Origin of the sequence: uncultured Bacteroides sp. (assembly GCF_905207245.1) — a bacterium.
Classification (GTDB): Bacteria; Bacteroidota; Bacteroidia; order Bacteroidales; family Bacteroidaceae; genus Bacteroides.
The window spans coordinates 1-57,671 of sequence record NZ_CAJLKP010000028.1; the positions used below are offsets into that span (position 1 = coordinate 1).

Annotated in this window: 33 protein-coding genes (1 of these 33 running past the window's edge); 21 read left to right on the forward strand and 12 right to left on the reverse strand. The window is 45.2% G+C overall.

Going from position 1 to position 57,671, the window contains the following annotated elements; all coding sequences use genetic code 11:
- The 3 genes from QZ135_RS10450 to QZ135_RS10460 all read right to left on the reverse strand — a co-directional run.
- The coding region (locus QZ135_RS10450) for an FAD-dependent oxidoreductase (protein WP_294608702.1) at positions 1–846 on the reverse strand (846 nt) is incomplete at its 3' end.
- Positions 847–902: 56 nt separating this feature from the next.
- Positions 903–1,544 carry a LolA-like putative outer membrane lipoprotein chaperone gene (locus QZ135_RS10455; RefSeq protein ID WP_294608704.1) on the reverse strand — a complete coding sequence of 214 codons (642 nt, stop codon included), beginning with the start codon at positions 1,542–1,544 and terminating at the stop codon, positions 903–905.
- A 24-nt stretch (positions 1,545–1,568) separates the two neighbouring features.
- Complete coding sequence (locus QZ135_RS10460; protein ID WP_294608706.1) at positions 1,569–4,058, reverse strand: DNA translocase FtsK; 2,490 nt, start codon at positions 4,056–4,058, stop codon at positions 1,569–1,571.
- 112 nt (positions 4,059–4,170) lie between these two features.
- On the opposite strand from QZ135_RS10460, the gene QZ135_RS10465 reads away from it, so the two are divergent.
- The 9 genes from QZ135_RS10465 (at position 4,171) to QZ135_RS10505 (ending at position 13,167) form a co-directional block, all read left to right on the forward strand.
- Positions 4,171–4,806, forward strand: a complete 636-nt coding sequence (locus tag QZ135_RS10465) for a DUF5063 domain-containing protein (RefSeq protein WP_122142868.1) — start codon at positions 4,171–4,173, stop codon at positions 4,804–4,806.
- A gap of 6 nt (positions 4,807–4,812) precedes the next feature.
- Positions 4,813–5,460 carry a 3'-5' exonuclease gene (locus QZ135_RS10470; RefSeq protein ID WP_005775769.1) on the forward strand — a complete coding sequence of 216 codons (648 nt, stop codon included), beginning with the start codon at positions 4,813–4,815 and terminating at the stop codon, positions 5,458–5,460.
- Positions 5,461–5,487: 27 nt separating this feature from the next.
- Positions 5,488–6,666 carry a class I SAM-dependent rRNA methyltransferase gene (locus tag QZ135_RS10475; RefSeq protein WP_294608721.1) on the forward strand — a complete coding sequence of 393 codons (1,179 nt, stop codon included), beginning with the start codon at positions 5,488–5,490 and terminating at the stop codon, positions 6,664–6,666.
- A gap of 270 nt (positions 6,667–6,936) precedes the next feature.
- Positions 6,937–8,193: a nucleoside permease gene (locus tag QZ135_RS10480; protein WP_294608723.1), complete on the forward strand. Its 1,257-nt coding sequence runs from the start codon at positions 6,937–6,939 to the stop codon at positions 8,191–8,193.
- 37 nt (positions 8,194–8,230) lie between these two features.
- The gene (locus QZ135_RS10485) at positions 8,231–8,833 is read left to right on the forward strand and encodes a bifunctional nuclease domain-containing protein (protein WP_294608724.1); all 603 of its coding nucleotides are present in this window, start codon (positions 8,231–8,233) and stop codon (positions 8,831–8,833) included.
- 3 nt (positions 8,834–8,836) lie between these two features.
- Positions 8,837–9,535 (forward strand): 16S rRNA (uracil(1498)-N(3))-methyltransferase, encoded by a 699-nt coding sequence (locus QZ135_RS10490; protein WP_294608727.1) that lies wholly within the window; start codon positions 8,837–8,839, stop codon positions 9,533–9,535.
- Between the two features lie 25 nt (positions 9,536–9,560).
- Positions 9,561–11,114 carry a DUF4836 family protein gene (locus QZ135_RS10495; protein WP_294608729.1) on the forward strand — a complete coding sequence of 518 codons (1,554 nt, stop codon included), beginning with the start codon at positions 9,561–9,563 and terminating at the stop codon, positions 11,112–11,114.
- A gap of 12 nt (positions 11,115–11,126) precedes the next feature.
- A complete protein-coding gene (locus QZ135_RS10500) occupies positions 11,127–11,771 on the forward strand; it encodes an ATP-binding cassette domain-containing protein (protein ID WP_294608731.1) in 645 nt (214 codons plus the stop codon).
- 190 nt (positions 11,772–11,961) lie between these two features.
- Positions 11,962–13,167 (forward strand): ABC transporter permease, encoded by a 1,206-nt coding sequence (locus tag QZ135_RS10505; protein WP_294608733.1) that lies wholly within the window; start codon positions 11,962–11,964, stop codon positions 13,165–13,167.
- 8 nt (positions 13,168–13,175) lie between these two features.
- Here the strand turns inward: QZ135_RS10505 and QZ135_RS10510 are convergent, their stop codons facing one another.
- A complete protein-coding gene (locus QZ135_RS10510; protein ID WP_294608735.1) occupies positions 13,176–17,279 on the reverse strand; it encodes a two-component regulator propeller domain-containing protein in 4,104 nt (1,367 codons plus the stop codon).
- A 425-nt stretch (positions 17,280–17,704) separates the two neighbouring features.
- On the opposite strand from QZ135_RS10510, the gene QZ135_RS10515 reads away from it, so the two are divergent.
- The 11 genes from QZ135_RS10515 to QZ135_RS10565 all read left to right on the forward strand — a co-directional run bounded on the left by QZ135_RS10515 (position 17,705) and on the right by QZ135_RS10565 (position 41,287).
- On the forward strand, positions 17,705–20,857 hold the full coding sequence (locus tag QZ135_RS10515) for a TonB-dependent receptor (RefSeq protein WP_294608737.1): 3,153 nt from the start codon (positions 17,705–17,707) through the stop codon (positions 20,855–20,857).
- Positions 20,858–20,880: 23 nt separating this feature from the next.
- Positions 20,881–22,569 (forward strand): RagB/SusD family nutrient uptake outer membrane protein, encoded by a 1,689-nt coding sequence (locus tag QZ135_RS10520; RefSeq protein WP_294608739.1) that lies wholly within the window; start codon positions 20,881–20,883, stop codon positions 22,567–22,569.
- A gap of 16 nt (positions 22,570–22,585) precedes the next feature.
- Entirely contained in the window at positions 22,586–23,989 is a 1,404-nt protein-coding gene (locus QZ135_RS10525) for a glycan-binding surface protein (protein WP_294608741.1), read from the forward strand.
- Positions 23,990–24,021: 32 nt separating this feature from the next.
- The gene (locus QZ135_RS10530) at positions 24,022–26,343 is read left to right on the forward strand and encodes an endo-1,4-beta-xylanase (RefSeq protein ID WP_294608743.1); all 2,322 of its coding nucleotides are present in this window, start codon (positions 24,022–24,024) and stop codon (positions 26,341–26,343) included.
- A gap of 242 nt (positions 26,344–26,585) precedes the next feature.
- Positions 26,586–28,295, forward strand: a complete 1,710-nt coding sequence (locus tag QZ135_RS10535; RefSeq protein WP_294608745.1) for a DUF5597 domain-containing protein — start codon at positions 26,586–26,588, stop codon at positions 28,293–28,295.
- 18 nt (positions 28,296–28,313) lie between these two features.
- Positions 28,314–29,810: an MFS transporter gene (locus QZ135_RS10540; RefSeq protein WP_294608747.1), complete on the forward strand. Its 1,497-nt coding sequence runs from the start codon at positions 28,314–28,316 to the stop codon at positions 29,808–29,810.
- A 17-nt stretch (positions 29,811–29,827) separates the two neighbouring features.
- The gene (locus QZ135_RS10545) at positions 29,828–32,563 is read left to right on the forward strand and encodes an endo-1,4-beta-xylanase (RefSeq protein WP_294608749.1); all 2,736 of its coding nucleotides are present in this window, start codon (positions 29,828–29,830) and stop codon (positions 32,561–32,563) included.
- 32 nt (positions 32,564–32,595) lie between these two features.
- Positions 32,596–33,573 carry a glycoside hydrolase family 43 protein gene (locus QZ135_RS10550; RefSeq protein ID WP_294608751.1) on the forward strand — a complete coding sequence of 326 codons (978 nt, stop codon included), beginning with the start codon at positions 32,596–32,598 and terminating at the stop codon, positions 33,571–33,573.
- A gap of 15 nt (positions 33,574–33,588) precedes the next feature.
- The gene (locus QZ135_RS10555) at positions 33,589–34,572 is read left to right on the forward strand and encodes a Gfo/Idh/MocA family oxidoreductase (protein WP_294608753.1); all 984 of its coding nucleotides are present in this window, start codon (positions 33,589–33,591) and stop codon (positions 34,570–34,572) included.
- Between the two features lie 21 nt (positions 34,573–34,593).
- Positions 34,594–36,672, forward strand: a complete 2,079-nt coding sequence (locus QZ135_RS10560; RefSeq protein WP_294608755.1) for an alpha-glucuronidase family glycosyl hydrolase — start codon at positions 34,594–34,596, stop codon at positions 36,670–36,672.
- 529 nt (positions 36,673–37,201) lie between these two features.
- Positions 37,202–41,287 carry a hybrid sensor histidine kinase/response regulator transcription factor gene (locus tag QZ135_RS10565; RefSeq protein WP_294608757.1) on the forward strand — a complete coding sequence of 1,362 codons (4,086 nt, stop codon included), beginning with the start codon at positions 37,202–37,204 and terminating at the stop codon, positions 41,285–41,287.
- Positions 41,288–41,361: 74 nt separating this feature from the next.
- Here the strand turns inward: QZ135_RS10565 and QZ135_RS10570 are convergent, their stop codons facing one another.
- The 4 genes from QZ135_RS10570 to QZ135_RS10585 form a co-directional block, all read right to left on the reverse strand.
- Positions 41,362–44,586 (reverse strand): glycoside hydrolase N-terminal domain-containing protein, encoded by a 3,225-nt coding sequence (locus tag QZ135_RS10570; RefSeq protein WP_294608759.1) that lies wholly within the window; start codon positions 44,584–44,586, stop codon positions 41,362–41,364.
- 34 nt (positions 44,587–44,620) lie between these two features.
- Positions 44,621–45,502, reverse strand: coding sequence for an alpha/beta hydrolase-fold protein (locus QZ135_RS10575; RefSeq protein WP_294608779.1), 882 nt, complete (start codon positions 45,500–45,502; stop codon positions 44,621–44,623).
- A 222-nt stretch (positions 45,503–45,724) separates the two neighbouring features.
- A complete protein-coding gene (locus QZ135_RS10580) occupies positions 45,725–47,683 on the reverse strand; it encodes a cellulase family glycosylhydrolase (RefSeq protein WP_294608761.1) in 1,959 nt (652 codons plus the stop codon).
- Between the two features lie 146 nt (positions 47,684–47,829).
- Entirely contained in the window at positions 47,830–48,945 is a 1,116-nt protein-coding gene (locus tag QZ135_RS10585) for an endo-1,4-beta-xylanase (RefSeq protein ID WP_294608763.1), read from the reverse strand.
- Between the two features lie 324 nt (positions 48,946–49,269).
- On the opposite strand from QZ135_RS10585, the gene QZ135_RS10590 reads away from it, so the two are divergent.
- Entirely contained in the window at positions 49,270–49,392 is a 123-nt protein-coding gene (locus tag QZ135_RS10590; protein WP_294608765.1) for a hypothetical protein, read from the forward strand.
- Between the two features lie 820 nt (positions 49,393–50,212).
- Here the strand turns inward: QZ135_RS10590 and QZ135_RS10595 are convergent.
- The 4 genes in view from QZ135_RS10595 to QZ135_RS10610 are tightly spaced (at most 52 nt apart) and all read right to left on the reverse strand, a layout consistent with a single transcriptional unit that may run on beyond the window.
- Entirely contained in the window at positions 50,213–52,402 is a 2,190-nt protein-coding gene (locus QZ135_RS10595) for an endo-1,4-beta-xylanase (RefSeq protein WP_294608767.1), read from the reverse strand.
- A gap of 32 nt (positions 52,403–52,434) precedes the next feature.
- Positions 52,435–53,457 carry a DUF5627 domain-containing protein gene (locus QZ135_RS10600; RefSeq protein ID WP_294608769.1) on the reverse strand — a complete coding sequence of 341 codons (1,023 nt, stop codon included), beginning with the start codon at positions 53,455–53,457 and terminating at the stop codon, positions 52,435–52,437.
- Between the two features lie 52 nt (positions 53,458–53,509).
- Positions 53,510–55,306, reverse strand: a complete 1,797-nt coding sequence (locus tag QZ135_RS10605) for a RagB/SusD family nutrient uptake outer membrane protein (protein ID WP_294608771.1) — start codon at positions 55,304–55,306, stop codon at positions 53,510–53,512.
- 39 nt (positions 55,307–55,345) lie between these two features.
- A protein-coding gene (locus QZ135_RS10610) for a SusC/RagA family TonB-linked outer membrane protein (protein ID WP_294608773.1) crosses the window boundary here: on the reverse strand, positions 55,346–57,671 show its 3' portion. It continues 503 nt past the right edge of the window; the window shows 2,326 of its 2,829 coding nt (coding positions 504–2,829); the start codon falls outside the window, past its right edge; its stop codon occupies positions 55,346–55,348.

A 57,671-nucleotide genomic window follows, 5' to 3' on the forward strand; every position in this document is an offset into this window, starting at 1 on the left:
ATCGCCAGCCGCAAACACTCCGGGAACCTTGGTACGGGGACTATCACCGTCAGTGATGATATATCCCACCTCATCGGTATCCAGGTAAGGTTTGAAAATGTCCGAATTAGGCTTATGACCGATGGCAAGGAAAAATCCGTCGATAGGCAGCGAATAACGTTCTTCGTCCGGTTCTTCCCAACGTTTTACGAGATTCATACCTTCTACACCGTTATCTCCAAAGAGTCCGACTACATTATGCTCGAAAAGGACTTCAATCTTATCGTGCTTCATCACACGCTCTTGCATGATCTTTGAAGCACGAAGATAGGGCTTGCGTACAACCAAATAGACTTTAGAAGCGAGTCCGGCCAGATAGATGGCTTCTTCGCAAGCGGTATCGCCACCACCCACAACAGCAACTACCTTTTTGCGATAGAAAAATCCGTCACAAGTAGCACAAGCACTGACCCCCATACCGGCATATCTCTTTTCATCATCCAAACCTAAGTATTTGGCTGTGGCACCGGTAGCGATAATCAATGAATCGGCTTCAATTACTTTTTCACCATCAATCGTGATTTTGTAGGGAGCTTGGCCAAGGTCGGAAGCAGTAGCGATTCCAAAACGGATATCGGCACCGAATCGTTCGGCCTGTGTACGAAGATCTTCCATCAATTGCGGTCCGCTGATTCCCTGAGGATAGCCCGGGAAATTTTCTACATCGGTAGTCGTGGTCAACTGTCCACCCGGTTGTATTCCTTCGTAAAGCACCGGTGACAAATTTGCACGTCCTGCATAAATAGCGGCTGTATAGCCGGCTGGTCCTGAACCTATAATAAGGCATTTAATTCTTTCTGTTTCCATATTCCTATTTTACATTCTACGATTTATAATAAACGATCGAAGTTACTCCTCTTGACCTATCGGAGATCGATCACCTCGGCATGAGGATAGAGCTTCTTATCAAACACAAACATACTGTCGGCATATTTCAATCCTGCCTGATAGCTGGTCACCGTGATTTCGCTACGGCTCTTATCACGTTGTTCCATCAGAATGAAGAGTGGCTGGTAAGTGTCTTTACTGACATAAAGCACAATTCGTGATAAATCCCGTTTCTTGTCGGTAGCAGTCAGCACCACTTGATAAATCGATTTGCCACCAAAATTCTTCAGTGTTCCAAGCTTATAGCTGAAACCATGGCGATAAATCTGCAAAAGTGCGTACGGATTAAGACTTTGCAGTTCGACTCCGGTTGGATTGCTGATATTGACCTCGTCACTACCTGCCAGATAACTCCATTGGGTCTTGCCATCAAACCACGTGGTACCATCGTCCGTTTTCAGCACGAACTTCTCTCCCCTGAGTTCAATGACTCCGGCAGATTGTCCCGCCATCCGGCCTTTATTGAACACCGTCACGTTGAATCCCGCACGAATCCCCCCTGCTTTCTCAAATGTGGCTGCCGTTTTATCAAGCACAACCTTTGCCTGCATTTGTTGTTGCGCAAACACAGGCAAAGTCAGTAAAGCTATCCAAATGCTAATTATAATCTGCTTCATTGTATACACTCATTTAACGTTTGATTATTGAATATTGTTCAAACGCATTTCAAGGTCGTTCTCGTCAACACAAAGTACGTCGCGCGCCTTGCTTCCTTGCGAAGGACCCACAATGCCGGCCTTTTCAAGCTGATCCATCAAGCGTCCGGCACGGTTGTAGCCAATGGAGAATTTACGCTGTATCAACGAAGTTGACCCTTGCTGATGAATTACGATCAGGCGGGCAGCATCTTCAAACAAAGGATCGAGACGCCCCATATCGACATCTCCCAGATCGCTTCCGCTGTCTTCGCTCACATATTCGGGCAAGAAGAAAGCGGTAGGATATCCTTGTTGGCGTGAAATATATTTGGTAATTTCTTCCACTTCCGGCGTATCGATAAAAGCACACTGCACACGCACCGGATCGGCCCCTTGCAAGAAAAGCATATCACCACGCCCAATCAGTTGATTGGCTCCCGGACGGTCAAGGATGGTACGTGAGTCCATCATGGCCGACACACGGAACGCAATACGCGCCGGGAAGTTGGCTTTGATAGTACCGGTAATGATATTTGTAGTCGGACGCTGGGTTGCAATAATCATGTGGATACCTACGGCACGTGCCAACTGCGCAATACGGGCAATCGGCAACTCGATCTCCTTGCCAGCAGTCATGATCAAGTCTCCGAACTCATCGATGACTACCACAATATAAGGCATAAATTTATGCCCTTTCTCCGGATTCAGGCGGCGGTTGATGAATTTCTCATTGTACTCTTTGATATTGCGTACATGTGCCATTTTCAACAGATCGTAACGACTGTCCATCTCTACACAGACTGAGTTGAGGGTCTGCACCACCTTGGTCACATCGGTGATGATAGCATCCTCACCATCGGGAAGCTTCGCGAGAAAATGATGCTCAATAACAGAATAAATACTGAACTCTACCTTTTTAGGATCCACCAGAACGAACTTCAGTTCGGCAGGATGCTTCTTGTAGAGCAATGAAGTGATGATGGCATTCAAACCGACAGATTTACCCTGTCCGGTAGCACCTGCCACCAGCACATGAGGCATTTTGCAAAGATCTACCATGAATACCTCGTTCGTAATGGTCTTGCCAAGCGCAATAGGCAAATCGTAAGTCGATTCCTGAAACTTCTTACTGCCGATGATGGACTGCCCCGAAACAATCTTAGGATTTGAATTAGGTACCTCGATACCGATTGTACCTTTTCCCGGTATAGGAGCTATAATACGGATACCCAAGGCAGAAAGGCTTAAAGCGATATCATCTTCCAACCCACGGATCTTTGAGATGCGCACTCCCTGTTCCGGAGTGATTTCGTAAAGAGTCACCGTAGGACCTACCGTAGCTTTAATCGTACTGATTTCAATACCAAAACTACGCAATGTATTAATGATACGGTCTTTATTTGCGTTCTGTTCCTCCATATTGATGGTAGGCTCACTATTTTCATAGTGCTTCATCAAATCGATAGTAGGGAAATGATAGTTTTCCAGATCCAACTTTGGATTATAGGGTTCGGTTTCCGTTCCCTGATAACTTTCGTCATCGGCAGCAGCCTCTATTTCAAAATCAGGCCCGTTATCTGCCGACTCTGCCCGAAAAGGGGGCACAGGATCAGGAGTTGTCTGTTCGAAAGTCATGGTGACATCACCATCGGTTGCCGTATTTCTGCTTTCCGTAACTATTGGAGACTCAGAAGGAGACTCGACAAGCAGATCGGATACGGTAGGAGTTTCCACCTTCTTCACCGGTACCTCCTGACGGAAAGTGCGATTAACATCGAATTCCACTTCCTGAGGTTTCGGATTATCATATTCACGGGGATCGGAATCCTGCTTCACCTCTGAATGTTCTTCTTTTTGTTTACGTTTCAGGAAACTAAGAGTGAAAAGCTTACGCAACCAGATGACTGTGCGGGCACTCATATATATAAGAAAACAAATGCCTGTCACCAAAAGAATAAGCCAAACACCGGGAATACCGACCTGCGAAATAAGCCAGTTACTGATATTATATCCATGCAATCCCCCCAGATAAATGAATGAATCCTGATAATGATCCATAAAAATAAAGCCCAGGAAAACGGAAAACCAAATGAGCAACAGTGTACATCCGATGAACCACTTCCAAAGACGCACCACACGCACACGCATCAGCTTCAATCCGGCTACAGCCAGATAAACCAAAATAAAGAAAGAGGAGACACCAAAACAGTCATTGATTAGATAACTTGCCAGCTGAGCTCCCCGGGAACCTGCATAGTTTTTTACATGATTATTTACAGCAGCAAGATCCTGGGCATTCCCGCTATCAATGATACTCTGGTCGGCTGCTCCGGTGAAAAAGAAGGAGGTAAAAGCCAGCAACAGATAGACTGAAAAGATGACCAATACCAATCCGATCACAAAGTGGATTGTTTCGTTTCTGAAGAAAGCCAAGTACTTATTAGTGGAAGCCGGCTTCTGTTCTGCTTCCTTATCTGATTTCTTTTTTGCCATGTGGATGAAGAATCTTAAGCTATATGATTAATGATGCAAAAGTAGTAAAAAAAAGAATTTCATTGGACTACCCACAACTTTTTCTTACCTTTGCGTTTCAATTCAAGCTGATATGAAAAAAGAAAGCCAAGTAATATTTGATAAGAATGTGATAGAATTCGTTACGGTAGCTGCCGAGTTCTGCGCTTTTCTGGAACGTGCCGAAGGCATGAAACGTAGTATGTTTGTTGACACCACCCTGAAAATTCTTCCTTTACTTTATCTAAAAGCGTCCATGCTTCCGAAATGCGAAATGATAGGCGACGAAGCACCGGAAATATATGTGACGGAAGAAATATACGAAGTGTTGCGCATCAACCTGGCATCCGTATTGGCAGAAAAGGACGACTATCTGGAAGTATTCCTGCCCGACATGGCTTACAGCGATGAACCCATCAAAAAGAATATTTCGGAAGACCTGGCCGATATCTATCAGGATATCAAAGATTTTATCTTTGTATTTCAACTGGGATTGAACGAGACGATGAATGACTCCCTTGCCATTTGCCAGGAAAACTTCGGACTCTTGTGGGGACAAAAACTGGTAAATACCATGCGTGCCCTGCATGACGTGAAATATAGTCCGAAGGCCCGGGGAGAAGACGAAGAAGAGGATGAATACGAACCCGAAAACAATGAAGACTGTCACTGTGAAGATGACGACTGCCATTGTCACGATCATGGCTGTCATTGCCACGACGATGAATAAACGAATATGATTTTAAAAAGAACCATAAGCAAAGAAGAGGTGAAGGAGATGCCCAAAGCAGCATTCCCCGGACGGATTCATGTAATACAAACTGAAAGTGAAGCGGAAAAAGCAGTGGCTTATCTGCAATCCCAGGCAATTCTGGGCATCGACAGCGAAACCCGTCCCTCATTCACCAAAGGACATTCCCATAAAGTAGCATTGCTCCAGATTTCATCTGACGAGTGTTGCTTCCTGTTCCGCCTGAACATGACCGGGCTGACCCAACCCATCATAGAGTTGCTTGAAAATCCGGAAGTGATCAAAGTAGGACTCTCGTTGAAAGACGACTTTATGATGTTGCATAAACGGGCTCCTTTCAACCAGCAGGCATGCATCGAGTTGCAAGAGTATGTCCGTCCGTTCGGCATTCAGGATAAAAGCCTACAAAAGATATACGGTATCCTATTCAGGGAAAAAATCTCAAAATCACAACGTCTTTCCAATTGGGAAGCAGATGTACTGACGGATGCCCAAAAGCAATATGCAGCTACAGACGCATGGGCTTGCCTCAACATATATCACCTGCTACAAGACCTAAAGCGTACGGGTAACTACGAACTGGCCCCGGAAGAAGAAACCGTAGAGACGGTGAAAGCAGGTTCGGATCAATGATAAAAATAAAAACAACATAATAAATTTATGCATAAAGTATATCTTAAACCCGGCAAAGAAGACTCACTGAAACGGTTCCATCCCTGGATTTTCTCCGGGGCCATTGCTCACTTCGACGGCGAACCCGAAGAAGGAGAAGTAGTGGAAGTGTATACCTCAAAAAAAGAATTCATAGCTAAAGGGCATTTCCAAATCGGAAGCATTGCCATACGTGTTCTTTCCTTTAAACAAGAAGAGATCGACCATGACTTCTGGAAACGCAAGTTGGAAGTGGCTTATGACATGCGACGCAGCATCGGCATCGCTGCCAACCCGACTAACAACACTTACCGCCTGGTACACGGAGAAGGCGATAACCTGCCAGGACTTGTTATCGATGTTTATGCCCGGACCGCCGTAATGCAGGCACACTCTGCCGGCATGCACGTAGACCGCATGGCCATTGCCGAAGCATTGTCCGAAGTAATGGGCAACCAGATTGAAAACATCTACTATAAATCGGAAACGACTTTGCCATTCAAAGCGGACCTTTTTCCGGAAAACGGTTTCCTCAAAGGAGGAAGTAACGACAACATCGCTCAGGAATATGGATTAAAGTTCCATGTAGACTGGCTGAAAGGACAAAAAACGGGATTCTTCGTAGACCAACGCGAAAACCGTGCTTTGTTGGAACGTTATGCCAAAGACCGTTCGGTATTAAACATGTTCTGCTACACCGGCGGATTCTCCTTTTACGCCATGCGTGGAGGTGCCAAACAGGTACATTCGGTAGACAGTTCTGCCAAGGCCATTGATTTGACTAATAAAAATGTAGAATTAAATTTCCCGGGTGATACCCGTCATGCGGCTTTTGCAGAAGATGCTTTCAAATATCTCGACCGCATGGGCGACCAATACGATTTGATCATTCTCGATCCGCCGGCATTCGCCAAGCACAAAGACGCATTGCGCAACGCCCTCCAAGGTTATCGCAAACTTAATGCCAAAGCATTTGAGAAAATCAAACCGGGCGGTATCCTGTTCACCTTCTCTTGTTCACAGGTAGTGACCAAAGATAATTTCCGTACTGCTGTATTCACAGCAGCAGCCATGTCCGGTAGAAGTGTACGCATACTGCATCAGTTGACTCAACCAGCAGATCATCCGGTAAATATCTATCATCCGGAAGGAGAATATCTCAAAGGATTGGTACTGTATGTCGAATAATCGCCTTAGTAGCATAAAAGCAGAAGCTACAAAGTTAATATGAGTTAACAAACAGAAGATTTTTACCAAATCATTATGTTCTATAACATAAAACCCTTTATCTTTGCAATGTGTTTTTCATGGTATTAGATTTAAGGTTAATAAAGATTGGCTGTCTGGGATAGATAGCCTTCTTTTTTTATATACCCCTCACAACCACCTTTTCCAATAATTTTCCTACATTTGCACCAATCTATCAATAATAAAGAGAAACACATAAAAATAAAAGCTATGAGCATTAAAGTTCGTTTGATTATCATGAACTTCCTGCAATTTTTCGTATGGGGGGCATGGTTAATTTCATTAGGAGGTTACATGGGTAGAGAACTCCACTTCGAAGGAGGCCAAATTGGCGCAATATTCGCAACCATGGGTATTGCCTCTCTAATTATGCCCGGCATCATTGGTATCATTGCCGATAAATGGTTCAATGCAGAACGTTTATACGGACTTTGCCATATTATAGGGGCTGCCTGCCTTTTCTACGCTTCTACCGCTACGGGATATGACCAGATGTATTGGGCAATGTTACTCAATTTATTGGTATATATGCCGACTTTATCACTGGCCAATACGGTTTCGTACAATTCGCTTGAACAATATAAGTGTGATTTAATCAAAGATTTCCCTCCCATTCGCGTATGGGGAACCATTGGTTTTATCTGTGCGATGTGGGCGGTAGATCTTACCGGATTCAAGAACTCAAGCGCTCAACTTTATGTAGGTGGCGCATCTGCATTAATGCTGGGTTTGTATGCTTTCACCCTGCCGGCATGTAAACCCGCCAAGACCGGAAGCAAATCACTGCTTTCTTCTTTAGGGCTGGATGCATTTGTATTATTCAAAAGAAAGAAAATGGCCATTTTCTTCCTATTCTCCATGCTTCTGGGAGCAGCGTTACAGATTACCAATACGTATGGCGACCTTTTCCTGGGTAGTTTTGCCAGTATTCCCGAGTATGCAGATTCCTTCGGCGTGAAACATTCAGTTATCCTGCTATCCATCTCGCAGATGTCCGAAACATTATTTATTCTCGCCATACCTTTCTTCCTGAGACATTTCGGAATCAAACAGGTAATGCTGATCAGTATGTTTGCATGGGTATTCCGGTTTGGACTGTTCGGCTTCGGAGATCCGGGTTCCGGTCTGTGGATGTTAATCTTGTCCATGATTGTTTATGGCATGGCATTCGATTTCTTCAACATTTCGGGTTCGTTGTTTGTTGAACAAGAAACCAGCTCCAATATCCGTGCCAGTGCCCAGGGATTATTCTTTATGATGACCAACGGTTTGGGTGCCATTATTGGAGGATACGCCAGCGGTGCCGTAGTAGACGCTTTCTCAGTATATGCCGATGGCAAACTGGTAAGTCGTGAGTGGCCCGAAATCTGGTTTATCTTTGCTGCCTACGCATTGGCTATCGGCATTTTATTTGCCCTGGTATTCAAGTACAAGCACCGACCGGAAGAAGCAGTAAATAGAAAGTAGTAAGTGAGTGGCGGTTGTCCACCGCTCAGAAAAGATTATGGATAAAAAGAAAAAAGTAGAACTGGAAATACTAAACATCTCCAACAGTCAGGAACAGGCAGGAGCTTATGCACTGGTGCTGGGAGAAGTAAACGGCGCACGTCAATTACCGGTGATTATCGGTGCGACGGAAGCACAGGCGATGTTAATCGGCCTGAAAGGCATTGTCCCGCCACGCCCGTTGACACACAACCTTTTCGCTTCATGCCTGGAAGTATTGGGGGTGAACATGATGCGTGCTCTTATATATAGAGTGGATAACGGTGTATTCTATTCCTATATCTATCTGAAAGCGGACGATGCCATCATCCGCATGGATGCACGCACCTCGGATGCAGTGGCTATGGCCTTACGGATGAAAGCCCCGATTTTTATTTATGAAGAGATACTGGAATCTGAGCAACTTAAGACCGGAAAAGAAAACGATAGTCCAAGCATAGCCCCTATGGGAGAAAATCCTGCCCCGCACGATGACGAGTTCTTCCATGGAGATACGATGGAAATGCTGCAAAAAGCTTTGCAGGAAGCCATTGCAAACGAGAATTACGAACGCGCAGCCCACATCAGGGACGAAATAGCCAAACGAAAAAAACAGCAATAACTTATGCACGTATTCTATACACCCGATATACAAACCCGTGCCGAACTCCCTGAAGAGGAAGCACAACACTGTGTCCGCGTACTGCGCCTCAACATCGGCGACCAGATAACACTAACCGACGGTAAAGGTAACTTTTACCGTGCAGAAATCAGCGCTGCCACCAATAAACGTTGTATCGTAAACATTCTGGAAACCACCTACCAGGAACCTCTATGGAATGGACATCTGCATATTGCCATGGCTCCCACCAAGAACATGGACCGCACGGAATGGTTTGCCGAGAAAGCCACCGAGATAGGTTTCGACGAGTTGACTTTCCTAAACTGCCGTTTCTCCGAGCGAAAGGTCATCAAGACGGAACGCATCAGCAAGATACTTGTTTCTGCCATCAAACAATCTCTCAAAGCACGCCTGCCGCAACTGAATGAAATGATTGACTTCGATAAGTTCATCGTGCAGCCTTTCAACGGGCAAAAATTCATTGCACATTGCTATGAAGGTGAGAAACCTTTGCTAAAAGAAGTGCTCCGGAAAGGAGAAGATGCTTTGGTATTGATAGGCCCGGAAGGGGATTTCAGTGAAGAAGAAGTGCAAAAGGCTATAGCGAACGGCTTTACGCCTATCAGTCTGGGCAGGTCGAGACTACGCACAGAAACGGCCGCCTTGGTAGCCTGCCACATTCTGAATTTACAAAATCAATGATAATCACACTAAAACCAAGAATGATATGAAGAAAAGTTTGTTTCCCCGCTTGGCGTTGATGGCTGTATTGATGGCTTTTGTCAGCGCATGTTCCGAGAAACAGGAGTACACGAATGTGATTCCTGCCAATGTTAGCACGGTAGTCAGCATCAACGTGAAGGCGCTGGTTGACAAAGCAGGCCTCAATGACAAGGAGAACAAAGAAGCACAGCAAAAGCTGATAGATGCATTGAAGAGTGGCATGAATGCCGCAACATTCCAGCAAGTGGAAATGATTATGAAGGACCCGAAGAAATCAGGTATCGATGTGTCAGCACCAATGTACGTTTTCAGCGCGGAAGCATTCCCTTATACTACGGTAGTTGCGAAAGTGAGCAATGAAGATGACTTACATGCACTACTGGAAACACTGGAAAAAGAGAAAATCTGCCAACCTCTGGCAAGCGGTGATGGTTTTCAGTTTACACAAATGAACAACCAGGTATTCCTGGCTTATACTCCTTCTGTGCTTATGCTGACTAATTATAGAGGAACTACGCAACTCGATAAAATCAAAGAAGGCATCCCCACACTGCTGAAGCAGACCAGCGAGAACAGTGTTGTATCGACACCTGCTTTCAAGAAGATGCAGAAAATGGGTGGAGATATCGATGTACTCTTCTCTCCGGCGAGCCTTTTGGGAGTATATGCCAACCAAATCAACTTTGGCCTGTCTCAGAATATCAACCTGAAAGACATGCAGATACTGGGAAGCCTCTCTTTCGATAAAGGGAAAATCAGCATGAAGTATGAAAACTTCACTGAGAACCCCGAACTGCAAGCTATGTTCGATAAACAGAAGAAAGCAACCTGCGCCATAGAAAACAGCTTCCTGAAATACTTCCCCAAATCTACATTGATGTACCTCAGTATGGGTATTAACGGAGAAGAATTCTACAACCTGCTGCTTGAAAACCAAGAATTCCAGAAAAATTTCTCTATAGCCAAAGCAAATGAAGTGAAAGAATTATTCGGAACATTCCAGAAAGATGTTGCAGTGGGTCTGATTAACGTCACCATGAATAATGCTCCTACCTTCCTGCTTTATGCTAATGTGAAGAGCGCCGCCCCCGTGCAGATGCTATACGAGAAAAAGAATGAACTGGGCTTGAAACGTGGTGAAGACATCCTTAAACTGGGGGAAAATGAATATGTATATAAATCCAGGATGCTGAATGTATTCTTTGGTGTACGCGACAATAATCTGTATGCAACGAACGACGAAATGTTGTACAAGAGCATAGACAAAGCCGTTAATCCGTCAATCAAAGATACTGAGTTCGCATCAAATATCAAAGGCAAGCATAGTGCTTTTGTCATCAATACGGAAGCCATCTTGGGCCTACCGGTAGTGAAGATGTTAGGCGAATACGGCGGAGCACAATATGCAACCGCTATTGCTCTGGTTGACAAAGTAGCTTACATGGAAGCCGTAGGCGACCCGAACAATAATGCAGAAATGGTCATTCAGTTGAAAGACAAGAATGTAAATGCACTAAAACAGATTGTAAACTTCATCAAAGAGTTTGCAGGCATCTAATCCCGATTAATAATGGAAATCATTCATCTGCGGCAAACACTTCCCCAAGTGTTTGCCGACCGGGATGCCATCACATCCGATGTATGGCACCAAGACCTTGTGCTACGAAAAGGAGAGCGGTATCTGATTGAAGCCGCATCCGGCACGGGAAAATCTTCGTTATGTAGCTATCTCTACGGATATCGCCACGACTATCAGGGTATTATCAATTTTGATGAACAAAACATCTGTTCACTCTCTATTCATGAATGGGTGGAGTTACGGAAACATTCACTGAGTATGCTGTTTCAGGAACTTCGCATCTTCCCCGAACTGACAGCATTAGAAAATATCCAGTTGAAAAACCGGCTCACCAATTATAAAAAGAAAAAAAAAATCCTTGCCTTTTTCGAGATGCTCGGTATATCCGATAAAGTAAATGAGAAAGCCGGAAAGCTATCCTTCGGGCAACAGCAACGTGTAGCTTTTATTCGCGCGCTCTGCCAACCGTTCGACTTTATCTTTCTGGATGAGCCTATCAGCCATCTGGATGATGATAATGGCACACTGATGGGGCGTATACTGACCGAGGAAGCCGAACAGCAAGGTGCAGGAGTGATTGTTACTTCTATCGGAAAACATATAGGATTAGAGTATAATAAAATATTGAAACTATAAATGATAATTTAGCGCAAAGCGCTAAATTAAGTTACAAGCTACCAGTAACGAGTTGCTGCGCTGTACTCGTGGGTGAATAATTATTCGCCCGGCTATCACACCGAAAGGCACTTGTCACTCGTAGCTTGTAGCTCGTCACTTATCGCGCGAAGCGCGATAAATTATCATTTAACAATAACATCAAACTTCAATGAACAGACTTGTTTGGAAACTTCTCCGTCAACACATCAGCATCGGGCAACTGAGCGGTTTTTTTCTCGCCAATATCTTCGGAATGCTGATTGTACTACTGAGCGTGCAATTTTATAAGGATGTCCTTCCCGTTTTCACGCAGGGAGACAGTTTCATGAAAAAGGATTATATCATCGCTACTAAGAAAATCAGCGCCCTCGGCAGCCTCACCGGACAAAGTAATACTTTCTCCAAAGAAGAAATCAAGGAACTGGAAGCCCAACCTTTCACGCGTAGCGTAGGTGCCTTTACCCCTACACTATTCAAAGTATCAGCAGGACTGGGAATGCAACAAGCCGGTATACGTATATCCACTGATATGTTTTTCGAGTCTGTTCCGGATGCTTTTGTCGATGTCAGCCTGGACAAGTGGCACTTTGACGAGGAAACAAAGACCATACCTATTATCATTCCCCGCAATTACCTGAACCTTTATAACTTTGGCTTTGCGCAAAGCCGCAACCTGCCGAAATTGTCGGAAGGTGTAATGGGATTGATACAAATGGACATCATTATGCGCGGCAATGGACATATGGAGCAGTACAAAGGAAATATCGTCGGCTTCTCCAACCGCCTGAATACGATTCTCGTTCCGCAATCGTTTATGGAATGGGCCAATAAGACGTTTGCCCCCGAGCGGGATGCACAGTCATCCCGCCTTATCGTAGAAGTGAAGAACCCTACAGATACAGCTATTACCGACTACTTCCAACAGAAGAATTATGAAACCGAAGGAGACAATCTGGATGCCGGGAAGACTACCTACTTCCTGCGCCTCATTACGGGTATTGTTTCGGGTGTGGGATTGTTCATCAGCATCCTGTCTTTCTATATATTGATGCTGAGTGTATTCCTGCTGCTTCAAAAGAATACGGCAAAGTTGGAGAACCTGTTATTAATAGGTTACAGTCCTTCTAAAGTGGCGCTACCTTATCATGTGCTGACTGTAGGATTAAACCTCCTCGTGCTATTCCTTGCCATTTGTGGCGTGGCATGGTTGCAGAGTTACTACACAGGGGTTCTGCAAACTCTGCTTCCACAACTGGAAACAGGCTCTCTCCTCCCCTGCATCTTTGCCGGAAGTATCTTATTCATAGTGGTATCCACCCTGAATATACTCCTGATACGCAGGAAAGTTCTCTCTATCTGGAAAGGCAATAAATAAAGAGGCTTTTAGCTACTCCCTTGATGTGCCTGCATATATTCCTTGGGCGACATTCCATGAACTTCCTTGAAAGAACTGGAGAAATGCGACAGGTTCGTGTAACCTGTTGCATATGCCACTTCTGACACTGTCAGCTTCTTCTCTTTCAACAAGGCGGCAGCTTGTTGAAGGCGGATATTTTTAATAAAGTCTCGTGCCGATAGATTCGTCAGTTCCTTCAACTTGCGATGCACATGGACACGGCTCAGACCAACATTGGCTGCCAACATCTCCACATTCAGTTCCGTATTGGAGAGGTTTTCATTGATAACCTTCATTATCTTGCTCATCAATATCTCGTCCGCAGACTTCATCGATAACTTCTGCACCTTGTCTTCCTGCTGTTGTGCCCCACTGAATTTACTCTTCAACAGCTTACGATTAGCTATCAGATTGGCAATCGTACTTTTCAGCAACTCCGTATTGAAAGGCTTCACCATATAAGCATCCGCACCGGTTGCCATACCCTCCATCGTATCTTCCGGTTTAGACTTGGCTGTCAGCAGAATAACAGGCACATGATTGACATTCGTATTCTGCTTCATTTTCCGGCAAAGGGATAATCCATCCATTTCCGGCATCATAATGTCACTGATTACCAAATCAGGAGTATCCGCAAGAATCGTATCATAAGCCTCTTTTCCATTCTTACACATCATAATCCTGTAGTCTCCTTCCAGTTCCTCTTTCAGATAAGAAAGAATTTCCTCCTCATCTTCCACTATCAATATGCGCATGCGGTTCTTCGCTTTCCCTGCTTTTCTGTCTTCCGCATCTTCTTCCTCTCCTTCAAAAGTTTCCTCAAAATCAGGCTTCTCCGGTTTCACCAACACTGCATGGGGCGTAGTTGCCATTTCCACATCTTCCAGTTCATTCGTCCGCAGGTGGGCGGACCCCATCGGAATACGAATAATGAAACGGCTGCCCGGAGCATCCTCCCGGTTCTCTGCCAAAATAATCCCATGATGCAATTCCACCAACGAACGGGACAGGTGCAAACCGATACCCGTACCGAAGTTAGACTTCGTCACATCATTATCTATTTGATAGAAACGCTCAAAGATACGCTCTACCTTTTCCCTGTCGAGCCCGATGCCACTATCAGTCACCATTATCTCAAAGTATTCTTTCAGAGGGTCCCGGCGAGTGGAGTCGCGTCCGGTAGAAAGTTTCACAGTAATCTCTCCCTGTTCCGGAGTGTACTTGAATGCGTTAGAGAAGATATTCATCAATATCTTGTCGAAGTTATTCATATCCACCCATACTTTCAGTTGCGGCATGGCGTGTTCAAAAGTGAAGTATATCTTCTTCTTCCGCGCCATATAGTCGAAAGTGAGCATCACATCGTCAATAAACCCCACCATATCCGTCTCCCGGAACTTCATGAACATCTGTCCCTTATCCAGTTTACGAATGTCCATCAACTGGTTTATCAAGCGAAGAATACGTTGTGCATTCCGGTAAATCATCAGATACGTTTTCTGCACCTCCCCACCTTTCTTTTCAGCCAGCAACTTCTCCAGTGGGTTGATAATAAGCGTCATCGGAGTGCGTATTTCGTGGGAGATGTTGATGAAGAACTGCAATTTCGCCTCATTCAACTGCTCGGCATGTTCGCGGTTCATAATCTCACGGCGATGGCGCATGCGCGACAAGATATAGTTGATAATACCTACCACCAGCAAACCAAACAGGAAAATGTAAATGCAATAGGCCCACCACATTTCATACCAAGGCGGAGTAATCAGAATCTTCACCGTACGCACCTCCGAAAGATTACCGTGACTCAATGCCCGCACATGGAATGTATATTTACCCGGCGGAAGATTATTGTAGGTCACCCTGTTCACACCCGGCTCGGTACTGAGCCACTGGTTGCTCAACTCTTCAATCTTATACTGATAGGATATCTGCTCCGGATTGTTATACTGCAACGTGGAGAAAACGATGCTGAACGTATTGTCATAATGAGCCAACTGAAACAGATTTGCGTCCAGCACGGAAGTATACATAACAGTATGGCCTCCCGAACGCGTATTCTTACGGACAGGCTGATTAAAGATAAAGAAGTCCGTAATCCAGACACGGGTATCTTTCTGCACACTGCCTATGGACGAGGGCAGGAAGCAAGTGATACCGTTGATGCCACCAAAATAGATTTTCCCGGTGCGGTCCTTATAAAACGCCCCGTGCGTAAACTCATTTCCCTGCAAACCGTCTCCGGCATAATAATTAATGAAACGGCTATTCACCACGTCATATTTGCAGATGCCCATATACGTACTTATCCATATGTTATCCCTTTCGTCCTCACAAAGTCCGCAAATCACATTATTGGGTAAGCCGTCTGCCATCGTGAAGCATTTCAGTTCCTCGGTCTTTTTGTCGAAACGGTACAGCCCGTCAGTCGTACCCGCCCAAATGTTTCCGGCATGGTCTTCCTGCAATACATACCCCACGCGGTCCTCAATCAGGGAGTTTACTTTGCGGAAGTTGATAAAACTCTCGCTCTCCGGATTGAAACAACTAATGCCTTTATAATGTCCCAGCCAGATCAGTCCCTCACTATCACAAAAGATATAGTTCACCCAGTCATTAGCCAGTTCGTTGCGGGTCAGGTCTCCTGTTTCGTCTTTGGACGATTCGTAATGTTTCAGGATTTTCGTCACCAGGTTATATTGGTAGAAACCTGAGCCGAAAGTGCCAATATAAAGATTCTTATGCCGATCTTCCGTTATGGAGAATATCTTCTCGTTGTCGATGGGTAACGGATATTCACACTCTCCCGTCCACCTGTTCAGCTTTGCCAGGCCTCGTGTGTAAGAACCCAGCCAGAAGTCTCCGTTTGTATCCTCGTACATACACATGATGGTATTGGCAACGGACCGCGAACTATTACCCGGCTGATAATGCCGCAGCCTATTCCCTTCCGCATCCAATTCGTATACGCCTTCATTATCAGTGCCCACCCATAAGTGATGGTTGCTGTCTTGATAGATGGACATCACACAGCCCTGCCCGATAGGATTATAATAGATAGACTTATGACCATAATACTCAAATGGGTTCTCGTGTTTCGGAATCAAAGCAATCCCGCGCTGAAACAGCCCCAACCACAGATTCTTATCCCTGTCTTCCAGTATGGCATGTATCTTTCCCTCCGAGAAATCCAGTGGAGCGGAATTAATGCTATAATCTTCAATTTTTCCGGTCATCCGGTTATAGGTTTTCAGCCCCTGTCCGTCAGTGCCTATCAACAAGCGCTCTTCCACCAACGTCAGGCAATAGACCGACAACGCTCCTCCACCTTCGCAAGGAACGGGAATAAATTGATTCTTCTTGCGATCATACAGTGATAGTCCCTGTTTTTGAGTCCCGATAAACAAGTTTCCATATTTATCTTCCGCAATAGCAGAAACGTAATTGTCATTAATCACCGGATATCTGAACACACGCACCTCTTTCGTTGTAGGCAAATAGCAAATCAGTCCGTGACCTTCGGTACCTATCCATATGTTATAATGGGAGTCTTCATAGAGATTGGACTGGAAATTATAGTTTACCTGTCTCATGATTTCATCAATAGACACCGCCTGCTGCCGCTGCTCGTCGAGTCGGAAAATACCTTGTCCGGTGGTCACTATCCAGATTTCCCCGTTATGCAACCTCTGCATCTGCGTGACGTGCGGAAAAACCCGCTTGCCTGCACGTATCATCGGTATTTCACGGAAACTGTCCGTCTCGGAATTATACCTCATCAGCCCATCAATGCAGCCCACCAGCAGATTCCGTCCGTTATCTTCAAAGAGTGTGCGCACGTAGTTATTTTTAATGGAAGTGGAGTCGCCCGAGATGTGCTTGTAGTTCGAAAAGCGAAGTCCGTCGAACTTGTTCAACCCGTACTCCGTTGCTATCCAGATGAACCCTCTCTCATCCTGAAATATCTGATTGATAAGACTGCTTGACAGTTCATTATTGGTAGAGTAGAATTTACCGGTCTGTGCCGATACTGGCAAGCCAACCAAACACAGCAATAAGATAATAAGGAGGAGTTTGTTACGAACTGTTTTCATTGTATTCTATACTTAAAGGTAAGCAAAGATAAGAAAAACTTTCGAGATGCACCCGACTATCGGATGAATTAAAGTGAGATTCATCTATGCTCGGTTCCCATGAAAAATGTAACAGGTATACAGGTCAAGCAAGAAGGATATGCCTGCAAAAGAAACGTTTTATGTATCATTTACCCATCTGACGTAACACCAGCAAATAATTTTGTAACACAGGGAAAAGTCATGTTACATTTAAATGCAACACAGGCTACAATTTTTCATCAGTATATCCGATTAATCAAATACCTTTGTCTCAGACGAAAAGCGAAGTTTAACCCTTTAATACCAATGAATGTACATATGAAAACCTGAGAATGAAAAACATGTCTTCACATCTTTATTAAAGAAAGAGAATATTATTGTTATCCAATTTAATTAATTTCATCATGAAATGCACAATTTATTATTTTAAGCCATTGGGGCTTCTATTCTTATTATGCCTGATACCTATATGGGCATTTTCACAGAACGTTACTGTGAAGGGTGTTGTGACAGACACCACAGGAGAACCGGTTATCGGTGCAAGTGTAGTACAGAAAGGCACCAGCAACGGTATCATTACAGATATCGACGGCAACTTTACACTGAATGTTCCATCCAACAGTACCATCGTAATTTCATTTGTGGGCTACAAGACACAAGAGATTCCTGTAGCCGGAAAGACACAAATCAACGTTACCATGAAGGAAGATACTGAAATGCTGGATGAAGTGGTGGTAGTGGGCTACGGACAAATGAAACGTTCGGACCTCACAGGCTCCGTAGTATCGGTGAACGACGCAGCCATCAAGAAATCGGTACCGACTTCTATTGATCAAGTGTTGCAAGGCCGTGCCGCAGGTGTGCAGATACAGGCCAACTCCGGTACTCCGGGCGCATCCACCTCTATCCGCATCCGTGGTATCAACTCACTGAATGCTACGAACCAACCTATATTCGTGATAGACGGTGTAGTTGTGGACTCTGCCACCGATGATGAAAACAGCAATCCATTGTCCAGCATCAACCCGTCGGACATCGTGTCTATGGACGTCTTGAAAGATGCTTCGGCAACGGCAATTTATGGTTCGCGTGCGTCCAACGGTGTCATCATGATTACCACTAAACGCGGACAGGCAGGAGAAGCGACCGTGACTTACGACGGATATGCCGGCTGGCAAGAAATGCCTACACAGCTCGATATGCTGAATCTGCGCCAGTATGCGCAGCATCACAACGACCGTTCCGCCTTGGGACTGGTAGAACAAAGCAGCTCTTTTGTACGTCCCGACCTGCTTGGCGAAGGAACCAACTGGCAAGACGAGCTGTTCAGCAAAGCTTTCATGACGAGCCACAACATCTCTGTCAGTGGCGGTAACAACAAAACAACTTATGCCTTTAGCGGTGGATTCCTCGACCAAGACGGTATTGCGCTGGGGTCCAGCTTCCGCCGTCTTTCCCTGCGTGCCAATGTCGATACTGAAATCAAGTCGTGGTTGCGCGGTGGCGTAAACTTTTCATTTGCCGAATCCAAGCAGAATGTAGGTACTGACAATAATACCATCATGAGCGCACTGATACAACAACCCACGGTTGCCGTTACATCTCCCGATGGTTCATTTGACGGTCCGGACGATGTGTGGATGCCCGAGAATCCGGTGGGACTTGCCTCTATACGTACCAATAACAACCGCAAGACCAACTTCCGTTTCAATACCTATCTGGAAGCAACACTACTGAAAGGACTAACCTTTAAGACAGAACTTTCCGCCGACTGGAACTTCAACAACTATTATTATTATCAGCCCGATTATCAGTTCGGTATCAAGACGAGTGACACACGTACTTCCAAGTGGACCAAAACCAATACGAAATACTGGTCATGGCGCAACATCCTTACTTACAACAATACGTTTGCAGAGAAACATAACATCAACGTTATGGTGGGTCAGGAAATGTCTCAATCCAACTGGGAGACACAAGTGGGCACCGCCACAGGTTTCCTCAGCAACACTACTCCCGATTTGAGCGCAGGCGACGTCACTACTTCTACCACTACGGGTTCGCGCGTGGTGAACTCTATCGCTTCGTTCTTCGGACGTGCTTTCTACTCTTTCGACGAACGTTACCTGCTGACGGCAACCATTCGCCGGGACGGTTCCTCCAAATTTGCCAAAGGTAACAAATGGGGATGGTTCCCCGCAGTAGCCCTTGCATGGCGTGCGTCACAGGAATCATTCCTGCAAAACAACGAAGTCATTAACAACCTGAAACTCCGTGCCGGCTGGGGTGCCACGGGTAACCAGAATGTCAGCGATTACGCTTACATGGCACTTCTCTCCTACAAAACCACTCCTTGGGGAACCGGCGTGCTGACAGGCAACACAGCCAATCCTGACCTGACATGGGAGACGACCCATTCTTATAATATAGGTATAGACCTCGGCTTATTCCAGAACCGTATCGAGTTGATTGCCGATGTATATTACAAGAAGACCAAAAACCTTCTGCTCCAGCTCCCCTTACCCGCTTATCTCGGTTCAAGCGGACAAGGAGCGGCATCCAACCCTTGGGGTAACGTAGGTTCTCTTCAGAATAAAGGTTTCGAACTAACTGTAAATACCACCAACATCACAAACAAGGATTTCCAGTGGACATCGAACCTCGTATTCTCGCTCAACCGCAATAAAGTACTGGAACTTGACACCGACAATTCATCCATCGAAAAGAGTTACCAACCCAGTTCGGCCAGCTACATCGTCACCAAGACAACCGTAGGACAGCCTATCGGGCAGTTCTGGGGATACAAGGTAATCGGACGTTTCGACGAACCAACGGATTTCTACCGCAAAGACGCTGACGGCAACGTGAAGCAAGTAGCCATTCCGGAAGGCAACACGATTGCCCAAAATAGTACGTGGATAGGTGACTACATTTATGAGGACCGCAACGGTGACGGTGTCATCAACAACGAAGACTGTACCTACCTCGGAAACCCGGAACCGAAATTCACTTATGGTATCGGCAATACATTCTCTTACAAAGGCTTCGACCTGACAGTATTCTTCTCGGGATCATACGGCAACAAGGCACTCAACCTGACCCGCTACCGTATCGAAGACCCGCGTTCCAATGGAAATATCCTCAAGTCATCGTTGAACTATGCCCAAATCGGTTTGATAGATCCCAACGGTCCGGATGATGATTACCGCAATCTGCATGTAATAAATGGCTCCAGCACCATATTACCTGCCTTGCAGGAATCGGATGCCAACAACAACTTTACCCGCATCAGCGACCTGCTTGTAGAGGATGCTTCCTATATCCGGCTTCAGAACATCTCTATCGGTTACACATTCCCAAAGAAATGGATAAGCAAAATTTTCCTCAGCAATGCGAGAATTTACGCTAACATACAGAATGTATACACATGGAGCAAATACAAAGGACTTGACCCGGAAGTAGGTTCCATCTACGGAGATGCATTGATGACCGGTGTGGATTACGGCCGTTATCCCTCGCCCCGCATCTACACATTCGGATTAAACATATCCTTCTAATCTTTTAAAACGAATTATACATTATGAAAAATAGAATATTAATCATAGCAACACTGGCCGGTTCGCTGGTATTGAGTTCCTGCGAGGACTTCCTGACACACGAAAACACCACCAGTGCCAACCAGGAAACCTTCTTCGACAGTGATGAAGCTCTGGAAGCTGCTACCGCACCGCTTTACAACTATGTGTGGAACAGTTTCAACGATAAAGCCTATTATAGCATGGGAGACGGACGCGCAAACAATATCACAGCCCGTTGGTCCGACTATATCTATCCTTATACAAACTTCACGGAAACAGCCTTGAGCCCGGGCCTTGAAGATGCATGGGGTTCCTTCTATTCTGTAGTGGCACAGTCCAATTATGCCATCAATAATATCAGAGACTACTCCGGCCCCCAGGTCAGCGAAGCAGCCAAGATACAAGCATACGCCGAAGCACGTTTCATGCGCGGACTTGCTTACTGGTACATCGGTTCCCTATGGAACAAGGGTATCATCTATGAAAACACAGCGGAGCAGGTGGGCAATTCCGTTGTTCCCGCCAACCGGGGTGTCGACGTAATAGAATTTGCCATCCGCGACCTTGAGTATGCGGCAGTCAACCTCAGCAAGACAGCTTCCGATGTAGGCCGCGTCACCCGTTACAGTGCTTACGCTCTTCTCTCGCGTATGTATCTCTCCATGGCAGGACTGACCACCGACGGTGAATACAATGGCAGCAATATTGCTACCGACTTCAACCGCGGTTCGCGCAACTCCCATTATCTGGATATGGCACGTAAAGCTGCCTTGAAAGTAATCAATGAAGGCCCATACTCATTGCTTAACAATTACAGCGAACTGTTCGCGCCAGCCACATGCAACAACAACAACGAATCCATCTTCCAGTTGCAATGGCTGCAAGGTAGTACGGATGCCATCGGTTGGGGATGCAACAACTCTATGACCACCTATTTCGGCTGGTCGACCATGGTAGGCGAACAGAACTGGGGAAATGCCACATATGCTTCGTACGACCTTGTGCGCACTTATGATCCTCAGGACCGCATACGCCGCCACTGCACCATTGCCACCGTCGGTGAATACTACCCGGAACTTAATACGAAGAACGGCGGCTACACATATAATGTGACCGAAACCGGCTATGACAACAAATGTAACTTCAAGAAGTATGTGATAGGCAAGATTGACGACAATGGACAAAGCTACTCGCAAAGTAGCGGACTCAACACCTACATGATGCGCTTGGCAGAAGTATATCTGAATCTCGCCGAAGCTGTCCTCGGCAACAATGCTTCGACTAGCCAACCAGAAGCTCTCGACCCCTTCAACGCAGTGCGCAAACGTGCCGGAATGCCGGAACTGACGAGCATCACGTACGAGAACATCCATTACGAACGCCGCATCGAATTCGCATTGGAAGGACAATATTGGTATGACCTCCTGCGCCGCTCTTACTACCGGCAGCAGGAAGTGGTGAACTACCTCAATAACCAGGAACGTAATGCCGGTTACGAATGGGACGAAACCGAAGCTTGCCAATATGCAAAGACTTCTGATGGAACCGGAGTTTCCATCGCTACGTCAGCCAATCTCACTCTGCCGATTTCGGATGTAGACCGCGGACGCAATCCTCTTTTAAATAACGACCCGGTGGCCTACGAATTCGGTGCAAGGGAAGTTACAGAAAATGATTTGTTCAATGATTAACAAACAATAGAAGATTATGAAAAGCTTAAAATATATATGGATATTATGCTTGTCATGCCTGGCAACGGGTCTCACCTCATGCAATGAGGATGATGAATACTTTGACAGCAAATACCAAAGCGTAAAAATTGTGGTTGACCAAATTTATCTGGAAAATTACGAATCATCCGTGCCCGACCGTCCCGTAACCTTCGCACGCCTCGGTCAACTGATCCGGGTGGAAGGCAGCGGACTCTATGGCATGAAGAAAGTCTACATCAACGGATATGAAACTTATTTCAACCGCGCATATGTGACAGACCGCTCCATGCTGATTCAAATCAACAGCAATACACCCGTTGAAGATGCCGAAGAGGCCGACCGCAATGTCATCCGCTTTGTGAAAGATAACGCCACATTGGAGTATCCACTCATCATCCGCGCAGCTTCGCCCACGATAACCGGTATCAGCAATACGATGCCTAAAGCCGAGGAAACTGTAACCGTCTATGGAACAGGCCTGCAGGAAACCATCAAAGTAACCTTGCCCGATGGAACAGAAATCACCACCGGCATTGAGAGTGACAAAGACGGTGAATGGTATTCATTCATCATGCCCAAGAATATTTCGGGAGGCGGTTCCATCTACTCTGAAGGTGCCAACGGACAGGCTGCCACACCGGCTTACTTCAACTTTACAGACTGCATGATACTCGACTTCGACGGCAAGGGTACCCAAGGCTTCTGGAGTTGGACAGAAACAGGCTCTATGATAAATGCCGACGACCTCGTAGAAGATCCATACGACAGCGGACGCGGAAAATGCGTTCAGATTGTTCCCCAACGTCTGATAGATGCAGGAGTTATATCCGGCAAACCTCGTGTGTCCGAATGTTGGACAGCCGGCAACGATGATGCGGCAGACGATTGGAGCCGTATGTATTCCTACATTCCGGCAACCACTCCACTGAGTGAGGTAGCGTTGCAGTTTGACGTCTACGTGCCCGACACATGGAGCGGCACCGGACATCTGCAAATATGCTTGTTCAACAACTTCAACTTCGCCGGTATCGGTTCCGACGATGACGGCGCTTCCAATCAGGTGGCATTCTATGTGCCTTGGATTCAAGACGGTACCATTGTTCCGTTCTCAACTACAGGCTGGCAGACTGTAACCATTCCATTCAGCAAGTTCAACAAGTATGCAACTATGATAGAGGATAAGGAAAGTCCGGTATTCCAGAATGTGGTAGACGACCGTAATGCCGCTACTTACAGAAACTTCGGCATCGGTTTCGTCAATACGGATTTCACCTATCAGGACGTAAGTGTTACATCTACCGCTTTTTCAAGCCGTGTTTATTTGGATAATTGGCGCGTAGTGCCTTGCAAGAATATTGTTATCTCCGATTATCCCGAAGATGAAGAAACTACAGAATAAACTCAGTAGAAACAAATTAAACATTAAGAATTATGAAACTAAATAGAATTATTCTTCCGCTAATGGTTGGCGCACTGACATGGAGTAGTTGCGACGACCAGATTATGGAATGGAAAGAATCCGACGGAAGTGTCACTGCTTCTGATATTCCCCTCGCCCTGAAGGAGAAAATAGCGAACTATGACTATATCAAAGCGTATGCGGCACAGTATGCGCCCAATATGACAATAGGTCTTGGCTTAGGAGCCGATTTGTATATCAACGACGCAGCATACAAAGCCGTGGCCGATGCGAACTTCCAGATGTTTACGACGGGGAATGCCATGAAACATTCCGCCGTAGTAAAGAACAACGGCGATCTGGACTTTACAACCATCGATGCATTTCTGAACGCAGTGCCTACCGATATCAAGGTGTACGGACATAACTTCCTTTGGCACACCCAACAAAGGCAAACGTATCTGAAATCGTTGATTGCCCCGGAAGTAATTATCGAAGTAGACGATGACGATGTATGCGAGAACATCGTCGGCAACTTCGGCTTTGAAGGCGGAAATGCAGAAGGCTGGACAGGCCTGTGGGGTAAATATACTTATGCTGTAGAACAACCGGGATATGACAGTAATTATGCCCTGCATTTCACGATGACCAACGAAACAAAAGACAACTATGATTGTCAGTTGTTCTGGCCTACCGGAATGCTTGAGACAGGAGTAACGTACGCCTACTCATTCTGGGTAAAATCAGATGCCGGTCTTGAAGTTCAATTTATAGGTCAGAATGCAGCTTATGACGGTATTTATAAAGAAAAATTCACCGCACCAAGCGACTGGATTCGATGCACAGGTGAATTTACCTATACAGAAAGTGATAAAAAAGACATTGAACGCGTAGGTATCCAGTTCGGTGGAACACCGGGAAGCAATCTGTGGGTGGATGACTTCAAGTTCGGCAAGAAGATTGAAGAAAAGATGATCAATATCATAGATGATGGGAAGTTTGAAGACGGAACTCTCGGCTCGTGGTTCGGCTGGGGTAATGGTTCTACTCGCTCTATTTCTGAAAAAGGAGAAGGTTATAATAGCGACTACTGCATGATAATGGTCAACCCTTCTGATGGTGATTCATGGAGTGCTCAAACTGCTCATTCATTCCCTGAGGAATTAACTGTAGGAAAGACCTACATGTATTCAGTTATGGTGAAGGCAACAGTCATCAATCCGGATTTCACCCTACAGGTGCAAGATTCCAACGGTGGCAATGGTGAAGGATACGTAAGTGGTGAAACAGTCGTAGACCAATGGGTTCCTATTGAAGGGGAATTTATATGCAAAAACGAAGGCATGGCACGTCTCTGTATCAACTACGGTAAAGTGGGAGGAACTTATTACATAGATAATTTCAAATTCGGCGAAAAGAAAGAAACCGCAGAAGTTAAGAACACGCTCCGTGCCACAACCCGCGCCGGTGGCATCACTTATAAGTTCAAGACTGCCGAAGAAAAGAAAACCGCCCTGCTGGGTGCCATGGAAGCATGGATCAAAGGCATGCTGGAACATCCGGGAATGGACCGCGTAAAGGAATGGGATGTAATCAACGAGCCTATCGCCGACAACAACCAGTGGCGTGGCATAGACGGCAACTTCATGAGCAACGGAGACGATGCTCCCGACACAGCACCTGTAGAAGATCCGGCAAGTGGTCTGAGCCTGAACTGGGCAAGTGATCACTTCTATTGGGGATACTACATCGGTAAGGAATATGCAGTGAAGGCCTTCGAGTATGCACGCAAATATGCACCTGCCGATACCAAACTTTATGTTAATGACTATAATCTGGAGACAAACCCAAGCAAACTGGCTGCCTTGATAGACTTCGTGAAATACATTGAGGATAACGGACAGGTTGTGGACGGTATCGGTACCCAAATGCACGTACAAGGTGCCAGCATCACAAGAGCACAAATCGATGCCATGTTCAAGGCTATGGCTGCCACCGGCAAGTTAATCCGCGTCACTGAACTGGATGTTGCATTAGGAACTTCCAGTCCCTCCGCCGAACAACTGGCAACCCAAGCAAACGTCTATCAGATGATTTTCGAATCATTCAAAGAGAATGTCCCCGAAGCACAACAGTCAGGTATCACCATCTGGACGCTGAGCGACAATGCCGCAGAGCATGAATACTGGTTATCCGGTGATGCTCCTAACTTATTCGATGCAAACTATGGACGCAAACATGCCTATAAAGGCGTATGCGACGGAATTGCCGGAAAAGATATAAGTGAAGACTTCAGTGGCGACGACTGGAAGAATGCATATGAAACAGAAGAGGAGGAGACTCCCGCTGAATAATGAGTGAAGACAGGAAATTTGGTAAGGCTGGAGCCTTACCAAATTTTCCATTAAACAATGAACAAAACACCCTTTTTACCCTCTGAAACGGGAAGATGTACGATAAACGAAAAATTATGTAACATCCGGCAGGGGTAATGTAACTGAAATGAAGTTTTCTGCAACACTGCGAGAAGCATCCTAAATTATAGCTTACTATCTTTGTTGCTACAGAAAATAGTTCAAATCAATACCAGCAAATAATGAAGAATTGGATTTTATTTTTGGCAACCAGTCTTATATTCGTACACGTAAATGCTCAGAAAAGTACATTGCAGAAACAAGGTACTGCCACACAACTGGTAGTAGACAGCAAGCCTTTTCTTATTTTAGGTGGTGAATTAGGAAACTCATCTGCCGCCTGCATAGAAGATATTGAACGCATCTTCCCTAAACTTCAACGCATGGGACTGAACACAATACTCGTTCCGGCATACTGGGATTTGACTGAGCCGCAAGAAGGCCAATTCGACTTCACACTTACAGATAAAGTCATCGACCAAGCACGGCAGAATAACCTGAAAGTAATCTTTCTCTGGTTTGGAGCCTGGAAGAACTCCATGAGTTGCTATGCTCCCCTCTGGTTCAAGGAAAACTATAAGAAATATCCGCGCGCCTATACGCAAAACAGGAAACCACTCGAAATAGCCAGCGCATTTTCCGAAAATGTTTATCAGGCAGACAGCCACGCTTTTTCTCAATGGATGAAACACATCGCAGCCATTGATAAAGAGGAAGGCACCGTCATCATGATACAGATAGAAAATGAGATAGGTATGCTGGAAGATGCAAGAGACTACTCCAAGGAAGCCAATGCACTGTTCAATGCGCCGGTTCCCGCCGAGCTGATGAAGTACCTGCAAAAGAACAAGAAGACACTCCATCCTGAAATGCTACAAAAATGGGAAAGCCAGGGTTGCAAAAAGCAAGGTACTTGGCAGGAAGTATTCGGAGCCGATATCTATACCGACGAACTTTTTATGGCCTGGCACTATGCCCGTTATGTAGAAAGAATGGCACAGGAAGCTCGGTCTATCTATAACGTTCCGCTTTATGTAAACGCTGCCATGAACAGCCGCAACCGCAAGCCCGGTGAATACCCATCTGCTGGTCCGTTGGCACATCTTATCGATATATGGCACTGTGGAGCACCCAGCATTGATTTACTCGCACCCGACCTTTACGACAATGGCTTCACGAATTGGGTGGCTAAATACAAACTGCACAACAACCCATTGTTCATTCCCGAAATAAAACTGACGGATAATAATGGTGTAAGGGCTTTCTACATTTTCGGTGAGCATGACGCCATCGGCATCAGCCCGTTCTCTATTGAAGACGGTCCCGATTCTCCCAACGCTCCATTGGTAAAAAGCTATAATACATTAAAGGAAATGATGCCCCTCCTAACCCGATATCAGGGGAAAGGTGTAATGAAAGGATTACTCTTCGATCAGGAAAATAAAGAAAACATCCTCTATCAGGATGATTTAAAGATAATCTGCCGCCACTTCTTCACCCTACCCTGGGACCCACGTGCCAGAGATGGCAACACATGGCCCGAAGGAGGTGGTATTCTGCTGAAACTTGCCCCGAATGAATATATCATAGCAGGTAGCGGCATTGTCATCGAATTTGAAAAAGCTACTGAAAACCAAACCAAAGCACAGGCTTTGGGCGAAGATGGTTTCGCCCAGACAGGAGGAAAGGGAGAGACAATAATAAGTAAAAAGGTGGCGTGGAAAGGTGCTCGTTGTGGCATTGGTTCAGTGGACGAGGTGAAAGTGAATGAAGACGGTACTTTCTCATATATTCGTCGCCTGAATGGTGATCAGGACCATCAGGGGCGCCATGTACGTATCTCAGTAGGAGATTTCCGCATCTTACACGTGAAGTTGTATGAATATAAATAAATAACTGAAAATATAATCATGAATGCACTAAGTCAAAAAGTGTCTATGGCCGAAAAGATCGGTTATAGTTTAGGAGATTGCTCTGCGAACCTTGTGTTCCAGATGATGATGATTTACCAAACCAAGTTCTATACCGATGTATTCGGTTTGGAAGGTGCCATTGCTGGGTCGGTCATGCTGATTGCCCGCATTGTGGATGCCTTTGTTGACCCGACCGTAGGTATACTGTCCGACCGGACACAGAGCAAGTGGGGCAAATACCGCCCGTGGGTACTCTGGACAGCACTGCCGTTCATGGTGTTCTACGTACTGGCATTCTATAATCCCGGCATCGAGGACAAAGGACTGGTGGCAGTATACGCAACCATCTCTTATACTTTATTAATGACGCTCTATTCTTTCAATAATACCCCGTATGCATCACTGGGTGGTGTGATGTCGAGTGACATCAAGGAGCGCACAAGCATTACCTCCATCCGTTTCGTGGCTGCCACTATCGCGCAGTTCATCGTACAAGGTCTGACGCTGCCGTTAGTAAGCAAATTCGCGGGCGAAAGCGGTGACAAAGGACATGGCTGGTTGTGCACTATCTCCCTGTTTGCTGTGATAGGTTTTGTGTTCCTGGTCATCACCTTTTTCTCAAGTCGTGAACGTATCACGCCACCGGCAAGCCAGAAAACAGATACCAAGAAAGATATCAAGGATGTATTCAAGAATATCCCTTGGAGGGCCATGTTCATCCTGACGCTCTTCCTCCTCACCACCCTTGCCATGTGGGGAAGCGCTATGAACTACTATTTTGAAAATTATGTGGATGCCGGTGCGCTGTATGCATTTCTTGATAAACTCGGGCTGGTAGCTACACAGGCCAGTGACAGTGTAGGCTATACAATATTGAACGCCTTCGGACTCATTGTCAGCAGTCCCGAAAAGGCCTATGAAGTCGGTTTTGGTGTGTTCAATATGCTGGGAGCCATCGTACAGTTCTTCGGTGTTATCTTCCTGTCCGGCTTCCTGGCAAACCGCTTCGGAAAGAAATCGGTATTTATCGTTTGTCTGGCACTGACGGCATTGTTCACGGCATTCTTCTACTTCCCCAACGAAACGGATGTAGAGACGATGTTTGTACTAAACTTCCTGAAGAGTCTGGCATATGCACCCACCGTTCCATTACTCTGGGCAATGATTGCCGACGTGGCCGACCATTCGGAATATGTAAACCATCGCCGTGCAACAGGTTTCGTGTTTGCCGGTGTAGTGTTCGCTTTGAAAGCCGGCCTGGGTGTGGGTGGTGCCATTCTGGGCTTCCTGCTTTCCGGCTTCGGATATGTATCGGGAGCAGGCGTGGCACAAAGCGAATCGGCCATTCATGGCATCGTGCTCTCATCCAGCATCATTCCGGCAGTAACATTCTTTGTGGGAGTCATTGCACTGTGGTTTTACCCCATCACAAAGAAATATAATGAACAGATACAAGCTGAGTTGACCGAACGTAGAAATAAAGCTGATTATTAATCATACTAAGCCATAGCATGAAATTAAAGAATATAGTCTTATCCGTCTGCACTGCTGCACTGATAGCTTGCAATAGCGACAAACCCGCAGTTGCAGACCCGACTCTGAAAAATATTATAGGTGATAAATTCCTTGTTGGTGTCGCCCTCAACTCCGAACAGGCGGCGGGGCGCGACACCAGTGCCGTCCGCGTCGTGAAGCGTCACTTCAACTCCATCGTGGCAGAAAACTGCATGAAGAGTGAAGTGATTCACCCCGAAGAAGATCGCTATGACTTCACCCTGGCAGATGAATTTGTCAAGTTCGGTGAAGAGAACGGAATGTTCATCATCGGGCATTGCCTGATATGGCATTCGCAACTATCTCCATGGTTCTGCGTAGACGACGAAGGTAAAAATGTCTCGCCCGAAGTCTTGAAACAACGGATGAAAGATCACATCCATACCATCGTAGGAAGGTATAAAGGTCGCATCAAAGGCTGGGATGTGGTGAACGAAGCCATTGAAGGGAACGGAAGCTACCGCCGAAGCAAATTCTACGAGATATTAGGAGAAGAATACATCCCGCTCGCTTTCCAGTTCGCCCATGAGGCCGACCCGGATGCTGAGCTATACTACAATGACTATGGCATGCACGAATCCGGACGTCGAGACGGTGTAGTACGCATGGTACGTTCACTGAAAGAGAAAGGTCTGCGTGTAGATGCCATCGGCATGCAAGGACACATGGGACTGGATTATCCCACCATCGGCGACTATGAAACAAGCATCCTTGCATTTGCCGCCACAGGTGCCAAAATCATGATTACGGAATGGGATATGAGTGCCCTCCCTACATTGAACCGTGGAGCAAACATCGCTGATAAAGTAGCTTTCGAGAAAGCCCTGAATCCCTATCCGGAATCTCTCCCGGACAGCATATCGCAGTTATGGAATGCCCGTATGAAGTCGTTCATGGAACTTTTCATGAAGCACTCCGATGTCATTACGCGTGTGACGGCATGGGGCGTATCAGACGGTGACTCCTGGAAGAATGACTGGCCTATGGCCGGAAGACGCGAATATCCGTTGCTCTTCGACCGTTCATATCAGCCCAAACCTTTCCTGAAAGAGATATTGGAACCTAAAGTAGCAAAATTCTACGAATTCAGCTACTCAGTTGACAAGGAAGACAGGGAAGAAGTTGACAAGGAAAGCAATGACAACGTAGTCCCTCGTCCCCTTGTCTCCTCGTCCCCTCGTCAACCTCTCAACCCCATTCTCCCCGGCTGTTACCCCGATCCCAGCATCTGTCGCGTAGGGAACGATTATTATATAGTCAATTCCTCTTTCGCCTTTTTCCCCGGCGTCCCCATCTGGCACAGTACCGACCTGACAAATTGGGAACAGTTGGGTTACGTCCTCAACCGCCCCGCGCAACTGCCCATGTACGACGGTCTGCGCATCAGTGGCGGCATCTATGCCCCGGACATCAAGTATAATCCGCACAACGGGTTGTTCTACATGATAACCACTGCCGTAGATGGCGGAGGCAACTTCTTCGTCACTACCGATGACCCGAAAAAATGCAATTGGAGCGATCCTACGTTCCTGCCCGAAGTGGGCGGCATCGACCCGGGTTTCCTCTTTGACGAAGACGGGAAAGCATACATCGTAAATAACGACGCTCCCGCCGGAAAGCCGGAATACAGCGGTCACCGAGCCATCTGGATACGTGAATTCGACTGGCGAAATGGCTGTACCGTAGGAAAACAAAAGATGATTATCGACGGCGGTGTAGACAAATCGCAACATCCCGTCTGGATAGAAGGGCCGCACCTTTATCACATCAACGGAACTTATTATCTGATGGCCGCCGAAGGTGGAACAGGGCCTAACCATTCAGAAGTAGTCTTCACTTCCGATTCTCCTTTCGGTCCCTTCAAACCTTGCGCCACCAACCCGATACTGACGCAACGCGGATTGCCGGAGGACCGTCCCAATCCCGTCACCTGTGTCGGCCATGCCGACCTTGTGCAGACACCCGAAGGCGACTGGTATGCTGTCTTCCTCGGCGTTCGTCCTTATAAAGGAGGGCACGACGTAATGGGACGCGAAACATTCATGCTCCCCGTCACCTGGAAAGAAAACCAACCGGTGATTCTGCCCGAAGGTGAAACTATCACTTACACAGCCGACCGCTCTTACGGTCCTACCCCACTCTGGACAGCCGACGGATTATCAAAAGAAGCCTTCTTTATCCGCACCCCACTGGTGTCCTGCTATGAAATAGGAAGTAAAGGTCAACTCACCCTGACCGCCAGCAGTAGCGACCTCAAGGATAAACGGCAACCCGCTGCCATCGGTCGCTGGATAAACAACTGGACATTCACCGCCAAGACTGCCCTCGACTTTACGCCCGAACAACAAGGAGATTTTGCAGGCATCACCTGTTTCCAGAATGATTATTGCTATATCCGCTTCGGAAAAACATTGGATAAGGAAGGTAAACCTGCACTCTCACTAGAAGCATACAGTCGTGGAAAACTCTGCAATCAAGCAAGCGTTCCCCTATCCGAAACCGACGGAAAACTCTATCTGAAAGTAGAAGGAAACGATGCTGTGAATTATACTTTTAGCTACGCCACCAGCCCCAAAGGCCAGTGGACACAAGTAGGCGAACCGGTTTCCGCCGACTTGATAAGCACACAGACCGCCGGTGGTTTCACCGGTACGATGGTGGGTATTTACGCAACAGGAAACTATCATAACTAACAAACAAGAATAACCCTTTAAATTATATAGTCATGAAAAAAGAGAAAAGATACTTAGTACCCGGAGATTATATGGCAGACCCTGCCGTTCACGTATTCAACGACCGCCTTTACATCTACCCGTCGCATGACTGGGAAAGCGGCATACCCGAAAATGACAACGGTGACCACTTCAACATGAAAGACTACCACATCTTCTCCACTGACGACCCTATGCACGGAGAAATCACCGACCATGGCCTTGTGCTCACTACTGAAGACATCCCCTGGGCGGGACGCCAACTCTGGGACTGTGACGTAGCAGAGAAAGATGGTAAATATTATATGTACTTCCCGTTGAAAGACCAAAACGACATCTTCCGTATCGGAGTTGCCATCGGAGACCGCCCCGAAGGACCGTTCACACCCCAGCCCGACCCTATGCGCGGAAGCTACAGCATAGACCCTGCCGTGCTGAATGACGGTGATGGTAATTATTATATGTACTTTGGCGGCCTCTGGGGTGGACAATTGCAACGTTACCGCGACAACAAGGCACTGGAAAGCGGTGCTACTTTCCCTGCAGACAATGAGCCGTCCATTCCCGCACGTGTTGCCAGACTCAGTGCAGACATGCTGCAATTCGCCGAAGAACCTAAAGCTGTAGTCATTTTGGACGAGAACGGTCAGCCACTGACTGCCGGAGATAACGACCGCCGTTTCTTCGAAGCCTCCTGGATGCACAAGTACAATGGAAAATATTACTTCTCCTACTCCACCGGAGATACCCATCGCCTGTGTTATGCCATCGGTGACAACCCATACGGTCCGTTCACTTATCAAGGTGTTATCCTTACCCCGGTAGTGGGCTGGACCACCCATCATGCCATTGTAGAATACAAAGGCAAATGGTATCTGTTCCATCATGACAGTGTGCCTTCCGGCGGACGCACCTGGTTGCGCAGTCTGAAAGTATGCGAACTGGAATACGATGCCGACGGACATATCATCACCATCGAAGGGCTGGATTAACCGATAATCAACCATATGGATGCAATGAAAATAGGAATCATAGGTACCGGATGGATTGCCGAGAGGATGGCAATCACCCTCATGGGAATGAAAGGTGTGGAAGCTTACGCAGTTGCTTCCCGCCAATTGCAAACCGCACGCGACTTTGCCGAAAAGTGGGGGTTCACCCGCGCCTACGGTTCCTATGAAGAGATGCTTACTGATGAACAGGTGGAGTTGGTATACATTGCCACTCCCCACTCACACCACTACAAACATGCACGCATGAGTTTGCTACATGGTAAAGCGGTATTGTGCGAAAAAGCATTCACCTCCAATGCCCGCGAGGCAGAAGAGTTGCTAAAACTTGCCAAAGAAAAGAGCCTCTTCATCACCGAGGCCATCTGGACGCGCTACATGCCTTTGTCGCAAACCATCAACGAAATCATAGCAAGTGACATCATCGGACGTCCCATGACATTGTCTGCCAACCTGGGTTATCCCATCGGCAACCGCGAGCGGCTCCGGCAACCCGCACTTGCAGGTGGAGCATTGCTCGACCTGGGAGTATATACACTGAACTTCGCCTCCATGGTATTCGGCACCAGGATTGAGAATATCACTTCAACCTGCATCAAAACCGATACAGGAGTGGATGCCCAAAACAGCATAACCCTCACCTTCAAAGATGGAAAAATCGCCGTACTACACAGCACCATGCTGAGCATGACCGACCGTCAAGGCATTATCTCCGGTGAAAAAGGACACATAATTGTAGAGAATATCAATAACCCGCAACGAATCACGGTAGTGACGGAGGACTATCAAACCGTAGCCGTCTACAATTGCCCGCCACAAATCACCGGATATGAGTATCAGGTATACGCCTCCATGGAAGCCCTGAAGAACGGATGGCTCGAATCTCCCTTCATGCCCCATGCCGAAACTCTACGCATCATACGCCTGATGGACAGTCTGCGTAAAGAATGGGGGGTGCGCTACCCCTCCGACGAACAATAAATAAATCAATAATTCCTATTTATGAAGAAACTACTTTCCCTATTCTTTATTATATGCTTTCTAATGCCCGTTTCAGCCGAAGACGGCAGTCGCCTATGGCTCCGGTACTCCACAGACGGGAACGCAACCATATCCTGTAATAAGCAATCAGCCATGCTGGACATCGCCACCACCGAGTTGCGTAAAGGCTGGAAAGGTGTGCCCGTCACATTAAGCCTCCAGCGAAACAAAGAAACACGTGCTATAGGTGAAGAAGGATATTGCCTCCTCACTTCAGATGATGGGCGAAAGATAACCATCACCTCCGCCGGAGAACGCGGACTGCTTTACGGAGCCTTCCACCTGCTGAGGCTGCAAGACACCGGTAGTGCGGACTTATCTAAACTCGATATCAAAGAAAGTCCCGCTTACGACCTGCGCATCCTCAATCACTGGGATAATCTGGACCGCAGCATTGAACGGGGTTACGCCGGACGCTCTTTATGGGATTGGGAAGCCTTGCCTTCCACCCTCTCCGGTCGCTATGCAGACTATGCCCGCGCCAATGCTTCCATCGGCATCAACGGCACAGTCATCAACAATGTAAATGCCTCCTCACAAATCCTTTCCACCGAATATCTGGAGAAAGTAAAAGCACTGGCAAATGTATTCCGCCCGTACGGCATCCGTGTGTATCTCTCCATAAACTTCGCTTCTCCCATGCAATTAGGCGGCCTTTCTACCGCCGACCCGTTGGACAAAGAAGTCATCGCCTGGTGGAAGAACAAGACAAAAGAAATCTACCGCCTCATCCCAGACTTCGGCGGCTTCCTCGTGAAAGCCAATTCCGAAGGGCAGCCCGGTCCGTGCGACTTCAACCGCACCCATGCCGAAGGTGCCAACATGCTGGCGGATGCAGTGAAACCTTACAAAGGCATTATCATGTGGCGTGCCTTCGTTTACAGCCCCAGCGACGCCGACCGTGCCAAACAGGCTTATCTGGAGTTCCAGCCGCTGGACGGACAATTCCGTGACAATGTCATCGTACAAATAAAAAACGGTCCGGTAGATTTCCAACCGCGCGAACCATATAGTCCTTTATTCGGCGCTATGCCCAAGACCGCACAGATGGTTGAGTTCCAGATTACACAAGAATACTTGGGCTTCTCCAACCACCTTGCCTATCTTGCCCCCATGTGGAAAGAATTTTTCGATTTCGTACAGCCTTCTTCACTGAAAGCAATGGCAGGTGTTGCCAATATCGGCACAGATGCCAACTGGTGCGGCCACCCCTTTGCACAGTCCAACTGGTATGCTTTCGGTCGCCTCGCCTGGAATCCTGAGTTATCTTCCGAAGCGATAGCGGAAGAGTGGTTGAAACAGACGTTCTTTAATGAAGAATTAAGAATGAAAAATGAAGAGCGTTTGCAGTCCGATAACCCGGCTGATTCTTCATTCTTAATTCTTAATTCTTCATTAAAACAAATGATGATGGAAAGCCGTGAAGCCGTAGTAGACTACATGATGCCCCTCGGTCTCCACCACCTCTTTGCCTGGGGACACCATTATGGTCCCGAACCCTGGTGTGATATCCCCGGCGCACGTCCCGACTGGATGCCCTCTTATTATCACAAGGCTGATAAAGCGGGAATCGGCTTCGACCGCAGCCATACCGGGAGCAATGCCACCGCACAGTATCCCGACTCGCTTTGCCATCTCTACAATGACATCAACACTTGTCCGGATGAATACCTGCTTTGGTTCCATCACGCCCCATGGACTCACACTATGCAAAGCGGGCGTACACTATGGGACGAACTCTGCTACCGTTATGACAGGGGTGTGCAGCAAGTCAGGAATTTCCAGGAAAAATGGGATTTAGCAGAAAATTATATTGATACGGAACGTTTCAAAGACGTGCAATCACGCCTGAAAATACAAACGCGCGATGCCGTCTGGTGGAAAGATGCCTGTCTGCTCTACTTCATGGAATACTCAGGCATGCGAATTCCTTATGACATCGAACGCCCGATACATGAACTGGACGACTTGAAACAGGTGAAACTTCCGATTGACAACCATGAATGTCCTACAAGGAAGATGCTGAATGAAAGGAGGTAATGAAACGGCAGAAAGTATCATGAAGTTTTTTCAAATCTTCCTGCCCGTAAACAAAATGGGTTGAATTTGAGAGATGAACGATTCGCAGGTATTCCGCCGGAATCGTTCTCTCAAAGCCCCCTACACTCAATGCACTCACCAATTCTTTTTACAAATAACATCTACTCAAAAAATAACCGTATACTGAACCTAATTCAATCGTATAGTGAATGCCATTCAGTCGTATAGTGAATAGGGTTCAGTATACGGCTGAATACAGCACGACAAAACCATACTTATAATCAAGCAGTTGCAAAGTTTCACATAGCTATTGATAAATTCCTACAAATCATTTAAATAACATTGCGCTCATTACGGAGCGGATGGAATTAAACAGATTGTCACACTATTCTTTGATAGCAATTACATCTTTTCGTATTCGCTCAACAGAAAAATTCCAGAATAAGTATACTAAAAAAATATTAGTTTTCTTTTTAAAAGAAAGTATAGATGATATTAACTATATTTGTAGGCAGAAAATTAATAAGATATGAGGAATACATTATTATATCTAATCTGTTTATTCTTATTCAGCAATTTGTGTTATGCTCAGGAAGGTAAAATGTTTACTGTTGACAAAGAGTTGTCAAGCAGTATGATAAATAAAGTCTATCAAGATTATGATGGAATTATCTGGATTGCAACGGAAGATGGCTTAAACCGATATGACGGAGCTAAATTTACCGTATATAAACACGATAAAGGGAACCCTAATTCTTTATTGAACAATTATGTTCGCGTGCTTTATGAAGATAGCCGGAAACGTCTTTTCGTCGGTAGCCTGAAAGGACTGCAGATCTATGATCGGGAAACCGATTTATTCACTACTATTCCTATGAAGTTTATCAATGGAAACAAAGCAGAGGCTAATATATCTTCCATAATCGAACGTAAAAATGGAGAAATACTCATCGGTACATCAGGGCACAACCTATTTTCATTAGAGACACAAGGTGACAGCATGGTAGTGCAACAAATAGATAAAAACATCCCAAGTAGACTGATAACTTGTTTATATGAAGACAAGCAGGGATTCTTATGGGTAACAACAGGAGACAATGGCATATTCCGAATAGACAATAACAAGCAGCAGAAACAATATTTAAGCGAAAAAGGAATCGCATGGAATACAATCTCCAGTATTTGCGAAGATAGATATGGAAATCTATATATGGGAAGTCTGCAAAAGGGATTATTTCAATATAACTACCAGACAGAAACATTTACTCCTATTGTATATAGTCCCGATTCCAACCTTCCTATCAAAATCTTATATCCAACCGATCAGGATGAGATCTATATTGGAACAGACGGAAATGGTATCAAAATTTACGATATTCAGAAGAAAAAAATGCAGGATAGTAACCTCAATGTCACTACCTTTAACCTGAATAAGGCTAAAGTTCACTCTATCCTGAAAGACAGATTAGGAAACCTATGGCTGGGATTCTTCCAAAAAGGGGTGATGATTATTCCTGCAACAACCTATGAATTCAGATATATTGGTTTCAAATCAGCCATCAACAATACAATCGGTTCAAGTTGTGTTATGTCTGTTTTCAAAGATCACATCGGCACTTTATGGGTAGGTACAGATAACGATGGAATCTATGGCATTTCTCCCGATGGCACACAGAATGTACATTTCACTACTTCAGAAACTCCCCACTCTGTTCCTTCTACCATAATGAGTATCTATGAAGATTCCAATCATAATCTATGGATAGGCTCCTACTTGAATGGTATGGCGAAGATGGATACCCAAACAGGGAAATGTAGCTATTTGAATCTTGTAGACGATCGATCAAACCTGGTACAAAGTGTTTATTGCTTTGCCGAGGATAACAACAAGAACCTATGGATAGGAACCATGGGATCCGGCATTTTTTATATGGACATAAATACAGGTAAAATTAACCGATGCCGCACGTATGAAACCATAGCAGAATGGGGAAAGCCGGAAATGCTACATAATTCGTGGATCAATTGCCTGCTACACACCGCCGATGACAAATTATACATAGGCACTTATGATGGCCTGGCTTGTCTGGATATAAAAACAATGAATTTCAATAGCCCTCTTAAAACCAAAAGGATATTACCCGGTGATGTTGTTTATGCCCTATACGAAGATCAGAACGGCGGCATTTGGATCGGTACGTCCAGAGGGTTAAATTATTTGGACCCTAAAACAATGTCTATTCACGAATACACCATGGAAGATGGCTTACCCAGCAACCTTATCTGCTCCATCCAAGGTGATAATAATGGATATCTCTGGATTAGTACAGGTTACGGAATCAGCCGTTATAACACCAGGAATCCAAGCTTCATAAACTTTTATGCCAATGACGGATTGCAAGGCAATGAGTTCAGCAAAGGAGTAGGCTTTACCGGTCCGGCAGGAGAAATCATATTCGGAGGAACTGGCGGTATCAGCTATTTTAATCCGCTGGAAATAACCAACCCCAATAAGAAACCTGAAATCCGGATTACAGATTTTAATATTCATGAAAAGACCATCAAAAAGGGAATGAAATCCGGAATTTATGAGATTGTCAATACAGCAATTATGGATGCAGAGTTCTTTCAATTATCTCACAAAGATAATTCTTTCAGTATTGAGTTTTCTGCGATGGAATTCTATAGTCCGGAACGGATTACTTACATGTATTCCCTTAACAATTCAAATTGGGTCAGCCTGCAACAAGGCATAAACCGGGTTTCATTCAGTAATCTGGCCCCAGGTCACTATACGTTCCAGATAAAAGCCAAAGATTATAATTACTACTCTGATATAAAAGAAATAACGATTACTATTTTCCCTGCCTGGTATGCATCTGGTTGGGCCAAACTAATATATATAATCTTAGCACTGGGCATCATTTATATTATCATCATGCAAGTGCGCCACCGCTATCGTGCCCGCCAGGAAATAATGGAGCATATACATGCAGAGCAGATTAATGAAGCAAAGCTACAATTCTTTATCAACATTTCTCATGAAATCCGTACTCCGATGTCCCTCATCATTAGTCCGCTACAGAAACTGATGGCTATAGATAAGGATGGAGAACGGCAGAAGAACTATTATACCATCTACCGGAATGCCGAACGCATACTCCGGTTGGTAAACCAGTTGATGGACATCCGCAAAATCGACAAAGGACAGATGTCCTTGAAATTTCAAGAGATGGATATCGTAGGGTTTCTCCATGACTTGTATAACACATTTGAATATCAGGCAAAGACTAAACATATCACCCTGAATTTCCTCCCGGAAGTAGAAAGACTACAAGTTTGGATAGATCCGAAGAATTTCGATAAAGTAATTCTGAACATACTTTCCAATGCCTTTAAATTTACACCGGAGAATGGTGAAATTAATATTTATCTGCGTGTAGGTAAACACTATTTTGAGATTGTAGTAGAAGATAGCGGCATTGGCATCGATCCAGCAGAGATGGGACGAATTTTTGAACGCTTTTATCAGATTCGTAACAGCCACAACAATTCTAATATAGGTACCGGCATTGGCTTGCACCTAAGCCGTTCGTTAATAGAATTGCATCATGGCACAATACTGGTCGAAAGCAACGAGGGGAAACCAGGCTCCCGCTTCATTATCCGCCTCCCGTTAGGCAAAGACCACTTAACGGCAGAAGAGATTGATGAGTTTTCTTCCAATAACTATGCTCCTGCACACACCGCTACAGCATTGCCTATACCTTCACCCACGGATGAAGAAGACGTAAAGGTGCGTTCCAAGACGAAAAATCACGTATTAGTTGTAGAGGATGATGAAGAAATACGCAAATATATATATCAGGAACTGGCAAGCGATTTTCATATGCACGAATGTACCAACGGTAAAGAAGCGCTGGCTATGATTCTGAAGAAAGCGCCGGACCTCATTATCAGTGACATCATGATGTCTGAAATGGACGGATTGACCCTTTGCCGGAAGATTAAACAAAATGTGACAGTGAACCATATACCTGTTATCCTGTTGACAGCCAAGTCAAGAGAAGAAGACAAATTGGAAGGTTTGGAGACCGGTGCAGATGCATACCTCGTCAAGCCATTCAATATTGAAATATTGAGAAAGACCGTGCTGAACCTTATCAAAAGCCGGGAAGTGCTGCGTAACAGTTTCAGCGGTAATCAGATACGGGAAGACAAATTGCATAAGTTAAATGTACAGTCGCCCGACGACAAATTATTGAGCAAAGTGATGAAAGTAATCAATGATAACCTCAGTAATCCGAACCTGAACGTTGAAATGATAGCCACTGTAGTAGGTATCAGCCGCGTACACCTCCACCGCAAGTTGAAGGAGCTAACCAATCAATCAACCCGCGATCTGATACGTAACGTACGATTAAAACAAGCAGCCTCATTATTGGCTGATAAGTACCACAGTATCACTGAGGTGGCAACGCTTACAGGTTTTACCAACATAGCTTATTTTTCCACAGCATTCAAAGAGTTGTACGGTGTATCTCCGACAAACTATATGGAAAAGCGCTCAGCTTCCACCGAGTCTGAAAAAGAACAAGAAGAACAACAACAATAAAAAAACCGCCGTCTATAAGTATCCCACGACAGTAATACTTTGCAGACGGCGGTAAACTAAAAAACTAACCTTTATTACATTGCACGTTCCAAATAATAATCTTCTCCCGGCTGAGTAACGATATCATATTCATAAGTACGATAGAGAATCGGAAATTGAGGATTTATCAGTTTTGAAACGATTGGCTCTTTTATAACTGCTGGTGCATAAAGAGGATTCGGACAAGCACCATCAGCCACTTGTACTCCTTTTCCTTTCAGAGGAACATAAGAACGAACGCGCAATACTCCGCCCAGACGAGAATGTATCTTCGCCTTATTCAGCTGAACGCCATCCCAATCCATATCCACCACAAAACCTCCACGGGCAACAAGGCCTTTCACACTTCCTTTTTTCCATGCTTCGGGCAATGCGGGCAACAATTGTACCGCCCCGTCATGGCTTTGCAACAACATCTCTGCCACTCCCGCTGTATAACCGAAGTTACCATCAATCTGGAAAGGCGGATGGGCATCAAATAAATTAGGATAAGTACGTCCCTCAGGGTATTCTTTCTGAACCTTATCATTAGGCAAAAGATGAAGCATATTCTGTATAATCTTATAAGCGTGATTGCCATCCAGCATACGTGCCCAGAAATTAATCTTCCACCCGATACTCCAACCGGTAGCCATGTCTCCGCGCTGTATCAAAGTATTGCGGGCAGCCTGGAACAACTCAGGATTTGTAGTCGGAGAAATCTGATTACTGGGATATAAACCATATAAGTGCGAAATATGCCGATGGTCATCCAACGGATTATCAGCATCAATCAGCCACTCTTGCAATTGATTATGTTTGCCAATCTGCATGGGTGGCAACTTGCCCAACATGGTCTGCAAAGAATCTTCATACTGTTTATCACCACCCAGAATACGGCTTGCCTGAAGTGTACTGTAAAGGGCATCAAAAGCAATCTGATTATCCATTGTACAACCTGCCGTGATCGTTGTTTGTGAACCCCGGTAACCATGTTCCGGAGACATGGAAGGTACCGTAACCATCCACTTATACTTCGGATGTTCCACCAAATGACTTAAATAAAAATCAGCAGTTCCTTTTAATATCGGATAATACTTCTTTAAAAACTCTTTATCACCGGTAAACAGATAGTGTTGCCACAGATGTTGTGCCACCCAGGCACCTCCATTAGGCCACATGCCGAAGCTTGCAGCATCCACCGGTCCGCAAGCACGCCATATATCTGTATTATGATGTGCCACCCAACCTTTGGCGTCATAAAGAACCTTAGCTGTCTCACTACCCGTAACAGCCAGGTCGGTCACCATGTCAAAGAAAGGTTCATGCGTTTCACTCAGATTGGTTACTTCAGCAGGCCAGTAATTCATCTCCGCATTGATATTAATCGTATATTTACTATCCCAGGGAGCATAGGGACTATGATTCCAGATACCCTGAAGATTGGCAGGCTGACCACCGGGTTGTGAAGAAGAAATCAACAAATAACGACCATATTGGAACATCAAAGCCGCCATCGCCATATCATTTCCTTCTATAAAACGTTGCACACGGACAGGTGTCTCCAAAGCAGAAATTTTAGTGCTTTCCAAAGTCAGAGCCACACGATCATATTGTTTACGGTAAGAGGCGATATGACTCTTCAAAGCCTGTTCATAAGGAACACGGGTGGCTTTCTGCAAATAAGTAGCTGCACGCTTTGATTCGTTTGCACTGACATCATGGTAATTCACAAAATTGGTAGCTGCTGAAATGTACAAAGTAGCCTCAGTAGCCCCATTCACGGCAAGTGCGCTTTCTTCCTTACTCACTTTACCATCTGTTTTCACCTGCACCTGGCATTCGGCACGCATAGCGGCAGGGATTCCTTCATGTTCAGCTCCCTGACAGGAGATAATCAGTTTGCCACCCTTTACTTGTACATTTGATTTCAGCGGACTGTTATATGATATGGCGAAATTCAAAGCCTTTGCCTTATCCGCCTGAATACGGACAATAATCACATCATCACTCAAAGAAGCAAACGCTGTACGGACAAACTTCACTCCGTCCACTTCATAACGGGTGGTAGCAGTAGCATTCTCCAGATTCAGGTCCCTGTAATATTCAGAAGGATTCTCATGCCCTGGGAAATTCAGGAAAAGACTCCCCATCGTCAAGTAGCGCATGCCATGCTGAGGCGTCATATAATTTTCATCAATGAGTTTCTGTGCATCCAGAGTTTTGCCTTCAAAAATAAGACGGCGTATTTCAGGTAACACCTGCAATCCTTTGGGATTATTATTATTGTAAGGTCCGCCGGCCCAGAAAGTCTCTTCATTGAGTTGCAGTTCTTCACGGGCAGTTCCGCCAAATACCATAGCGCCCAAACGGGAATTGCCCAGTGGCAGAGCTTCCAGCCAGTCTTGTGCCGGACGGGCATACCACAATTTCATATTCTGGGCAGATGTCCAATCTCCGTATCCCAAAATGGAAAGCATCTTAGCAGCATAGCGTGCTCCCAACATCCGGTATCCCTCGGCTGTAAAATGAAGATTATCGAATGCAGCCGGACAATCGGCAGAGGATATCACGTGTGCAGTAGGAATCACCTGTGGCAGACTGTCGATGATTGTATTCATGCTGGCACAGATTCCATTCTGATCTGCATGTACCACCTCACCCGCCAGCAAAGGCACATCAGCAGCAGATAATCCCAAATCTTTCAAAAGATTATCATACACTCCCTTTACTTTTGAAGGCCAATCTTTATCATTTGTATTCGACTCTCCCTGATGCAACAGAATACCCTTAATCACTCCATCCTTTTGAGCAATCTTTGCCATCTCAACCAAACGTGCATAAGGATTGCCCCCATATTCTTTTACCATATTCTTCAGCCAGTCCGGAGAAGTTTCTACGTACGACTGATAGTTATCCTTGTCAAACAGTTCTATTTTGCAACCACCTACGGCAACATTGATAATTCCTACCCGCACATTGGATGGCAGGTTAGCCACCATAGCCCGTCCAAAATAATCACCCGGAGTCAGGCCCGTATAGCAACGTGCCAAAGGAGGAACCGCCTTATACCAATTCCCTTTGGTCCTCCCCAAATTAGGACAATCGACAGCCGCTAATACCTGAAAACGGCTGTCAACTGCCACGGTGTCCTGTTCTTCTACCTTTGCATTTCCTTCCATGTTCGATTGTCCCAAACACAGATAGATATGAAAATTCGCATCTTGTGCAAATGTCGTCATGCCTAAAAGAAGCAGGCATGTAAATACAAATGTTCTCATAATCTGTCTATTATTTATTTTTCTATATACATATTCATTCTTTACCAAATATCCGGGTTACGAAAGGCAAACACTGATAAAGAGCCGAGTGCCAATATTCCCAGTCATGCCCTCCATCACGCACCCTGAACTGGCAGGGTATGCCAGTGTTACGCATAGCTTGATAGAACTCTATATTACGATCAAGCAGGAAATCATCATCTCCACAATCTACAAACCAAGCAACACTACGTAAATCAGCCTTACGGTTCTCGTCAGCCTCCGTCACATATTTCACACAACTATTTTCAATAACACTACGGGTAAGTATCGCTATTTTAGAATTCGGATCATCAGCAGACACTGCTCCCTGCTCTGGAATAGACATCAAGGCACTCATCGCATAGACCGCACAAAACATGTCACTATGGCGCTGACCATAATTAGTAGCTCCGCCACCTCCCATCGACAAACCGGCAATGGCACGATGCTGCTTATCACCTATCACCCGGTATTTCTTTTCTATATAGGGCAAGAATTCCGTATAAAAGAAAGTCTCATATTTCCAACCCGGCATATCGAAATATCCGTTCCATTCCATATGTATATTACCACCGGCATTCGGAGTAACAATAATCATCTCACACGCCTCTCCACTGGCCACAAGCCTATCCATAACATCTTTTACATGACCACGTTCGGTCCAGACAGGATTTGTCTCCCACATTCCATGCAAAAGATAGAGAACAGGATATTTTTTCTCTTTATTCTGTTCAAAGCTTTTGGGCAGAAAAACAGTATAGGCACGTTTGGCATTCAGCACTTCACTAAAAAGAGTGTCTGTAACTACTTTACTCTGAAAGTTCCAAGAGGCATTTTGTGAATAGCCAGCGAATGCACACATTACTACAACCAACCATACAATTATCTTCTTCATCATATTTTTATTTAAAGTTTATCAGACCATTCATATATATTTGCAAAAATAAGGCATGAATCCGATCACTGATTTGCAATTTTAGACATTTGAATATCAATATTAGATAAATATAACAGATTTGTATTCCTGCACATTCTTCACAGAGGATGCAGGAAAGATATTATAAAATGCACAAATTATACCGAACTCTCGGAAAAATGAGAGTTTGATATCTCTTTTTTATTTGCTAAGGGAGACATCAGCTATCACAATAGGTTTTCCACCTGTTGACCAAAAACCTGCAATATAAAGATGCGAAGGTTCAATCTTTCCTCCGTTCTTATCTTTCATATTGTTCAACTCCACTACAATCTTACGCGAAGATCCGAAATCATACGCAGCAGGCTCACTCCAATAATTGTTTTTATCAAACAGACGGAACGAAACACCACTCTCATTATCGTTACCCAGCTCTACGGTCACAGTCTTATATCCCGACAAATCAAGTCCATTGTCATATTGCCACCCTCCGAAACCATACTGCCCCGTCACCAGTGTGCGGGCATTCTCGTCGAACGTGCCTTTCTCCCATATAGAAGGATTGAAGACATCTGCCGTCAGTGAGAAAGGAGAAATTACCGTAACCTGCAATGTCAGTTGCTTACTGACTCCGGCAGCCGATTGATATGTAACGGTTACCGTAGCTTCACCGGGTGCCACAGCTACTAATTTGGCTGTCTGTTCTACTTTCAGCACGTTTGTATCTGAGCTGTTGACAGTCGCCTCCGCAGTCACCATCCGTACCGTTCCATCAGAATAAACAGCTTTCACTTTGAGATAATTCGTACCACCCATTTGCAGACGAAGTTCTCCCTCTTGTCCCATCAACTCCAGTTTTTCCAGTTCCCCATTCACTACTATCCCTTCAGCATATTCCTTGAACCAATGGTACATCGCCCACGGACAGGCCTCGGGATCATTGAGGAAAGTGTAATTGCCCGGTTCACCCGGCACATCTTTAAACGCTGCCAGTTCATGTGACCTCGTTGTAAAGAACAACCAGGAAACATTACCTGAATTATCGGCTATATATTTGAAGTTAGCGCCAAAGCCTTCACCACCTGCCGTTCCTGTAATACTTTTACCCCAAGTGGCATCATATTTCTTCGGAGCCCAGTCTATTTCAGTCACCATGATAGGAGCGAAAGCCGCCACAGGGCCTACTTGCGCATCCCAACCACGCTGAAAAGCTTCATAACCTCCTCCTGTGGAAGAGCCGATACCTTCACCGCTGTCTTCCTCAGCATCGCTACCATACCAACCGGGATAACAGTGAACGGCAAAGCCTATATTCTCCCCTTCGATACGGTGAATGGCATATCCGGCGTAAGATGACTGATAAGACAATCCCGGCACCCAAACAATGTTGCGGCAGTTGGCACGTATTTTGTCTACTATAGCCTGAAAGTAGAGTTGGAGATTCTTGAAATGGCCGTCACCGCTACTGCCGTATGTTCCGTCAGTACCTTTTATCCTGACAGGTTCATTGGCAAGCTCGAACATAACATCCATATTATTTTTCAGCTTAGGATGTTTCGAAACAATATCCCACACTTTGAGCAAAAACTGCTGATATGTGTCTCCTATTTCTATACCTTGATAGGGAGCATCAGCCGGACATACTCCAGGCGGACGCATCACCACATACATTCCTTTGGAAATAAAGTATTCTGCCATCGGCACAAACAACTCTTCAAGATACTTCCGAAAACGGGTTTCGGAGAACCGTTCATGTCCTTCATATCTCACGGACTGCATGGAGGGGTCATCACTCCAATACGGGTCAAGGTGCATCCGCACGAAATTGAACTTCCATCCGGCAGCCACAATTCCATCTACCATACTCTTATTATACCTGAGGCATGCCTGCACGTCATAATTAGCCCAGGCATTGTTATTGAAGAAAGGGCTGTAAGTCTGGGTAAAACCATGCAAGTTTACAATCTCTCCTTTCGTATTCTTCAGATAACGCCCCACTACACTTAAAAGAGGTAATGTATTATTATTTCCCGGTTCAGGATCAGGCTCAACAGGTTGCGTTGGCTCTTCCGGCAGCACTACTTCTTGTACTGTATCATCGGAACAAGATGACAATAGTATGAAATTCAAGAAGAGAAATACTGTTATAATCCTTTTCATTTTAATTTTTTTAAGTAATTAATGGTAAAACCGTTTCTTTATTTGTGCTCCTGCACACTCTTCACAGAGGATGCAGGACAATTTTATAAAATGCACAAATTACATCAGATTCTCGGAAAGATGAGAACCGATATATTCTTTCAAAACTATTTCTTTTCGATTAGTTCCTTAACAAAAGGCTTCGGCTGGTAATTACGGTCAAAAAGCAGCGGATAATCCTTGCGCCCTCTTATCGGAAAACCATTTTTCCAAGAATCACCGTCGGTTACTCCCCAAGCCGTTACGCGGGTAATAATATCCGAGTGCTTCATGAACAGATTAAAAAAATCAGCCATTCTCGTATTCCATTTTTCAGAGACACTATCAGGCAAAGCTTCCGTATAGGGATTAAGCATTTTCCGGTAAGCAACAGTATCAGAGATATTTGCACTCCGTTTGGCAGTTGGCAACGCACTCATATCCCACTCGGTAATCATCACTTTGGCACCTGTCGAAGCAAAAGCGAGAATACTTTCCTCAAATTCCTTCATATCCGGATAATCCATTCCCATGTGTCCCTGCATACCGATGGCATCTACCCGCAGTCCTTTTTCCTTCATATCCTTCACCATCTTAACTACTGTATTGCGACGGCCCTCTACATTCATACCATAATCATTGTAATAGAGTTCAGCATCCGGGTCCGCTTCATGGGCATATTGAAAAGCCAGAGGGATAAATTCTTCACCTAAGATTTCATAAAATTTCGTCTTGCGATAAGAGCCGTCTTCTATAATAGCTTCATTCACAACATCCCATCCTTTCACACGTCCTTTATACCTACCAACAACCGTATAGATATGATCTTTCATGCGTTGTTTCAGCACTTCCGGCGTCACGTTTTTCCCTTCGGAATCTGTGCAGAACCATCGTGGCAACTGAGAATGCCACATCAGGCAGTGTCCAATAACAAACATGCCATTCTCCTCTCCAAACTTCACGAATTCGTCTGCCTGAGAGAAATTATAACGATTTTCCTCCGGATGAATAACCGCACTCTTCATGCAGTTTTCGGCTACAACAGAATTAAAATGTTTCTTTATCAGTTGCACAGCTGTAGTATCACGTCCTGATGACTGAGCCGTATTCATGGCGACGCCTATATGGAACTTATTACCTACCGCTTCTTTTAGGGAAGTTTCATCACCCGTTGCAGGATTGCTTCCACAGGAATTCAAAGCACATCCTATTAGTAATACATACAAAAGATTCTTGTTTTTCATATTATTTTTGATTTTATCTTTAATCATAATTTCAGGTATCTTTCCGGTTTCAAATGTAACAGATAGAAATGAAACGAACTGTATCTTCATGATACATAGTTGTTCGCTGATGTTACATCTTTAATGCCCATGTTACATTTTCTTTCAGAAACATTCCATCATAGTCCTATACTATTTATTAATCACGGGAAATATTACTGATTATCAACTCGATGCATTATCTCTGCAGAAGATGTGCGATACCTCAGCATAACTTTTTCATGAAAGTGCTGGGATATTATAAGCGTAGAGAAAACGCTTTATAACAGCGCTGTACGAAGAGGCATGGAAAAAGGTATAGAGAAAGAACGTTTATCCAATGCTCGCCGAATGAAAGGGAAAGGATTGGATCCTACCTTGATTGCAGACATTACCGGCCTGACTTGTGAAAAGATAGAGAAGCTATAACTGCTTACTGGATGTACAGCATCTATATATCCGTCCTACCAATCACGCAATGTAAAGAAACCGAAAATCCGCTATTCCTTCTTTTACAAGAAGTTAGGAGTTTGTCGACAGGAAGTTAACTTCTTGCCAACAAACTCTTAATTCCTTGTCGACAAGAAATTGACACTTTGTTACACATTGATAATCAACGCCCCCCTCTTATACAAAAAGAATATTCGTATACATATATTACTTGCTTTTCACATATCTCTTACATATTCCATTTGCAACATCACTTGCCTAAAATTAGATTGCTTGTTTTCAAGGTATTTCAATACATCAATATTCTTTTTCTTTTTACAATCTTTCAGTTTTCTTCCAAACTCCTTGTTCATCGGCAATCGGCATTCCGGCGGAAATATACCTGAAACAACTATAAGCTTGGAAGATACTTCATTTAATTCATTAGCCTGTAGCTCGTAACTGATTCATATCCATCTGTTAATGTTTTATTGGATCCCGGCTGTTTCAACACGATTTTTCCACTTCTCAGAAAAGAAGTATTGTCTTGGACTATTACCGACAGAACGTATATATCATAAAGTCCTCCACTATGTCCAAATCTAAAGAACCCCAATAATATATACTATCCGAACTTGTAGTTCTTGTAGCGGCCATATCTTCCGTCTTATTAGTATCAAAAGGAATTTCACTACTACAACCACACCAAATGACCAAACTCAAAATAAGTAATATGTTTTTCATTGTTATTCGGTTTTTATTAAAACAAAAAGGCAGCGGTTTCACACTATGCCCCGCTGCCTTTTCTTATAAAACTCTATTATTTTCCAGCCAATCCATCAGCAAAACCTGCATAGGTATGTTTACGACTGAAGTTGGAATCCCAAAGACCTACGGGTTCACCACCGCGCCAGCCAGAATCGTTGGGAGCATCGGTAGCACACCACTGGGTAATACCATACTGCTGGGCAGCAGGAATAATTTCGAAGTACTTCTTCACGATGAACTTATAGTATTCTGCCATCGCTTTATGCTGAGCTTCGGTCATATTCTCTGTCTTCACACTGGTACCGTTCTCATCTACATAGCCCATATCAAGTTCGGAAATCTTCACGAGTTTACCACTTGCAGCTAAAATTTCGAACATCTGCACCACATGCTCTTCCTTACTCTTCTGAGTAACAGCATTGGCATAGCAAGATACATGCATCTGTGTGCCGATACCGTCAATCTTCGTCTTATCATCAGCCTCCCACTTCTCAATCCAATGCACCAAGCTCTTAGCCTTCTTGTTGTCATCCCAATCAGATTCCAGATTGTAGTCATTGACAAAGAGCTTCAAAGGAGCAGTACCACCATTTTCTGCATAATACTTGCGGGCGGCAGCTACAACAATGCGTACGTAATCCACATTACCCAAATAGTCTTGCCAATAGAAATTGTTCTTGGCATCTTCGGGAGAAACGTTGCTGGCTGATTGTAAGGTATAGAAACCTTCATCGTTACCACCACCGGAAATAGCTTCGTTCACTACATCCCATGCAGTTACATAACCATCGGTAGCTTTCATCATACCTTCTACCCAGTTGTTCATAGCCCAAGTAAGGGTGTCTTTCTTTTCTTCGGGAGTTAGCTCAATACTTGTCTGATTAGAAGAATACCCCTCACCTTCAGCAGACAATCCCTGATAGCCACTCCAACTGGTCCACCCCTCAATCGACTGGTTTTCAAAGCTGGAAGTATAAATATCCGACGTCCCATCTGAGAACACAACATCATCTACATAAATGGTTCCTACAAAATCACCAAAATTAAAGGTAAACTTATCCACTTGTCCATGCCCTGGTGTAAATGTCAAACTGACATCTGCCCATTCGGCACCAATATTTAAGCCACCAGGATATCCTTGAGCACCACCACTGGAAGACTGCGTAAATATAGTACAATTATATGTATCAGTTGCCTTGACCTTGGCTCTAAAAGTGTACGCTTTTCCTTCGGTCAACGGTGAAGCAAATTGATACCACACTTGTGAATCCCAATTATTGTTTTTCTTTTCCGTATTAGTCATTGTCAAGCAAAAACCAGCATTATCATTGCCTTCCTTGCCTATTTCATAGGAATATGAAGTCATCCAGCCCGGTCTTGTCCAACGGGATAAATCTTCAGTATCAAACGTACCGCCTTCAATAAGATTTTCATCATCAGCAGAAGACAATGTCACATCATCAAAACAAAGTTCTCCTTGAAACGTACCGAAACAGAAACGCAAACGATTGATAGGAATATTCGCTGTAAACGTTATGGAAGTTTCCTCCCATTTATTATCAGCTGAAAAAGAAGGCAAATATTGCGTATCACCATCAATAACACCAGGCCAGAAATTATAGGATACCGCTGAAGTAGCCTTAGCCCTCATCGAAATCACATATTCCTTACCTACTACAAGTGGTTCAGCAAGATCATAATAAATTTCACGATCCCAAGGATTAGTCCCTGCTTCCGGTACTGTAATATGCAAAAACTTGTTGGATGCATTAGGATCAACAGGCAGAGGTATCGGAGCAATCAATCCGTTTAGATACTTGTTGTTCTGTTGTGCATGCCAAGCCAAGGTATGTCCATAGATGGTAAGACCATCGGCTTTAGCCGCAGATACAAAATTTTGCACTGCATCAAAATTCATCGTTCCATCATTACCCACACATGATGCATATTTCATGGCATTGCCTGCCGTCATTTCATGGAAATTGGTATTGGCAAGACGTGTCACAATTCCTGATTTCAAATAGTCGTTTACAGCCAATGCAATTCCCAACTTAAAGTCAGGATTGGCACTGTTGCTCACATAACTTTTCAAGACATCATAGTCATTGAGGTACTCCATGCCTGCAATGGAAGCTGGTTTCTCTACCGAGAAAGCCAACAACTTATCGTCCACACAAGAAGAGACACCAATAGCCGCAGCCATTAAAAGCATTGTACCTATTATATTTTTTATATGTTTCATATAAATACTTTTTTTAATAAGAAACCCTATCATTATTTCTTCACGGGAGTGAACCATTCAGCCTTTACGCCACGGTAGTGAGCCACCAAAGTGTCTTTCGTTGCACAATGGATGCCATCGTAGTCCATGGTGTAGTCCAGATAGATCACATCACGATCTGTGTTGCCCCAGCTATTCTTGTCACCTTTAACCACAAATTTACCCGTACCGGTAGCTGCCACGCCTTCGGTGTTTGAAGTAATGGTGCAATTCCCGCTTTCGTCGAAGCTAAGCAACAAATTGCTTTCAATATTCTCTCCGGCAGCATTTTTAGTGGGACGTGCCCACTGCACTGTGTTCAGACCTACAGTGCTGAATCCGTTAATGGTTTCATCCTTCTCTACATAAGCAGCATGACGAATCTCCGTTCCGGTTTTGTTGCCACTATAAGTATCAACACCCCGACGCAGATAATGCGAATCGTACTTACTGATGTACTTCACAGCATAGAGAACATAGTCTTTGGATTGCACTTCCCAATCGTCCTTATTTAAGCGATGCGGAGTAGCAACCGAAGGCTTTCCCTCCAAGATGGTATCGGCATTCTGCACACCGGTCATCACTACCGGAATAACATAGTTCAACTTCGTTGACTTAGGGTCGTTGAAGAAGGCATCGGTCAAATTCACAGTGACACCACCCAGCACTTTACCCTTCTGGATAACGATCTTGTCATCGCTCAGCGTATAGTGCGTAGAAGGCAGAGGCTCCAAATCACTTTTAGTGCTTTCGAAAACAAAACCATCGCACAACGAGTTGTCTACCCGGATGCCGATTTCCACATTCTTCTTGTTCTCGTATATACCGCCTATGGTGGCCATAATCTGGCATTTATGTTCATTGTCCATTGAGTTATCCACCGTTTCATCTTCACCTAGGGTGATGGTACGGTTGGGGCTTTGATAAGCAAAGTAAACCGCAGAATATTTGTAGTCGGGAAAGTCCCAGTCACCGTTTTCGCATGCTGTGAATAAGACACCCGCCATAGCGGCTATTATAAGGAATGATTTTTTCATTACACTTTTCATTTATTCAGTTTATATAAATTCGTTACATACAGTCTGTTATTTACCATCCTTTGTTCTGGATGAGAGCATCAAACTTCAACACTTCGCTATAAGGCACAGGACCGTAGTACATGTAATCCTTGTAGTCGCGTCTTTCCACATCTACCACCTCATAGTTGGTTCCCGTAATCTTCATGCCCTTTACGGTTTCGTTCAGCTTGCTGAGGTCTACCTTCCAGCGGCGCAAATCCCAAAAGCGGAAACCTTCGAAGCAAAGCTCCAGACGACGCTCGTTGCGGATGAGTTCACGCATTTTGTCCTGGTCTCCTTTTATCGACTCCAGATAGGGGTCTGCACCATCTACACCAACACCGGCACGCTTGCGGATAGCCTTAACCACGTCGTAGGCCGAGTAGCTGTGTGTGCCCTTGCCTTGCGGTCCCCAAGCCTCGTTGGCTGCTTCGGCATAACCCAGGAAGATTTCGGTGTAGCGAATCCAAGGTTTGACATGATAGCCATTGGTGGTGTTGCTGGGATTAGCATTCACGTTCATATCCAGAAACTTGCGCAAGTAATATCCAGTACGCGTAGAAGCACCGTCAAACTTGTTCATGGCATCATTGTTGGTACCGTCTACAGCAGTAGTGATGACACTACTTGCATTACCGGCTTTGCTACCATTATAGATGATGTACATAGTTAGGCGAGGGTCGCGATTGGCATACGGTTTTTTATCATCGTATTCGCTCAGCGGGTCGTTGATGGGATAACCGTTCGCAGCAGGGAATGCATCTACCAGATTTTGTGAAGGATTTACACGTCCCTTACCGAAGAGAGAAGGAGGATACTGATCCTTTTCAAGATCGGCGCTCTCGTTCTTGTTACTTCGCCACAAGAATTCGGGACGGTTGTAGCCTGCCTTCATTTCTTTGATAGCGTTGGCTTCTTCGTACCACTTGTTACCCGTGGGGTCGATATTAGCAATAGGGTCACTGCCAAGATTGGCCAGCACTTCGGCCATACTGTTGGCAGCCTGCTCCCAAGTTACCCCAGATCCTGCACTATAGGCAGGACTGGCAGCAAGCAGAGCAGCCTGGGCACGAACGGCACGAGCCACACGGGCGCTCATACGATTCTTGGCATGGTCACCAAACACACGGTTGTACTGGGCAAGGTCGGCGCCCATCTGAGCATATTTTGCGGGGGGCACACTACCTTCCGCCAAATCACCATACTCATCGGGGAGCATTTCGATGGCTTTCTCCACGTCTCTGTTCAGTTGCTCAATACACTCACTGAAGGTGTTGCGCGGCTTGTTAAAGTCCGAAGTAGTGGTTTCCGACTCCAGCAGGATGGGTATGCCCAACAACTGTCCGTCTTCACCATATCCGCCACAGCTCAGCAACAAATGATACATATAAAGTGCACGCATACCGTATGCATCACCTTGGAAACGCACTTTGAAAAGGTCGGAAGCCACTTTGTCTTTGGCCCACTCCACATTCTCGGATATTTCCAGAAATTGGTTGAGGTATTGCCATGAGGCACGCAGGTATTGCCAATTATCCACAGGATTGTTGTCCGAACGCCAGGAACCGGTAGCCATCTTCAGATAATTATTTCCGATGTCATTGGACACAGCGTCATCAGTAGCTACATCAGTAAACTTCCAGGAATTAGCGTTTTCACCCAGCGGATTACTGATATAAGCATGGCCCAACAGACCAACAGCCCACGAAGGCATATTCTCCAAATCGGACGTCTGTTTGTGGTTCTCTATCGCCGGCTCAAACAAGTCGTCGCAAGCAGAGAATGCCATCAATAATGCCGCTGATAAGATTATATTTTTCAGTTTCATAACTTCTTATTTTTTTAAAGTATTCAATTAATCTTTTCCTTAGAACGTGCCCTTGAAACCAAGTTGGTAGAAACGTGTCTGAGGCGCACCGCCTACGTTCAGTTCCAGCGCTTTGCGTTCTTTCGCAATGGTGAGCAGGTTGTTTGCATTGGCAAAGAAGCTCAAACCTTTGATGAAAGTACCTCTTAATACTTTTTGAGGCATCTTGTAAGTCAGCTGAACTTGAGTAAGGTTAAAGCGGTCGTTCTTGTACATCCAGAAGTCCGAAGTGCGGTAATTGTTGGCACCGTCGGTGGTTGTCAGTCTCGGATAGGTAGCCGTAGCTGCCGTCTCGGGAGTCCAGCGGTTGCGCACCTCTTCAGAGTACTTACCATCACCTTTTACCCAATAGTATGAATTGTCTTTCATGCCATAACCGCCTATATAGAGGTTACCCATGGCATAGAGGGTAAAGTCTTTCCACGCTACAGTGAGGTTGATACCACTCATGAAAGGAGAATCCCAGCGACCCAGCATTACGCGGTCGTTATTATCAATCTTACCATCATTATTCTGGTCTTTGTAACGGATATCGCCCGGCTTCACGTCACCAAATGTCTGCGTAGGAGCACTTTCAATTTCGGCTTGGCTTTGGAAGAAACCTTCACTCTGCAAGCCCCAGTGTCCGTTCAAAGGACGATCTATAGCCGACAGATAGTCGAACTCTATGTTTTCATCGCGCTTTTTGGCAATGCTCTTATAGTACATACCGCTTACACCGAGGGTAAGGTTCACTTCACCCACTTTTTTATTGGCATACACACTGAAATCAAAACCTGTACGCTTATCTTCATTGTAGTTTATGAAAGGAATGATAGAAGATGTGGGATAGCCAGTCTGGGTGAAATAGTTGGGATACAACGAACTGGTACGGGCCAATCCGCCATCCATCTTACTGCTGAAGAAGTTGAAGTCGAAATTTAACAGCCTGTTCAACAAAGAACCGCGCAAACCTACAGTAAACTCTTTACGCTTCACATAGGTCATGTCAAGGTTATCGCCCCGTTGGAACTCAGTGGCAGCCAAACCGCCATTGTCACCCCAACTGTACCATCCACCCGACTGAATCACTGCCTTATAAAGGAAGTAACCGTCTACATTCTCAGAAGAAGTGATATCGAGATCTTGATTGATAATACCTGCCGAAGCAGTAAGCATCAAGTCATCGAAGATAGAGTTTTCCATAAACGATTCTTTAGCCAGGTTCCAGCCCAAAGTCAGTGTGGGAGAGAAAGCAAAGCGATTGCCTTCGGGCAACTTGGTAGAATAAGGCATTGCGGCACTGAAGTCAGCATAATATTTGTGCTGATAGTTATACGATGCCTGAAAACCTAAGTTGGCATTGGTAGTGCGGTGATAACGTCCACTCTGTTGTGTCTGCCAGGCATTGGCCAAAACCATACCGAAGATATTATGGTCGGCATTGATAGTGCGTTGGTAGTCGAACTGGCCCGACACATTGTAGGTGTATCGATAAGCCGAATTATCGATGTTTTCGCTGCCGCTCTTCTCGTCCTTGCCATACTGCGTGATGCTCGTGATGACATCCTTTCCGTTATAGTTGCTCCATACCGGTGCAAACGTGGCATAACTGCTTTTATATCCCTGATTATAGGTAGAAGCATAGTCAATACCATATTTAGCACGGAAATAAAGCCCTTTGAGCAATGGAGAAAGATTGATGTCAAAGCGCGTATTGAATTGGAACTGACGGCTCACAAACTTGCTGTCACCGGCTGCGTATGCATCTGCCACCGGATTGGTGGGATTTTGCTGCGTACCACCGAAGAAGAATTTGCCATCTTGAATGTAGCTACTGTTGAGCACCGTGTTCAATGAGTTCTTATCATTCGCTTCGATATAGCTCAGAGGGATGAACGGAGTCACCAGGTGCGGACGCAACGTGGCGGCTTGTCCCCACCAATCTACACTGGCAGCATACGAATCATAGAAAGTAACATTGGCATCGGCCTGTGCTTTGATAAGTTTGTGCAACTCCATATCCACATTACCGCGAACGAAGAAACGGCTAATGTAATTATCTTCCGTTTTTCCCACCTTCAAGAGCGATGACTCGCGATAATAACCTGTAGTAGTGTAATACCTCACCTTCCCACTACCGCCAGAGATTTCGGCTATCGCTTCAGAACGGTTGTATGCTTTCTTCAGATAGTCCGAAGAGTACATATCAAAATTGGGGTAGCGATAGGGATTCGATCCGGATGCATGATTATAAATCGTTTCAGGTGAGTAGTTGATAGCCTGGCCATCATTCACACGAGCCTCGTTGTAGAGGGTCATATACTCTGCCGAACCCAAATATTTG

Coding starts and splice junctions, on each gene's coding strand:
- QZ135_RS10590 (WP_294608765.1), top strand. CDS start 49,270: ATGGAAAAAGGTATAGAGAAAGAACGTTTATCCAATGCTCGCCGAATG.
- QZ135_RS10585 (WP_294608763.1), bottom strand. CDS start 48,945: ATGAAAAACAAGAATCTTTTGTATGTATTACTAATAGGATGTGCTTTG.
- QZ135_RS10555 (WP_294608753.1), top strand. CDS start 33,589: ATGGATGCAATGAAAATAGGAATCATAGGTACCGGATGGATTGCCGAG.
- QZ135_RS10455 (WP_294608704.1), bottom strand. CDS start 1,544: ATGAAGCAGATTATAATTAGCATTTGGATAGCTTTACTGACTTTGCCT.
- QZ135_RS10505 (WP_294608733.1), top strand. CDS start 11,962: ATGAACAGACTTGTTTGGAAACTTCTCCGTCAACACATCAGCATCGGG.
- QZ135_RS10520 (WP_294608739.1), top strand. CDS start 20,881: ATGAAAAATAGAATATTAATCATAGCAACACTGGCCGGTTCGCTGGTA.
- QZ135_RS10595 (WP_294608767.1), bottom strand. CDS start 52,402: ATGAAACATATAAAAAATATAATAGGTACAATGCTTTTAATGGCTGCG.
- QZ135_RS10580 (WP_294608761.1), bottom strand. CDS start 47,683: ATGAAAAGGATTATAACAGTATTTCTCTTCTTGAATTTCATACTATTG.
- QZ135_RS10480 (WP_294608723.1), top strand. CDS start 6,937: ATGAGCATTAAAGTTCGTTTGATTATCATGAACTTCCTGCAATTTTTC.
- QZ135_RS10490 (WP_294608727.1), top strand. CDS start 8,837: ATGCACGTATTCTATACACCCGATATACAAACCCGTGCCGAACTCCCT.
- QZ135_RS10575 (WP_294608779.1), bottom strand. CDS start 45,502: ATGAAGAAGATAATTGTATGGTTGGTTGTAGTAATGTGTGCATTCGCT.
- QZ135_RS10470 (WP_005775769.1), top strand. CDS start 4,813: ATGATTTTAAAAAGAACCATAAGCAAAGAAGAGGTGAAGGAGATGCCC.
- QZ135_RS10530 (WP_294608743.1), top strand. CDS start 24,022: ATGAAACTAAATAGAATTATTCTTCCGCTAATGGTTGGCGCACTGACA.
- QZ135_RS10515 (WP_294608737.1), top strand. CDS start 17,705: ATGAAATGCACAATTTATTATTTTAAGCCATTGGGGCTTCTATTCTTA.
- QZ135_RS10535 (WP_294608745.1), top strand. CDS start 26,586: ATGAAGAATTGGATTTTATTTTTGGCAACCAGTCTTATATTCGTACAC.
- QZ135_RS10495 (WP_294608729.1), top strand. CDS start 9,561: ATGAAGAAAAGTTTGTTTCCCCGCTTGGCGTTGATGGCTGTATTGATG.
- QZ135_RS10500 (WP_294608731.1), top strand. CDS start 11,127: ATGGAAATCATTCATCTGCGGCAAACACTTCCCCAAGTGTTTGCCGAC.
- QZ135_RS10600 (WP_294608769.1), bottom strand. CDS start 53,457: ATGAAAAAATCATTCCTTATAATAGCCGCTATGGCGGGTGTCTTATTC.
- QZ135_RS10570 (WP_294608759.1), bottom strand. CDS start 44,586: ATGAGAACATTTGTATTTACATGCCTGCTTCTTTTAGGCATGACGACA.
- QZ135_RS10465 (WP_122142868.1), top strand. CDS start 4,171: ATGAAAAAAGAAAGCCAAGTAATATTTGATAAGAATGTGATAGAATTC.
- QZ135_RS10545 (WP_294608749.1), top strand. CDS start 29,828: ATGAAATTAAAGAATATAGTCTTATCCGTCTGCACTGCTGCACTGATA.
- QZ135_RS10560 (WP_294608755.1), top strand. CDS start 34,594: ATGAAGAAACTACTTTCCCTATTCTTTATTATATGCTTTCTAATGCCC.
- QZ135_RS10605 (WP_294608771.1), bottom strand. CDS start 55,306: ATGAAACTGAAAAATATAATCTTATCAGCGGCATTATTGATGGCATTC.
- QZ135_RS10540 (WP_294608747.1), top strand. CDS start 28,314: ATGAATGCACTAAGTCAAAAAGTGTCTATGGCCGAAAAGATCGGTTAT.
- QZ135_RS10485 (WP_294608724.1), top strand. CDS start 8,231: ATGGATAAAAAGAAAAAAGTAGAACTGGAAATACTAAACATCTCCAAC.
- QZ135_RS10460 (WP_294608706.1), bottom strand. CDS start 4,058: ATGGCAAAAAAGAAATCAGATAAGGAAGCAGAACAGAAGCCGGCTTCC.
- QZ135_RS10550 (WP_294608751.1), top strand. CDS start 32,596: ATGAAAAAAGAGAAAAGATACTTAGTACCCGGAGATTATATGGCAGAC.
- QZ135_RS10510 (WP_294608735.1), bottom strand. CDS start 17,279: ATGAAAACAGTTCGTAACAAACTCCTCCTTATTATCTTATTGCTGTGT.
- QZ135_RS10525 (WP_294608741.1), top strand. CDS start 22,586: ATGAAAAGCTTAAAATATATATGGATATTATGCTTGTCATGCCTGGCA.
- QZ135_RS10565 (WP_294608757.1), top strand. CDS start 37,202: ATGAGGAATACATTATTATATCTAATCTGTTTATTCTTATTCAGCAAT.
- QZ135_RS10475 (WP_294608721.1), top strand. CDS start 5,488: ATGCATAAAGTATATCTTAAACCCGGCAAAGAAGACTCACTGAAACGG.